The organism is Hydrogenophaga laconesensis (assembly GCF_031457235.1).
Taxonomy (GTDB): Bacteria; Pseudomonadota; Gammaproteobacteria; order Burkholderiales; family Burkholderiaceae_C; genus Hydrogenophaga; species Hydrogenophaga laconesensis.
In genome coordinates, this window is the sequence record NZ_JAVDWE010000001.1 from 676,236 (window position 1) to 732,118 (window position 55,883).

52 protein-coding genes (2 of these 52 cut by a window edge) are annotated in these 55,883 nt (G+C 68.9%); 20 read left to right on the plus strand and 32 right to left on the minus strand.

All coding sequences use genetic code 11. The features are described from left to right. The 3 genes in view from J2X09_RS03270 to J2X09_RS03280 are tightly spaced (at most 38 nt apart) and all read right to left on the minus strand, a layout consistent with a single transcriptional unit that may run on beyond the window. Window positions 1-1,141, minus strand: the 5' portion of a protein-coding gene (locus tag J2X09_RS03270; RefSeq protein WP_017404937.1) for an NAD(P)/FAD-dependent oxidoreductase. It extends 62 nt beyond the left edge of the window; the window shows 1,141 of its 1,203 coding nt (coding positions 1-1,141); it begins with the start codon at window positions 1,139-1,141; its stop codon lies beyond the left edge, outside the window. A gap of 19 nt (window positions 1,142-1,160) precedes the next feature. After that, complete coding sequence (locus J2X09_RS03275; protein ID WP_017404936.1) at window positions 1,161-1,481, minus strand: non-heme iron oxygenase ferredoxin subunit; 321 nt, start codon at window positions 1,479-1,481, stop codon at window positions 1,161-1,163. 38 nt (window positions 1,482-1,519) lie between these two features. After that, a complete protein-coding gene (locus J2X09_RS03280; RefSeq protein WP_017404935.1) occupies window positions 1,520-2,662 on the minus strand; it encodes an aromatic ring-hydroxylating oxygenase subunit alpha in 1,143 nt (380 codons plus the stop codon). A 111-nt stretch (window positions 2,663-2,773) separates the two neighbouring features. Here J2X09_RS03280 and J2X09_RS03285 point away from each other — a divergent pair, with 111 nt between their 5' ends. After that, window positions 2,774-4,075 (plus strand): citrate/2-methylcitrate synthase, encoded by a 1,302-nt coding sequence (locus tag J2X09_RS03285; protein ID WP_059400370.1) that lies wholly within the window; start codon window positions 2,774-2,776, stop codon window positions 4,073-4,075. A gap of 46 nt (window positions 4,076-4,121) precedes the next feature. On the opposite strand, the gene J2X09_RS03290 is transcribed toward J2X09_RS03285, so the two are convergent. The 3 genes from J2X09_RS03290 to J2X09_RS03300 all read right to left on the minus strand — a co-directional run bounded on the left by J2X09_RS03290 (window position 4,122) and on the right by J2X09_RS03300 (window position 5,967). Beyond that, the gene (locus J2X09_RS03290) at window positions 4,122-4,406 is read right to left on the minus strand and encodes a DUF2798 domain-containing protein (protein ID WP_017404933.1); all 285 of its coding nucleotides are present in this window, start codon (window positions 4,404-4,406) and stop codon (window positions 4,122-4,124) included. Then, on the minus strand, window positions 4,403-4,723 hold the full coding sequence (locus J2X09_RS03295; protein ID WP_103738494.1) for a hypothetical protein: 321 nt from the start codon (window positions 4,721-4,723) through the stop codon (window positions 4,403-4,405). The genes J2X09_RS03290 and J2X09_RS03295 overlap by 4 nt, the downstream gene beginning before the upstream one ends. A 353-nt stretch (window positions 4,724-5,076) precedes the next feature. After that, a complete protein-coding gene (locus J2X09_RS03300; protein ID WP_017404932.1) occupies window positions 5,077-5,967 on the minus strand; it encodes a LysR family transcriptional regulator in 891 nt (296 codons plus the stop codon). A gap of 92 nt (window positions 5,968-6,059) precedes the next feature. On the opposite strand from J2X09_RS03300, the gene J2X09_RS03305 reads away from it, so the two are divergent. From J2X09_RS03305 to fahA, 5 genes are all read left to right on the plus strand, one after another. Continuing rightward, window positions 6,060-7,676, plus strand: a complete 1,617-nt coding sequence (locus J2X09_RS03305) for an FAD-dependent oxidoreductase (protein ID WP_017404931.1) — start codon at window positions 6,060-6,062, stop codon at window positions 7,674-7,676. Window positions 7,677-7,715: 39 nt separating this feature from the next. Beyond that, complete coding sequence (locus tag J2X09_RS03310; RefSeq protein WP_017404930.1) at window positions 7,716-8,711, plus strand: Bug family tripartite tricarboxylate transporter substrate binding protein; 996 nt, start codon at window positions 7,716-7,718, stop codon at window positions 8,709-8,711. A 166-nt stretch (window positions 8,712-8,877) separates the two neighbouring features. Continuing rightward, complete coding sequence (locus J2X09_RS03315) at window positions 8,878-10,014, plus strand: porin (RefSeq protein WP_017404929.1); 1,137 nt, start codon at window positions 8,878-8,880, stop codon at window positions 10,012-10,014. A 95-nt stretch (window positions 10,015-10,109) separates the two neighbouring features. After that, entirely contained in the window at window positions 10,110-11,396 is a 1,287-nt protein-coding gene (hmgA, locus tag J2X09_RS03320; protein WP_026062256.1) for a homogentisate 1,2-dioxygenase, read from the plus strand. Then, window positions 11,393-12,715: a fumarylacetoacetase gene (gene fahA, locus J2X09_RS03325; RefSeq protein ID WP_017404927.1), complete on the plus strand. Its 1,323-nt coding sequence runs from the start codon at window positions 11,393-11,395 to the stop codon at window positions 12,713-12,715. Before hmgA ends, fahA begins: the two co-directional genes overlap by 4 nt. A gap of 55 nt (window positions 12,716-12,770) precedes the next feature. On the opposite strand, the gene J2X09_RS03330 is transcribed toward fahA, so the two are convergent. The 3 genes from J2X09_RS03330 to J2X09_RS03340 all read right to left on the minus strand — a co-directional run bounded on the left by J2X09_RS03330 (window position 12,771) and on the right by J2X09_RS03340 (window position 15,882). Continuing rightward, window positions 12,771-13,067, minus strand: a complete 297-nt coding sequence (locus tag J2X09_RS03330; protein ID WP_017404926.1) for a hypothetical protein — start codon at window positions 13,065-13,067, stop codon at window positions 12,771-12,773. Window positions 13,068-13,472: 405 nt separating this feature from the next. After that, complete coding sequence (locus J2X09_RS03335) at window positions 13,473-14,639, minus strand: ABC transporter substrate-binding protein (RefSeq protein WP_026062255.1); 1,167 nt, start codon at window positions 14,637-14,639, stop codon at window positions 13,473-13,475. Window positions 14,640-14,970: 331 nt separating this feature from the next. Further along, a complete protein-coding gene (locus J2X09_RS03340) occupies window positions 14,971-15,882 on the minus strand; it encodes a LysR substrate-binding domain-containing protein (RefSeq protein ID WP_017404924.1) in 912 nt (303 codons plus the stop codon). Window positions 15,883-16,007: 125 nt separating this feature from the next. Here J2X09_RS03340 and J2X09_RS03345 point away from each other — a divergent pair, with 125 nt between their 5' ends. From J2X09_RS03345 to J2X09_RS03385, 9 genes are all read left to right on the plus strand, one after another. Next, a complete protein-coding gene (locus J2X09_RS03345; protein WP_017404923.1) occupies window positions 16,008-16,667 on the plus strand; it encodes a substrate-binding domain-containing protein in 660 nt (219 codons plus the stop codon). 33 nt (window positions 16,668-16,700) lie between these two features. Further along, window positions 16,701-17,735 (plus strand): amidohydrolase family protein, encoded by a 1,035-nt coding sequence (locus J2X09_RS03350; RefSeq protein ID WP_059400368.1) that lies wholly within the window; start codon window positions 16,701-16,703, stop codon window positions 17,733-17,735. A 1-nt stretch (window position 17,736) separates the two neighbouring features. Further along, window positions 17,737-18,420, plus strand: coding sequence for a 4-carboxy-4-hydroxy-2-oxoadipate aldolase/oxaloacetate decarboxylase (ligK, locus tag J2X09_RS03355; protein ID WP_059400367.1), 684 nt, complete (start codon window positions 17,737-17,739; stop codon window positions 18,418-18,420). Between the two features lie 11 nt (window positions 18,421-18,431). Further along, the gene (locus J2X09_RS03360; protein WP_017407889.1) at window positions 18,432-19,364 is read left to right on the plus strand and encodes a DUF1932 domain-containing protein; all 933 of its coding nucleotides are present in this window, start codon (window positions 18,432-18,434) and stop codon (window positions 19,362-19,364) included. Beyond that, window positions 19,361-20,281, plus strand: a complete 921-nt coding sequence (locus J2X09_RS03365) for an amidohydrolase family protein (RefSeq protein WP_059400366.1) — start codon at window positions 19,361-19,363, stop codon at window positions 20,279-20,281. Before J2X09_RS03360 ends, J2X09_RS03365 begins: the two co-directional genes overlap by 4 nt. Window positions 20,282-20,293: 12 nt before the next feature. Further along, window positions 20,294-20,743, plus strand: a complete 450-nt coding sequence (gene ligA / locus J2X09_RS03370) for a protocatechuate 4,5-dioxygenase subunit alpha (protein ID WP_059400365.1) — start codon at window positions 20,294-20,296, stop codon at window positions 20,741-20,743. A gap of 1 nt (window position 20,744) precedes the next feature. Further along, window positions 20,745-21,617 (plus strand): class III extradiol dioxygenase subunit beta, encoded by an 873-nt coding sequence (locus tag J2X09_RS03375; protein WP_059400364.1) that lies wholly within the window; start codon window positions 20,745-20,747, stop codon window positions 21,615-21,617. Window positions 21,618-21,657: 40 nt separating this feature from the next. Continuing rightward, window positions 21,658-22,617, plus strand: coding sequence for a Gfo/Idh/MocA family oxidoreductase (locus tag J2X09_RS03380; RefSeq protein ID WP_059400363.1), 960 nt, complete (start codon window positions 21,658-21,660; stop codon window positions 22,615-22,617). A gap of 78 nt (window positions 22,618-22,695) precedes the next feature. Continuing rightward, window positions 22,696-23,697 (plus strand): aldo/keto reductase, encoded by a 1,002-nt coding sequence (locus J2X09_RS03385; protein WP_017404468.1) that lies wholly within the window; start codon window positions 22,696-22,698, stop codon window positions 23,695-23,697. A gap of 155 nt (window positions 23,698-23,852) precedes the next feature. Here J2X09_RS03385 and J2X09_RS03390 read toward each other — a convergent pair whose 3' ends face one another. From J2X09_RS03390 to J2X09_RS03415, 6 genes are all read right to left on the minus strand, one after another. Next, a complete protein-coding gene (locus tag J2X09_RS03390) occupies window positions 23,853-24,590 on the minus strand; it encodes a maleate cis-trans isomerase family protein (RefSeq protein WP_017404467.1) in 738 nt (245 codons plus the stop codon). A gap of 13 nt (window positions 24,591-24,603) precedes the next feature. After that, a complete protein-coding gene (locus J2X09_RS03395) occupies window positions 24,604-25,605 on the minus strand; it encodes a Bug family tripartite tricarboxylate transporter substrate binding protein (protein WP_017404466.1) in 1,002 nt (333 codons plus the stop codon). A gap of 55 nt (window positions 25,606-25,660) precedes the next feature. Then, complete coding sequence (locus J2X09_RS03400) at window positions 25,661-26,452, minus strand: amidohydrolase family protein (RefSeq protein WP_017404465.1); 792 nt, start codon at window positions 26,450-26,452, stop codon at window positions 25,661-25,663. 119 nt (window positions 26,453-26,571) lie between these two features. Continuing rightward, window positions 26,572-27,096: a cupin domain-containing protein gene (locus J2X09_RS03405; protein ID WP_017404464.1), complete on the minus strand. Its 525-nt coding sequence runs from the start codon at window positions 27,094-27,096 to the stop codon at window positions 26,572-26,574. A gap of 21 nt (window positions 27,097-27,117) precedes the next feature. After that, window positions 27,118-28,095, minus strand: coding sequence for a Bug family tripartite tricarboxylate transporter substrate binding protein (locus J2X09_RS03410; RefSeq protein WP_059400362.1), 978 nt, complete (start codon window positions 28,093-28,095; stop codon window positions 27,118-27,120). A 908-nt stretch (window positions 28,096-29,003) separates the two neighbouring features. Then, window positions 29,004-30,125 carry a porin gene (locus tag J2X09_RS03415; protein ID WP_026062147.1) on the minus strand — a complete coding sequence of 374 codons (1,122 nt, stop codon included), beginning with the start codon at window positions 30,123-30,125 and terminating at the stop codon, window positions 29,004-29,006. 926 nt (window positions 30,126-31,051) lie between these two features. On the opposite strand from J2X09_RS03415, the gene J2X09_RS03420 reads away from it, so the two are divergent. The 4 genes from J2X09_RS03420 (at window position 31,052) to J2X09_RS03435 (ending at window position 36,989) form a co-directional block, all read left to right on the plus strand. Then, window positions 31,052-32,044 carry a Bug family tripartite tricarboxylate transporter substrate binding protein gene (locus tag J2X09_RS03420; protein WP_026062146.1) on the plus strand — a complete coding sequence of 331 codons (993 nt, stop codon included), beginning with the start codon at window positions 31,052-31,054 and terminating at the stop codon, window positions 32,042-32,044. A 12-nt stretch (window positions 32,045-32,056) separates the two neighbouring features. Then, window positions 32,057-33,865, plus strand: coding sequence for a thiamine pyrophosphate-binding protein (locus J2X09_RS03425; RefSeq protein ID WP_059400360.1), 1,809 nt, complete (start codon window positions 32,057-32,059; stop codon window positions 33,863-33,865). Continuing rightward, window positions 33,862-35,364, plus strand: coding sequence for an aldehyde dehydrogenase family protein (locus J2X09_RS03430; protein ID WP_017404458.1), 1,503 nt, complete (start codon window positions 33,862-33,864; stop codon window positions 35,362-35,364). The genes J2X09_RS03425 and J2X09_RS03430 overlap by 4 nt, the downstream gene beginning before the upstream one ends. Before the next feature lie 575 nt (window positions 35,365-35,939). Further along, the gene (locus J2X09_RS03435) at window positions 35,940-36,989 is read left to right on the plus strand and encodes an alpha/beta fold hydrolase (protein WP_199227645.1); all 1,050 of its coding nucleotides are present in this window, start codon (window positions 35,940-35,942) and stop codon (window positions 36,987-36,989) included. A gap of 16 nt (window positions 36,990-37,005) precedes the next feature. Here the strand turns inward: J2X09_RS03435 and J2X09_RS03440 are convergent, their stop codons facing one another. The 12 genes from J2X09_RS03440 to J2X09_RS03495 form a co-directional block, all read right to left on the minus strand. Further along, window positions 37,006-37,161: an aminotransferase class IV gene (locus tag J2X09_RS03440; protein WP_158276426.1), complete on the minus strand. Its 156-nt coding sequence runs from the start codon at window positions 37,159-37,161 to the stop codon at window positions 37,006-37,008. Between the two features lie 171 nt (window positions 37,162-37,332). Continuing rightward, window positions 37,333-38,616 (minus strand): citrate/2-methylcitrate synthase, encoded by a 1,284-nt coding sequence (locus J2X09_RS03445; RefSeq protein WP_017404455.1) that lies wholly within the window; start codon window positions 38,614-38,616, stop codon window positions 37,333-37,335. 376 nt (window positions 38,617-38,992) lie between these two features. Then, the gene (locus tag J2X09_RS03450; RefSeq protein ID WP_204731832.1) at window positions 38,993-39,496 is read right to left on the minus strand and encodes a MarR family winged helix-turn-helix transcriptional regulator; all 504 of its coding nucleotides are present in this window, start codon (window positions 39,494-39,496) and stop codon (window positions 38,993-38,995) included. Between the two features lie 675 nt (window positions 39,497-40,171). Next, window positions 40,172-41,341, minus strand: a complete 1,170-nt coding sequence (locus J2X09_RS03455) for an alpha-hydroxy acid oxidase (protein ID WP_059400358.1) — start codon at window positions 41,339-41,341, stop codon at window positions 40,172-40,174. A gap of 9 nt (window positions 41,342-41,350) precedes the next feature. Beyond that, window positions 41,351-42,313 carry a tripartite tricarboxylate transporter substrate binding protein gene (locus tag J2X09_RS03460; RefSeq protein ID WP_017404439.1) on the minus strand — a complete coding sequence of 321 codons (963 nt, stop codon included), beginning with the start codon at window positions 42,311-42,313 and terminating at the stop codon, window positions 41,351-41,353. A 191-nt stretch (window positions 42,314-42,504) separates the two neighbouring features. Continuing rightward, a complete protein-coding gene (locus tag J2X09_RS03465) occupies window positions 42,505-43,425 on the minus strand; it encodes a LysR family transcriptional regulator (protein ID WP_017404440.1) in 921 nt (306 codons plus the stop codon). 185 nt (window positions 43,426-43,610) lie between these two features. After that, a complete protein-coding gene (locus tag J2X09_RS03470; protein ID WP_026062141.1) occupies window positions 43,611-44,789 on the minus strand; it encodes a Gfo/Idh/MocA family protein in 1,179 nt (392 codons plus the stop codon). After that, window positions 44,786-45,763: a PDR/VanB family oxidoreductase gene (locus J2X09_RS03475; RefSeq protein WP_017404442.1), complete on the minus strand. Its 978-nt coding sequence runs from the start codon at window positions 45,761-45,763 to the stop codon at window positions 44,786-44,788. The genes J2X09_RS03470 and J2X09_RS03475 overlap by 4 nt, the downstream gene beginning before the upstream one ends. A gap of 9 nt (window positions 45,764-45,772) precedes the next feature. After that, window positions 45,773-46,750 carry a Bug family tripartite tricarboxylate transporter substrate binding protein gene (locus J2X09_RS03480; protein ID WP_017404443.1) on the minus strand — a complete coding sequence of 326 codons (978 nt, stop codon included), beginning with the start codon at window positions 46,748-46,750 and terminating at the stop codon, window positions 45,773-45,775. A gap of 32 nt (window positions 46,751-46,782) precedes the next feature. Next, window positions 46,783-47,772 (minus strand): ABC transporter substrate-binding protein, encoded by a 990-nt coding sequence (locus J2X09_RS03485; protein ID WP_026062142.1) that lies wholly within the window; start codon window positions 47,770-47,772, stop codon window positions 46,783-46,785. A 4-nt stretch (window positions 47,773-47,776) separates the two neighbouring features. Continuing rightward, on the minus strand, window positions 47,777-49,096 hold the full coding sequence (locus tag J2X09_RS03490; protein WP_148748456.1) for a Rieske 2Fe-2S domain-containing protein: 1,320 nt from the start codon (window positions 49,094-49,096) through the stop codon (window positions 47,777-47,779). 44 nt (window positions 49,097-49,140) lie between these two features. Beyond that, entirely contained in the window at window positions 49,141-49,602 is a 462-nt protein-coding gene (locus J2X09_RS03495; RefSeq protein ID WP_088167133.1) for a bacteriohemerythrin, read from the minus strand. Window positions 49,603-49,964: 362 nt separating this feature from the next. On the opposite strand from J2X09_RS03495, the gene nadC reads away from it, so the two are divergent. After that, window positions 49,965-50,822, plus strand: a complete 858-nt coding sequence (nadC, locus tag J2X09_RS03500; protein ID WP_103738775.1) for a carboxylating nicotinate-nucleotide diphosphorylase — start codon at window positions 49,965-49,967, stop codon at window positions 50,820-50,822. Between the two features lie 100 nt (window positions 50,823-50,922). Here the strand turns inward: nadC and J2X09_RS03505 are convergent, their stop codons facing one another. The 5 genes from J2X09_RS03505 to J2X09_RS03525 all read right to left on the minus strand — a co-directional run. Continuing rightward, window positions 50,923-51,978, minus strand: a complete 1,056-nt coding sequence (locus tag J2X09_RS03505) for a zinc-dependent alcohol dehydrogenase family protein (RefSeq protein WP_017404448.1) — start codon at window positions 51,976-51,978, stop codon at window positions 50,923-50,925. Window positions 51,979-52,025: 47 nt separating this feature from the next. Next, window positions 52,026-53,540: an aldehyde dehydrogenase gene (locus J2X09_RS03510; protein WP_227472697.1), complete on the minus strand. Its 1,515-nt coding sequence runs from the start codon at window positions 53,538-53,540 to the stop codon at window positions 52,026-52,028. Between the two features lie 104 nt (window positions 53,541-53,644). Further along, window positions 53,645-54,829: an ABC transporter substrate-binding protein gene (locus J2X09_RS03515; protein ID WP_017404450.1), complete on the minus strand. Its 1,185-nt coding sequence runs from the start codon at window positions 54,827-54,829 to the stop codon at window positions 53,645-53,647. A 69-nt stretch (window positions 54,830-54,898) separates the two neighbouring features. Continuing rightward, on the minus strand, window positions 54,899-55,603 hold the full coding sequence (locus tag J2X09_RS03520) for an ABC transporter ATP-binding protein (RefSeq protein ID WP_017404451.1): 705 nt from the start codon (window positions 55,601-55,603) through the stop codon (window positions 54,899-54,901). Then, window positions 55,600-55,883, minus strand: partial view of an ABC transporter ATP-binding protein gene (locus J2X09_RS03525; protein ID WP_017404452.1) — the end only. It continues 475 nt past the right edge of the window; the window shows 284 of its 759 coding nt (coding positions 476-759); the start codon falls outside the window, past its right edge — the gene reads right to left on this strand; the stop codon is at window positions 55,600-55,602. The genes J2X09_RS03520 and J2X09_RS03525 overlap by 4 nt, the downstream gene beginning before the upstream one ends.

Consider the following 55,883-nt stretch of genomic DNA (forward strand, 5'->3'; position numbering starts at 1 on the left):
GCTTGAGCCAGCGCTTGGCCACCTTGATGTCGCGCGGCACGTTCACCGACAGCACGCTGCGCAGCCTGCCCTCAGAGATCTGGAACACGGAGAACGCCCCCTCCTCGGCGGAGCCGCGCAGGGTGCCCTCGAGCTCGTTCGACGGCACGCCGAGCACCTGCAGGTTCAGGTCGTACTGATCCGACCAGAACCACGGAATCTCGTCGTACGCCACCTCGCCGCCGGCAATGGCCTTGCCCACGGCGATGGCCTGATTCTGGGCATTGGCCCACGACTCGCATCGCAGACGGCCGCCCGCCCAGGTGTTCGGCTGGTTGGCCACGTCGCCCGCGGCATAGATGTCTGGGTCGGAGGTGCGGCCGGCCTGGTCCACGACGATGCCGTCCCGGACCTCGAGCCCGCAGGCCTCGGCCAGCCCGGTGTCGAGCGCAAGCCCGATCCCGACCACCACCGCGTCGAACTCCTGCGGCCCGCCAGGCAGTTCCACGGCCAGCGCGCGCTGGCGGCCCGCTTCGATCGACGCGACCGTCGTCGCCAGCCGGACGTCGACGCCTTCCCGGCGGTGCCTGTCGAGCAGGAACGCCGAGAACCGGGGCGGCAGCGACCGCGCGCACAGGCGCGGCCCCGCCTCCAGCACCATGACCTCGACCTGTTTCTTCCTCGCCGTCGCGGCGATCTCCAGCCCGATCCACCCGCCGCCCACGATCAGCAGCCGGTTGCCCGGCACCAGCTTCCTGGCGATGGCCTGGCAATCCTCGATCGTGCGCAGCGCATGGACGCCGGGCAGGTCGGCGCCGGGACACGACAGCGCCCGAGGTCGCCCTCCGGTGGCCAGCACGAGCTTGTCGTAGCGGACCGCAGAGCCATCCGCGCAGCTGACCTGGTGGCCGGTGCGATCGATGCCGACGGCCTCGACGCCGGGCCGGAAGTCCACGCGCAGCGCGTCGCACTGCTGCGGGCCGAGCAGCACCGGCGGGTGCTCTTCCGCCCCGCTGAGCACCGCCTTCGACAAGGGGGGCCGCTCGTAGGGCGCGTGCGGCTCGCGCCCCAGGAGCGTGATGCCCCCTTCATGTCCCGCTTCGCGCAGCGACCGGGCGACCCAGGCGCCGGCCTGGCCGGCTCCAATGATGACGACATCCATGGGTGCTCCCTGCCGTCGTTCAGTGCGCGGGCCGCAGGAAGATGACTCCCTGCTCGACCTTGACCGGATGGCAGCGCAGCGGATCCGTGCACGGCGCGCCCACCGCCCGGCCGCTTCGGATGTCGAAGGTGCCCTCGTGCAGGGGGCACTCGATGAGGCAGGAATCGACCACCATGCCCAGCGAAAGGTCCGCGTCGCCGTGGGTGCAGGTGCCGTCCGTGGCGAAGATCTCGCCGCCGAGGTTGTAGAGGCACACCCGCCTGCCGTCGATCTCGACCGGGTGCGTGTCGTCTTCGTCGATGTCGGCCACGTTGCCGACCCTGATCCATTCACCGTCCATGGTGTCTCCCGGATTGTTGTCTTGCCGCACCCGCTGCCCTACGCCTGCGACGTCATCACGTCGATGTAGTGGTTCTCCATGTGATACAGCGCCTCCTCGAGCGGCGACATCGGGCCGGGCTGGAAGAACTTCGACCCCGCGGTGTTCTGCATGCCCTCCACCATCACGGCGTCCTCGGCGATGATCTGGCGCACGAAACCCACGTACTTCTCCATCTCCTCGTCATAGTTCGGGATCGAGAAGGCGCCTTCAGGGAACAGCAGATAGCAGATGACCTTGGTCTCCGTGGGAGAGATGGGCCAGATGTGCCACATGCGCACGCTGTCGGCACGCATCGACAGGTTCAGGTTCGGATAGATGCCCGCCTTGCAGGCGATCCCGCTGGGCTTGTCCTGCGCCCAGGGCAGCGTCGGGAAGACCTGCTCGCCGGACTTCGAGTGCGGCCTGGCTTCGTACTGGGTGTGCCAGCCGCCGTTCTCGACCAGGTTGAAGCGGACCTGCTCGCCCTTCACGAAGCCGCCGAAGGTCCCCTTGTGGATGACGCCGACGTGGTAGATGTCGATCAGGTTCTCGACCAGGAACTTCCAGTTGCACTTGACGTCGATCTCGACCTTCTGGGCGAGCTTGCAATGGTCGGTCTGGAACCACCACAGCGGCTGCTCGAAGGGAGCGATGTAGTCGTCGAAAGACATCGGCTCGTCGCTGAAGTTCACGAAGATCCAGCCGCGCCAGACCTTGACGTGAAGCTGGCGCAGGCTGCAGTTCTTCAGCTCGACCTCCGAGGCCTTCATGCCCGGCGCGACGACGAGCTTGCCGCTCACGTCGTAGAGCCAAGCGTGGTACGGGCAGCTGAATTCCTTGGCGTTGCCGCGGCCGACGGCGATCTCCACGCCGCGGTGCAGGCACTGGTTCATGTAGGCGACGACCTGGTCGGGCGCGGGACGGGACACCACGATCGACTCCTTCATCACCTGGAAGGTGTAGTAGTCGCCGACATCGGGAATCTCCTCGACGCGTCCCACGGAGAGCCAGTACTTCATGAAGATCTGCTCCTTCTCCATGGCGTAGATCTCGGGCGAGCTGTACACCTCGCCCGGCAGGTGCCGGGCGCTGAGCAGTTTCTTGCGGGTCTCCTTGAACTTGGGGCGCAGGTCCAGGAGTTGGTGTTCGGCTACTTGCATCGTGGTCGTCCTTTCAAAAGATTCGTTGAGTAAACGTAACGAATACTAGGCAATACATTGATCTATGTATAGATCGATGTGAGAATCGATATAAATAGCCGTAGGAACCCTATGCCAGCCAAGAACAGCTCCGAGAACGCACGCCAGCGCCGCCAGATCAATGACGTCGAATACGTCGGGAGCGCGGAAGCGATGTCGATCCTCGGCGTGCGCCGCGAGACGCTGTACACCTACGTGAGCCGCGGCCTCATCAAGACCAAGCAGCGCCCGGGCGTGAAGGCCAAGCTTTACCGCAAGGCCGACGTCGAGAAGCTCAGGAGCCGGGCCGTCGCCCGCGCGGGCGGGCCGCAGGTCTCCCAGTCGCTGCGCTACGGCGAGCCGATCGCGCAGACGTGGATCAGCGAGCTCACCGCCCAGGGCCCACGCTACCGGGGGGTGCTCGCGCGCGACCTGGTGCGTGACGGACGGTCGTTCGAGTTCGCGAGCGAGCTCATCTGGACGGGGCTGCCGCGCACCCGCGATGTCCCGTGGCCGGCCCCGCAGGACACCCGGCAGCCTGAGTCGCTGGTCCGCATGGCGCTGCAATCGGCCGAGCACGTCACGCCGCTCAAGCTCCTGGCGATGCTGACGACCTCGCTGTCCGCGTTCGAGCGGGCCGAGGACGACGTGGAGGCGGCCGGTTTCGCGGCCTGCCGCCGCCTGCTGCAGTGGCTGGCGGGCACGGCTGGCGTCTTCGGCCCCGAGCCGCGCTTCTCCCCGCCCCGCGACGGCGAGTTCGTGGCGCAGTGCGTCGCCCGCGGGCTGGGCCTGGGCGATCGGCCCGATGCCGTGCGGGCCATCGACGCCGCGCTCGTGATGTCCGCCGAACACGAGCTGTCGGCACCGACCTTCGCGGCGCGGATCTGCGCCTCGACGGGCGCGGACCTGCACGCCTGCGTCGCCACGGCGATGCTGACCCAGTCCGGGCCGATGCAGGTCGGGGGCGCCGTGGAGGTCGAGGCGCTCATCGACGCCCTGCCCTGCGGCCTGGCGCCCGAAGACGCCCTGCCGCTGGCGGCGGCCTCGGGTTTCAAGGGCAATGAGCTGCCGTGCTTCGGCCATCCCCTCTACGATGGGGAGGACCCGCGCTCGGCCGTGCTGCTCGAGCTCGTAGACGACCTCAGCGCGCACGGACCGGATCTGCCGAAGGTGCAGGCGCTGGTGACCGGCGCGCGGCAGGCGGGACAGCACCCGAACGTCTTCGCCGCCCTCGTGATCCTGTGCAAGGCGATGGGTCTGCCCAATGGCAGCGGCGCGATGCTGCATACCCTGGCGCGCACCAGCGGGTGGATCGCCCACGCGATGGAGCAGCGCCTGACGGGCGCCATGCTGCGGCCGCGCGCGAAGTACATGGGCCAGCACCTTCCGCGGTAAGGCAGCCCTCGGCCGCGGCGGGCGTGGGCGAGGAGGTTCCCTCCGGTCAGTCCCGCATCACGAGCGCTGCGGTGGCCCTGCGCACCAGAGGCAGCGCGAAGAGCAGCGTCGGGAAGGCGATGATCCATGACAGTGCCCACGCGCTGAGCCAGATGTAGAGAAAGCCGGGCGCCAGGCCGATGCTGCGCAGGGTCGACACGGCCGACACCACGAAGGTCATCAGGATCGAGAGCAGCAGCGGCATCACCAGCGTCGCGTAGGCGGCTGGCAGCTTGGCGAAGCCGAACACCGTGCGGGCCTGCGCCGCCGAAGGAGGACACTCGTTTTTCATGGGTAGGCCCGTGGTGTGTGGCCTGCACTGCCCTCGGGACTGCGGATGGCGCAGTCCGGACTGCCGTAGCGCCGGACGTTCCAGCACACGGCCATGGAACGCCCGCCCGTCATCCTGGCGTGGTTGCGGCGCAGCGGCGAAGCGCCGCATGCCGCGCGCCGGTCGCGGCTGCCGATGGCGGAGGTGTCCGCGCGGGAGGGAAGCCGCCGCGCGCTCAGGAAATGCACCGCTCCTGCTGCTTGCCGGTCCTGCGCGAAGGACTTGTCTGTACTGCGCCGCATCTGACCCTGGGCATCGGGTTGGTCCTTCGTCTGCATGGATCCTCCTTCATCGGGTTGTTTCGTTGCGCTGCCCAGCAATGGCAGCGCTATTGTTAGTTGCCAAACCAAAGTTACCCGGCGAGGGTGGAGGTGTCAACACGCAAAGCGAGCTGTCGCGGAGGCCGAAGAAAGAATACGCGGGTCCTCTGATGAAGGTCAAAGCGCGGTGCCGGAGGGACGCCTGCCCAGCGATCGCGGTTCGCGATGGGTGGGCATCCGCAATACGACGGCTCGCCGTCGAGCCAGCCTCAAGCCACGGGGAGAGCCCCGGTTCGCCGCCGGCATCGTTCGAGCGGGGTCGGCCGCATCCGGGCACTGGCTCCGCCGCACCCGAAGCCTGCCCGTCGGGCCTAGTCGAACGCGAGCTTGGCGAGCGTGCCACGCAGCCATTGGTTGGCCGGATCCTTGTGCGCCCTCCGGTGCCAGAACTGGCGCACGTCCGCCGCGGGAATGCTCAGCGGCACCGGCAGGATCTGCACGCCACGGGCGTTACGCGCCGCGTTGCGGGGCACGGTGACGACCAGGTTGGAGCGCTCGACGACATCCGCCGCGACGTGGTAGTGGGTCACGCGCAGGATGACGTCGCGCTTGGCGCGCATCTTCGAGAGCGCGCGCTCCACCAGGTCGTCCGCATTGCCCGTGGCCACGGCGACGTGCTGGGCCGTCAGGAACGCCTGCAGCGGGAAGCCGGGGCCGATGAACGGATGCCGCTTGCGCGCCAGGCAGCAGTAGGGATCGCCGAACAGGCGCTGCTGGTAGAAGCCCGACTTCAGAAAGGCGAGGTTGCCGATCGCGAGATCCGCCTCGCCGCTCTGCAGCAGTTGCTGGTACTGGTCGTTGGGCCGCCGCAGCGCCTCGATGCGCACGTGCGGCGCCTCCCGCAGCACCGCCGAGATCAGCCGCGGCAGAACGATGCCCTCCCCCGCGTCGGACAGGAGGATCTTGAACGTGCGCTCCGACGCCTTCGGCTCGAAGCCGTTCGGTCTTTCCAACGACTGCTGAAGGATCGCCAACGCCTGGCGGACCGGGCCGATGAGTTCGTCGGCCAGGGCCGTCGGCTCCATCCCGCCGGTGGTCCGCACGAACAGCGCATCGGAGCAGGCCTTGCGCAGCCGCAGCAGCGCGTTGCTCATTGCGGGCTGCGACAGGCCCGCGACGCTCGCCGCCCGCGACACATTGCGCTCGGCATAGATGGCGTCGAAGACCCGCAGCAGGTTCAGGTCGAACGTTTTGATATTCATATCCTGAATTCTATTTCTCTCCAATATCGATTAGACAATGATGAGCGTGCCGGTGATCATTTCCCCAACCAAACGAGAAAGGATGAGACCCCATGGGGACAGAGATCAAGACGCCCGTGCTGATCGTGGGCGGAGGGCCCATCGGCCTGTCGATGGCCATCGAGCTGGGATGGAGGGGGATCGAGTCGATCCTCGTGGATGAGGGCGACGGCACGATCGAGCACCCGCGCACCGGCCTGATCGCGGTGCGCACGATGGAGCTGTTCCGACGCTGGGGGCTGGCGCAGCGCGTGCGCGACTGCGGATTCCCGGACGACTACGACCTCTCGATGGTCTTCTGCACGTCGCTCAACGGGCTGCTGCTCGATCGGGAGAGCTACCCGAGCATGCGCGACGCGCCCACGCCGCCCGAGACGCCCGAGAAGAAGCAGCGCTGCCCGCAGCTGTGGCTGCAGCCCATCCTGACCGACGCCGCCCGCGCCGAACCCAGGGCCAGGCTGCTGTTCAAGCACCGCTTCGTCTCGCTTCAGCAGGACGGCGAGGGCGTCACGGCGACCGTCACCGACCTGAACACGGGCGAGCCTGTCACCATCCGCGCGGACTACCTGCTCGGCTGCGATGGCGCTACCAGCCAGGTCCGCGAGCAGGTCGGCATCAGGATGGAGGGCCGGCTGCTCAGCTACTCGGTGAACGTCCTGATCCACGCGCCGGGACTGGTGCACGAGCACAAGATGGGGCCGGCCGAGCGCTACCTCTTCGTCGGCCCGGAGGGAACGTGGGGCAATCTGACCGTCGTCGACGGGAACGAGATCTGGCGCCTGACGGTGCTCGGATCGGAAGAGAAGATGGACCTCGCGAACTTCGACCCCGCCGCCTGGGTCCGGCGCGCGCTCGGTCGCGACGACGTGGAGTTCGTGGTCGATTCGGCCATCCCCTGGCGGCGCAGCGAGATGCTCGCCGATCGCTACTTCGAGGGCCGCGTCGCGCTCGTGGGCGATTCCGCCCACACCATGTCTCCGACCGGTGGCATGGGCATGAACACCGGGGCGCAGGAGGTGCTGGACATCGGCTGGAAGCTCGAGGGCCTCCTCAACGGCTGGGGCGGCCCGGCCCTGCTGCGCAGCTACGAGACCGAGCGCCGGCCCGTCGCGCAGCGCAACATCGGCTTCTCCACGCAGAACTTCAGGGCCTGGCAGGACACGCCCAGCCCGGCGGCGGTGTGCGACCTGAGCGCCGAAGGCGAGCAGGTGCGCCGGGACCTCGGCCGGCGCCTGCGCGAGTCGACGCGCGTGGAGTGGGAGTCGCTGGGCCTGCAGATCGGCCACCGCTACGAGGGCTCGCCGATCTGCGTTTCCGACGGCACGCCCCCGACCCCGGACGAGTACTCGACGTACATCCCCACGACGCGGCCCGGCGCGCGCGCGCCCCACGTCTGGCTCAGCGACGGCCGCTCGACGCTCGACCTGTTCGGCCGCACCTTCGTGCTCCTGTGCTTCGACGGCGGCCTGCGGGGCGAGGCGGACACGCTCGCGCAGGCCTTTGCCGCCAGGGGAGTTCCGTTCCGCCTCGAATCCATCGAGCAGGCCGACGTGGCGAGAGCCTACGAACGCCCGCTGGTCCTGGTGCGTCCCGACGGGCATGTCGCATGGCGCGGCTCGCACGTGGAGCACGCCGGCCAGGTGGTCGACACGGTCCGCGGCGCCGCTTAGCCGCAAGCCCCTTCCACGAAACAAAAAGGAGACAACCCCATGAAGACTGAACTGCCCGGCCGCGCGATCAAGGCGATGGCCGCCGCCCTTCTCGGCTCGTGCATCGCACTGTGCGCACATGCCAACGGCTATCCCAGCAGGCCGGTCACGCTGGTCGTGCCCTTCACGCCCGGCGGCAGCAACGACGCCCTGGCGCGCACGGTGGGCCAGAAGCTCGGCGAGTACTGGAAGCAGCCCGTCATCGTCGACAACCGCCCGGGCGCGGGCGGCAACGTTGGCACCAAGCAGGCGGCCAAGGCGGCTCCCGACGGCCACACCCTGCTCGTCGTGGCCAACAATTTCGTCACCAACCCCTTCCTCTATCCGGACGGCCGCGCGGGCTACGATCCCGTGAAGGAATTCGTTCCCGTCACGCAGCTGGGCCGCGTGCCCTTCGTCCTGGTCGTCCACCCCGGCCTCGCCGCCAAGTCGACCCAGGAGCTGATCGCCCTGGCCAAGGCCCAGCCCGGCAAGCTGTCCTATGGGTCCGCCGGCGTCGGCACGCCGCACCACCTGACCGGAGAGCTCTTCAAGAGCCTGGCCGGCATCGACATGGTGCACGTGCCCTACCGCGGCGCGCAGCCCGTGGTCACGGACCTGATCGGCGGACAGATCCAGGTGCTCTTCGGCGTCGCGAACTCGGTGCTCCCGCACATCAAGACCGGCGCCCTGCGCCCGCTCGCGGTGGCCGGCGAGCAGCCCCTGCCCTACCTGCCAAACGTCCCGACCGTCGCCAGCGCGGGCGGCCCCTTCAAGGCCTTCCGCAGCGAGGTCTGGATCGGCCTGGTCGCGCCGGCGGGCACGCCGCCCGACGTGGTGGCCAAGATCGAGGAGGCGGCGGGCCGGGCACTGCGGGATCCGGCGGTCAAGGCGGCGCTGGAAGCCCAGGGCCTGGAGCCCGCCCCATCGACGCCGGCCGCGCTCCAGGCACTCATGCAGGAAGACATGGCGCGCTGGTCCAAGGTCATCAAGGACACCGGCGCACGCGCCGAGTGAGGCGCAGCGGCGAGGCCGGCGGCTGATCGCCGCCGCCGGCGCCGCCGCGCCGCCCTCTAACACCCGATTGCAGCTGGCTGACGGCGCGGAGCACCCGCCCGCCGGGCAGCGCATCGCCCGCAGCGTGGCCCGTCAGGCCCCATCCCATCACAACGAGGAGACAACCATGAAGCATTCCCTTTCCGCGGCGGCCGCAGGCCTGCTCGCGCTCGGGCTCGCACCCGCGCATGCGCAAGGAGGCGCGCCGGCGTCCGGCGTCACGATCTACGGCGTGGCCGACGCCGGGGTCGAATGGTCTAACAACGGCGCCGGCTCGTCCCGCCGGCTGGTGTCGGGCGGCGCGCTGGGCAGCCGGCTCGGCTTCCGCGGCGTCGAGGACCTCGGCGGCGGCCTGTCCGCGGTTTTTCGCCTGGAGCAAGGCATCAATCTGGACGATGGCACCCTGGGCCAGGGCGGCCGCGCATTCGGCCGGGAAGCCTCCGTCGGCCTGGCAAGCACCGCCTGGGGCACCGTGACGGCCGGGCGCCTGCCGACGCCCTACTACGTGGCCCAGTCCGGCGTCGACGCCTTCTCGTGGATGGGCAGCGGCGGGCATCTGGCCATCACGCGCAGCACCGACGCGACCCGCCAGCTGCTGCCCCTGGCCGTCAGCGCCCGCTTCGACAACGCGGTGGGCTACGTGACGCCCAGGCTGGGACCGCTGACGTTTCGCGCCATGGCCGCGGCCGGGGAGAATCAGCCCACCATTGGACGCGCCTACAGCGCCTCGGCGACCTACCGCAACGGTCCGGTCGACGCGGTGCTGGCCTGGGCACGACAGCAGGGCGCGGACAACGCGAACGGCCGGATCGACGCCGTCGTCGCCGGGGGCAGCTACGACTTCGGCGCCGCCAAGATCTTCGCGGGCTACACCGCGGAAAAGAACAGCTGCGGCACCTGCACCGGCGCGCTCGCCCGCGCCCAGGGCGTCACGGGCGCCGCGGCCAGCGAGTTCCGCCTGATCAACCTCGGGGCCCGCGTGCCCTTCGGTGCCTTCACCGCCATCGTGCAGGCCGTGCGGATTTCCGACCGCTCGGCCTACGCGGCGGCCACCGGCCAACGGGACGCCACATGGCTGGCCATCGGCGGCGAATACACGCTCTCCAAGCGCACGATGGCCTATGCCTCGCTGGGCGCGGTCGGCAACCAGAACGGCTCGCGCTACGCGCTGGGTTCCGGATCGGCCCAGCAGCCCGCAGGGCTCGGGGGAGCGGGCGACCACCGTTCCACCACGCTCACACTGGGCATGCGCCACGCGTTCTGAACAGACACGGCAGACGCCCAGGTCGTGCGCTCAGGCGCCTGCGTGGCGCAGGAGCGCCGCCGCATGTTGAATCAAACCAAGGACAGGCCATCGCCATGACTGAACCACAACCCGCCTACCAGACCGGCATGTGCAACGAGTTCGCCACCGAAGCCCTCCCCGGGGCGCTCCCCCATGGGCGCAACTCCCCGCAGCGCGCGCCGTACGGCCTGTACGCCGAGCAGCTCTCCGGCACGGCGTTCACCGCGCCGCGCCACGCCAACCGCCGCGCCTGGCTCTACCGCATCCGGCCTTCGACGCTGCACCATCCTTTCGCCCTCGTGGATGCGGGACGGTGGACGAGCCGGGCCGGCGACGGCCCCGTGACGCCCAACCAGCTGCGCTGGGACCCGCTTCCTATGCCCGAGCGGCCGACGGACTTCATCGAGGGCATGACGACGATGGCGTGCAACGCGTCCTGCGCGGTCCACCTCTATGCCGCCAACCGGTCGATGGAGACGCGGTTCCTGTACGACGCCGACGCGGAGCTGCTCCTCGTGCCCCAGGCTGGTCGCCTCGAGCTGGCAACGGAAATGGGCCGTCTGCAGCTCGAGCCCCAGGAGATCGCCGTGATCCCCCGGGGCGTGCGCTTCCAGGTGCGGCTGCTGGACGCCCAGGCGCGGGGCTACGTGTGCGAGAACTTCGGCGCCGCCCTCAAGCTGCCGGACCTCGGTGTCATCGGCTCCAACGGGCTGGCGAATCCCCGGGACTTCTGCACGCCGGTCGCGGCCTACGAAGACCGCGAAGGCGACTTCGAGCTGGTCGCGCGCTTCCAGGGAAACCTGTGGAGCGCGCGCATCGGCCACAGCCCGCTCGACGTGGTCGCCTGGCATGGCAACCACGCGCCCTACAAGTACGACCTGCGGCGGTTCAACACCATCGGCTCGATCAGCTACGACCATCCCGATCCGTCCATCTTCCTGGTGCTGCAGTCCGTCAGCGACACCCCGGGCGTCGACACCATCGACTTCGTGGTGTTCCCGCCGCGCATCCTCGTGGCCCAGAACACGTTCCGGCCGCCCTGGTACCACCGTAACGTCGCGAGCGAGTTCATGGGGCTGATCCACGGGGCCTACGACGCCAAGGCCGAGGGCTTCGTGCCCGGCGGCGCGTCCCTGCACAACTGCATGAGCGCGCACGGACCGGATGCCGACACCTTCGCCAAGGCCAGTGCCGCTGACACCTCCCGGCCGGACTACCTCACCGAGACGATGGCCTTCATGTTCGAGTCGTGCGACGTCTTCAGGCCGACGACGTTCGCCCTGGAGACCGCCCAGCTGCAGGAGGACTATTTCCGCTGCTGGCAGAACCTCGGGAAGCACTTCGATCCGGCGCGGCCATGACGCGGGTGAACGAAACCCACGCGCCGGACCTGCGCAGCTGGGTCGGGTCCGCGAACGAGGACACGACGGATTTCCCGATCCAGAATTTGCCCTTCGGCGTCTTCCGCCGGCGCGGCTCCTCCGGGCCGTTTGGGGGCGGCGTGGCCATCGGGGACCAGATCCTCGACCTGGCCGCCGCGGCCGCCAGCGGCGCACTCGCCGGCGATGCGCGGGATGCCGCGGTGGCCGCCTCGCGCAAGCGCCTCAACGACTTCATGGCCATGGGGCCCGCCGCGTGGTCGGCGCTGCGCCTGGCGCTCTCGCGCGCGCTGCGCACGGGAGCCACGGAGCGCGGCAGGTTGGAGGGATGCCTTCTTGCCCAGCGCTCGGCCGAATACGCCCTGCCCGCGGCCATCGGCGACTACACCGACTTCTACATCGGCATCCACCATGCCACCGCCGTCGGCCGGTTGTTCCGGCCGGACGCACCGCTGCTTCCGAACTACAAATGGGTTCCCATCGGGTACCACGGCCGCAGTTCCTCCGTGGTCGTCAGCGGCGAACCGATCTACCGCCCGCTCGGCCAGAGCAGGGCCGAGGCCGGCGACCCGGAATTCGGTCCGAGCAGGCGCCTGGACTACGAACTGGAGCTCGGTTTCCTGGTGGGCCCGGGCAACCGGCGCGGCGAGCCCATTGCCATCGGCAGCGCCGAGAGCCACCTGTTCGGGGTCGCGCTGTTCAACGATTGGTCGGCGCGCGACATCCAGCCCTGGGAGTACCAGCCGCTGGGGCCCTTCCTGTCCAAGAACTTCGGCAGCACGCTCGCCCCGTGGGTCGTGACATTTGAGGCGCTGGCGCCGTTCCGGGCCGCTTGTCCGCGTGCGCCCGGCGACCCCGAGCCATTGCCCTATCTGAATTCCGAACGGAACCGGGCCAGCGGCTCGGTCGATGTGCAGCTCGAGGTGCTGCTCCAGACCGAGGCGATGGCCCGGTCGGGCCTGCTGCCAGCGCGCCTGTCGCGCTCGAGCTTCGTGGAGGCCGCCTACTGGACCCCCGCCCAGCTCGTGGCCCACCACACGGTCGGCGGCTGCAACCTCGCGCCTGGCGACCTGCTCGGATCGGGCACGCTGTCCGGGCCACATCCAGAACAGGCCGGCTCGCTCCTCGAGCGGACTGCCGGTGGACGGCAGGCCATCGCCCTGCCCTCGGGCGAGCACAGAACCTTCCTGGAGGACGGCGACACCGTCATCCTGCGCGCCTGGTGCGAACGCAGCGGAGCGCGACGCATCGGCTTCGGCGCATGCGCCAGCACCATCCACGCGCCGAAGCGCGCACCCTAGCCTCGCCGCGCGCTGCCCTGCACTGCCAAGCTGGCACCCGGGCGCGTCCTGCAATTCAGCGGCGAGGCAGGTTGGGACACTCGCTGACCGGCGTCGTGTGCCCGGCCGCCAGGCGCTGCGCGCATGCCGGCGCGTGGTCGCAGAACGTGCACCGGACTTCCGCCGCCCGGGTCGCCGGCAGGTCGTCCTGGGTCCTTGCCGCCTGCACCTGACGCCGGGCGGTGAACTTCCGCAGTTCCAGCGCGCCGGGATGCCGGAGCCTCCACCACTCGGGTTGCAGGTTCAGCCACAGCAGCGTGGCCGCACCGCCAAGAAGCGTCAAAATCACGAGAATCCCCAGAAGCTTGTCCATGATCGTTCCTTTCTGCCATCGTCGGCGGATGCAGGCTGGGCGGCCCTGCAGGTTCTGCCGTCTCCGCAGGCGCAGGCGATTTTTTGTTAGTCGCCTAACTATTAATCTAGGCCTGCCGCGGCCGGCCGTCAACCGCCGCGGGCGGCGTCCTGGACGAATGTTGATCTCGCGCAAACCCGGACGCACCCGCGCCGCCCTCCGACGCGGGGGATCCGCGGGTACGGCCGGAAGCGATCCACCGCTGCGGCCCTCCTCTCCCGCCGGCGGATGTCGTGCGCCGCAGACCCATCCGCGCCCCGAGGCACATGCAGGTACGGCCGGGGCACATGGCCGGTCGCTCCACGCGCGGCGGCGCGGCCGCCAATGCGCAGCGGCGCTGGGATCCGAGCCGTCCCGGCCGCGTACTCAGCGCAGCATGCGTCCGTTGTGCGTCATCACCAGGATGTCGGCCACGTCGATGCCGCTGGCGATCTTTCCCTCGGTCGGCGCGGAGAAGGAGACGCCGCCGAGGGACACCCCCTGCATCGCGCGCAGGGTGGCCTGGAGCGCGGGGCGCGTCAGCCCGGGTGCGCGCCGCAGGCCTTCCAGCAGCACCTGCGCGTTGATGTAGCCTTCGAACGAACTGAGGGACAGCCGGTCGTAGTTCCGGGCCTTCATCGCTGCCTGGTATTCGCGCGCCAGGGGAAGCAGCGTCGCATAGGGGTTCGGCACGACGCTGGAGAAGGCCGTGCCAACCGCATCGGCGCCCACTTGCTCCCACACCGAGCGCTCATCGACCGTGGAAAGGCAGACCATCTGCGCCCACAGTTTCGTCGCCACCTTGGCGCGGATGGCGGCGATCCCGGTCGCGGTCACGCCACCGACCACTACTACGTCGGCGCCGCTGCGCTCGATGCTCCGCGCCTGCTCGGTGTAGTCGGTGGCGTCCCGCGCATAGGGCACGGCGGCGACGAGCGGCAGTCCCTGCGCCTTCAGCACCGACTCGAACTGCGCGCGGAACGCCGTGCCCGAGTTGTCGGTCGCGTGCAGCACGGCGAAGCGGCTCCGGCCAATGGTGGGAAACAACGCGGCGATCGCGCGGGTCTCCGCGTCGAACGTCGCTCGCACATGGGTGACGATCTCGGTCCCCGGGCGGCGGAATGCATCGTTTCCGTGCAGCACGCCGACGATCGGCACGCCCGCGCGGGTCGCCGCCGGAATGGCGGCGCCGATGATCGGGCCGCCGAACAAAGAGGTCACCGCGACGACGGATTCCCTTGCCGCCAGCGACCCGATGGCCTCGACGGTCTTCTCGGCCTGGTACCCGTTGTCGATGGCCAGGAGCTTGACGGGCTGCCCCCGGATCCCTCCAGCGCGGTTCGCCTGTTCGAGCGCTCCGTCCACGCCCTGCCTGATCATCTCGGCCTGGCGCGCCTGTCCTCCCTGCAAAGGAAGCAGCATCGCGATCTGGATCTCGCGCGCCGCCGCCCGCGCTCGGAACGGCAATCCGACGGCCGCCGCTGCGAGCACCCCTCCGATGCACGAAAAGGTGCGGCGCCGCGCTCGGTCGGTACCCGTAGGTTCAGTGTTCATTGTCTGCCTCTCTCCATCATTGGTGCGCGCGATCGGTGCCGCAGCCCCACGCCGGCCGGTCGCGCTGACTTTTTGCGAGGCGACTCTAAACACTTTGTCGCGCGCTTGATAGATTGAGTCTCAGTCAATGTGAGTCCGCCGCGCGGGTGCGACTTCCGCACGGACAGAGGCCTGCATCGCCGGGCGGGGTACTGCCCGCATGCGTCCTGCATCTCGCCGAGGGCGGCTGCGCCGCACCGGGCCATATGCGCCGAAAGGCCGTGGCCTGCAAGGCTGTCACCACGGACGGCCCGGCGGGCATCGGACACGCCGAGCCGGGCCGACCGGGCCTTCACGCCGGCCGGAGGACTTCGGAGACCGTCAGCCGCACCAGGTCCAGCGTGGTCTTCTGGACCTGCGTGGCGGGGCGTTGCAGGCTGGTCGCCAGGGACAGCGCTATGCGCAGCGGCGGCGCACCGATGACCTGGGCGCTGTAGGCAGAAGGAACAGGCGAATTGAGCAGCGCGTTGCGCGGCAGCACCGCGTACCCGGCCCCGTCGGCCACCATGTCCAGGATGGCGGCGACCCCGTCGATCTCCAGCGCGATCTCGGGCCGGCAGCCGATGAGCGCCATCTCGGCTTCCACGTGCATGCGGATCGCGTTGGGGCGCGAGGGAATGACCAGCGGCAGCCGCGCGAGCTCGGCGAGCGCGATGGGGCCGGGCGGCGGGTCCTCGGCCAGCCCGCGCGGGCGGGCGCGCACGAGCAGCAGATCCTCGTCCATGAGGTGCGACACATCCACATCGCGCACCGGCTGGCCGTTGTAGAGCACGACGATGTCCAGGCGACCGCTGACCAGTCCTCTCAGGAGTTCGCTCGAAAGCCCTTCGCTGATCGAGAGCCGAGCCTCCGGCAATTCCTTGCGGAAGGCGCGCATGAGCGGCACCGCCATCGCGCGCGCCACGCTGCTGGGCAGCCCGATGGCGACGGCGCCCGAGACGCCGCCGCGCAGGCGCTCCATGTCCTCCCGCGCCCGGGCCATCTGGTGCAGGATGCCCCGCCCATGGTCGACCAGCAACCGGCCCGCCTCCGTGGGCGTGACGCCGCGGCCATTGCGCACCAGCAGGTTCTGGCGCAGCTCCACCTCCAGCAGGCGCACCTGCCGGCTCAGGGCCGACTGGGCCATGCCGAGGGCCGCCGCGGCATGGGTGAAGCTGCCCATTTCGGCGACCCGCACAAAGTACTCGAGCTGCTTCAGATCCATCGACAAATGAGATATCTGGTAGACCAATCCGCCACTTCTTGTATAGCTGGAATTGCAGCAGAATACCCCAAAATACTTAGCCACCAAACAATCCTATGAATGCTCCGCTTCGTGGAATCTCCTCCATGGCCACCCGCCAGGTGTTGGCCGAGCTGCTGGCCGCCTACGAGCAGCAGACCGGCCAGCGCGCAGCCATCGAGGCCGTGGGCGGCGTGGACGCGGCCAAGCGGGTGCAGGCCGGCGAGGCTTTCGACGTGGTGGTGCTTGCCTCTGACGCCATCGACAAGCTCATCGCGGCCGGCGCCGTCGTGGCCGGCAGCAGGACCGACTGGGTGCGCTCCGGCGTGGCCGTGGCGGTGCGCGCGGGCGCGCCGCTGCCCGACATCGGCTCGGAAGACGCAGTGCGCAGTGCCGTGCTGGCCGCGCGCAGCATCAGCTATTCCACCGGCCCGAGCGGCGTGGCGCTGGCGAAACTGTTCGAGCGCTGGGGCATTGCCGACCAGGTGGCCGGCCGCATGGTGCAGGCCCCGCCCGGCGTGCCCGTGGGCTCCCTGGTGGCACGTGGCGATGTGGAGCTCGGCTTCCAGCAACTGAGCGAGCTGCTGCACGTGGAGGGCATCACCATCGTGGGCCCGCTGCCGCCTGCGATCCAGATCACCACCATTTTTTCATCGGGCGTCGCTGCCTCCAGCCAGCAGCCCGAGGCCGCCAAGGCGCTGCTCGACTTCTTCGCATCGCCAGCGGCGGCCGAAGCCAAGCAACGCCAGGGCATGGACCCTGCCTGAACCCGAACACCAAGATCCAAGGAGCACAACGCAATGAGCCTCATCATCGACTGCCATGGCCACTACACCACGGCACCCAAGGCGCTGGAGAACTGGCGCAACCAGCAGATCGCCGGCATCAAGGACCCGGCCGCCATGCCCAAGGTCGCCGATTTGCAGATCAGCGACGACGAGCTGCGCGAGTCCATCGAGACCAACCAGCTGCGCCTGATGAAGGAGCGCGGCAGCGACATCACGCTGTTCTCGCCGCGCGCCAGTTTCATGGCCCACCACATCGGCGACTTCAATGTCTCCAGCACCTGGGCGGCCATCTGCAACGAGCTGTGCCACCGCGTCTCCACCCTGTTCCCCGACAACTTCGTGCCCGTGGCCATGCTGCCGCAAAGCCCCGGGGTGGACCCCGCGACCTGCATCCCCGAGCTGGAGAAGTGCGTCAAGGAATACGGCGCGGTGGGCATCAACCTCAACCCCGACCCCTCGGGCGGCCACTGGACCAGCCCGCCGCTGACCGACCGCCACTGGTACCCCATCTACGAGAAGATGGTGGAGTACGACCTGCCCGCCATGATCCACGTGAGCACCAGCTGCAACGCGTGCTTCCACACCACGGGCGCGCACTACCTGAACGCCGACACCACGGCCTTCATGCAGTGCATCCAGGGCGACCTGTTCAAGGACTTCCCCACGCTCAAGTTCCTGATCCCGCACGGCGGCGGTGCCGTGCCCTACCACTGGGGCCGTTTCCGCGGCCTGGCGCAGGAGATGAAGAAGCCCCTGCTCGAAGACCACCTGCTGAACAACATCTTCTTCGACACCTGCGTGTACCACCAGCCGGGCATCGACCTGCTGAACACCGTGATCCCGGTGAAGAACGTGCTGTTCGCCTCCGAAATGATCGGCGCGGTGCGCGGCATCGACCCCACCACCGGCCACTACTACGACGACACCAAGCGCTACATCGAAGCGTCGAAGATCCTGAGCGGCGACGACAAGCACCAGATCTACGAAGGCAATGTGCGCCGCGTGTTCTCCCGACTCGATTCACGACTGAAGGCAAAGGGGCTCTGACATGTACGAATTAGGCGTTGTCTACCGCAACATCACCCGCGCCGATCGCGCAGCCGCTGACGGCCTGGCTGCCCTCGGCTCGGCTACCGTGCACGAGGCCATGGGCCGCGTGGGCCTGCTCAAGCCCTACATGCGCCCCATCTACGGCGGCCAGCAGGTCAGCGGCACAGCCGTCACCGTGCTGCTGCAGCCCGGCGACAACTGGATGATGCACGTGGCGGCCGAGCAGATCCAGCCCGGCGACGTGGTGGTGGCGGCCGTCACCTCCGAATGCACCGATGGCTATTTCGGCGACCTGCTGGCCACCTCGTTCCAGGCGCGCGGTGCGCGGGCGCTCATCATCGACGCCGGCGTGCGCGACGTGAAGACCCTGCAGGAGATGAATTTCCCCGTGTGGAGCCGCGCCATTTCCAGCAAGGGCACGATCAAGGCCACGCTGGGCTCGGTCAACATCCCGGTGGTGTGCGCCGGCATGTGGGTCACGCCGGGCGACGTGATCGTGGCCGACGACGATGGCGTGGTCTGCGTGCCCGCCGCGCGCGCCGCCGAGACGCTCGAGGCCGCGCGCAAGCGCGAGAGCTTCGAGGGCGAGAAACGCGCCAAGCTCGCCTCGGGCGTGCTCGGCCTGGATATGTACAACATGCGCCCCGGGCTCGAAAAGGCCGGGCTGCGCTACATCGACTGAGGACCTACGCCATGCCCATCCCCGCATCGGCGCAGGACTGGCACATCGGCCTCGTCGGCTACGGCGAGGTCGGCCGCATTCTCTGCGAGGACCTGCGCGCCCAGGGGCTGCGCGTCTCGGCCTACGACCGCAAGCTCGGCGGTGCGCTACAACGGCCCTTGTTGGAGCACGCGCGGGCCCATGGCGTCGAGTTGCTCGACAGCCACGCCCGGCTCGCGGCCACTGCCGACTTCGTGATCAGCGCCGTCACCGCCAGCCAGACGCTGGACGTGGCCCGGGCGTGCGCTCCGCAGGTGCGCAAGGAAGCCTTCTATCTGGACTTCAACTCGGCCTCCCCGGGTGCCAAGCAGGCGGCCGGCGCGCTGATTGATGCGGCCGGTGCCCGGTACGTCGAAGGCGCGGTGATGACCAGCATTCCACCTTACCGCATCAAGGTCCCGCTGCTGCTGGGCGGCGCCTCGGCCAGGGCGCTGGCCGAGGCCATCGCGCCGCTGGGCTTCGTCGCCAAGGTCGTCAGCGACCGGCTGGGCGTGGCCTCGGCCACCAAGATGTGCCGCAGCGTGATGGTCAAGGGCCTGGAGGCGATGGTGATCGAGAGCTTCACGGCCGCGCGGCACTACGGCGTGGAGGACGCGGTCATCGCCTCGCTCCAGGAGACCTTTCCCGGCATCGACTGGGAGAAGCAGGGCGCCTATTTCTTCCAGCGCGTGATCGAGCATGGCCGCCGCCGCAGCGAGGAGATGCACGAGTCCGCGAACACGGTGCGCGAAGCGGGCATGCCCGCCTTCTCCGCGCAGGGCACAGCCGAGCGCCAGGCCTGGATGGCGGACCGCGCGGACGCCGGGTCGTTCGGCGAACGCGGCGCTCCGGGATTCGCGCGCGCCGCCGACTGGCGCGCCGAGGCCGACCGCCTGTTGCAATCTCTCAAGGAACCCACCGCATGAGCACTTTCACGAAAACCCCAGGCTGGCTCGACTGGTACGCCGGACCCAGCAAGCCCCGCTTCCAGGTGCCGCCCGGCAGCGTGGACGCGCACTGCCACGTGTTCGGCCCGGGCGCGGAGTTCCCCTACGCGCCCGAGCGCAAGTACACGCCCTGCGATGCCTCGAAGCACGAGCTGTACGCGCTGCGCGACCACCTGGGCTTTGCCCGCAACGTGGTGGTGCAGGCCACCTGCCACGGCGCCGACAACCGCGCCATGGTCGATGCCTGCCTGTCCAGCGGTGGCAAGGCGCGCGGCGTGGCCACGGTCAAGCGCTCGGTGACCGATGAAGAATTGCAGGCCCTGCACGCCGCCGGTGTGCGCGGCGTGCGCTTCAACTTCGTCAAGCGCCTGGTGGACTTCACGCCCAAGGACGAGCTGCTGGAGATCGCCGGCCGCATCGCCAAGCTCGGCTGGCATGTGGTGATCTACTTCGAGGCGGTGGACCTGCCCGAGCTGTGGGATTTCTTCACGGCCTTGCCTACCACCGTGGTGGTGGACCACATGGGCCGGCCCGACGTGACCAAGCCCATCGATGGGCCCGAGTTCGAGCTGTTCCTGAAGTTCATGCGCCAGCACCCCAACGTGTGGAGCAAGGTCAGTTGCCCCGAGCGCCTGTCGGTCACCGGGCCGAAGGCGCTCAACGGCGAGCAGGCGGCCTACCAGGACGTGGTGCCGTTCGCGCGAAAGGTGGTGGAGGAGTTCCCCGACCGCGTGCTCTGGGGCACCGACTGGCCGCACCCCAACCTCAAGGACCACATGCCCGACGACGGCCTGCTGGTGGACTTCATCCCCCACATCGCGCCCACGGCCGAGCTGCAAAAGAAGCTGCTCGTGGACAACCCCATGCGCCTGTATTGGCCCGAAGAGGCGAAGTAAGGAGAGCGCGCCATGTCCCTCGACAAACCCTACCTCGACGTGCCCGGCACCATCATCTTCGATGCCGAGCAGTCCCGCAAAGGCTACTGGCTCAACCAGTTCTGCATGTCGCTGATGAAGGCAGAGAACCGCGAGCGCTTCAAGGCCGACGAGCGCGCCTACCTCGACGAATGGGCCATGACCGAGGAACAGAAGCAGGCCGTGCTGGCCCGCGACCTCAACTGGTGCATGCGCACGGGCGGCAACATCTACTTCCTGGCCAAGATCGGCGCCACCGACGGCAAGAGCTTCCAGCAGATGGCCGGCAGCATGACCGGCATGACCGAGGAGGAATACCGCAACATGATGGTCGGTGGCGGCCGCTCCCCGGAGGGCAACCGTTTTCTCGGCGAGGACGGCGACGCCCAGCCGCAACACCAACCCCAAGGCAAGGCCGGCCATAAAACCACGGGCAGCAACTGACATGGCCAAGATCACCGCATCCGTCTACACCTCCCACGTGCCCGCCATCGGCGCCGCCATCGATCTGGGCAAGACCCAGGAACCGTACTGGCAGCCGCTGTTCGCGGGCTACGACTTCTCCAAGGAATGGGAAAAGGCCCAGAAGCCCGACGTGGTGTTCCTGGTCTTCAACGACCACGCCACCGCGTTCAGCCTGGACATGATCCCGACCTTCGCCATCGGTACGGCCGCCGAGTACCAGCCCGCCGACGAAGGCTGGGGCCCGCGCCCTGTGCCCGCCGTCCACGGCCATCCGGCGCTGGCGGCGCACATCGCGCAGTCCGTCATCCAGGACGACTTCGACCTCACCATCGTCAACAAGATGGACGTGGACCACGGCCTCACCGTGCCGCTGTCGCTGATGTTCGGTCAGCCCCCCCAGTCCGACTATCGCTGGCCCTGCAAGGTCATCCCGTTCGCCGTCAACGTGGTGCAGTACCCCGTGCCCTCGGGCAACCGCTGCTTCCAGCTGGGCAAGGCGATCCGCAAGGCCATCGAGTCGTTCGACGAAGACCTCAACGTGCAGATCTGGGGCACGGGCGGCATGAGCCACCAGCTGCAGGGCCCGCGCGCCGGCCTCATCAACAAGGACTGGGACAACCGGTTCCTGGACCGCCTCATCGCCGAGCCCGCCGAGCTGGCCAAGGTGCCGCACATCGAATACGTGCGCGAGGCCGGCAGCGAAGGCATCGAGCTGGTGATGTGGCTCATCGCCCGCGGCGCCATGGCCGACGTCGCTGGCGGACCTGCGCCCAAGGTGGTGTACCGCTTCTTCCATGTGCCCGCCAGCAACACCGCGGTGGGCCACCTGATCCTGGAGAATCAGCCCGCCTGAGGCTGGCTGATTTCGAATCAACCCGTAAAGGACCCCCACCATGACCATCAAAGTAGCCCTGGCCGGCGCCGGCGCCTTCGGCATCAAGCACCTGGACGGCATCAAGAACATCGACGGTGTCGAAGTCGTCTCCCTCGTCAGCCGCGACCTGGCCAAGACCCGGGAAGTGGCCGACAAGTATGGCATCCAGCACGTGACCACCAAGCTCGAAGACAGCCTGGCCATCAAGGAAGTGGACGCGGTGATCCTCTGCACCCCCACGCAGATGCATGCCAGCCAGTCCATCGCCTGCCTGGAAGCCGGCAAGCACGTGCAGGTCGAGATCCCGCTGTGCGACGTGCTGGCCGACGGCGAGAAGGTCGCCGCCCTGCAGAAGCAGACCGGCCTCGTCGCCATGTGCGGCCACACCCGCCGCTTCAACCCCAGCCACCAGTACGTGCACAAGAAGATCAAGGCGGGCGAGTTCAATATCCAGCAGATGGATGTGCAGACGTTCTTCTTCCGCCGCACCAACATGAACGCGCTGGGCCAGCCGCGCAGCTGGACCGACCACCTGCTGTGGCACCACGCCGCCCACACCGTGGACCTGTTCGCCTACCAGGCCGGCAGCCCGATCGTGAAGGCCAACGCGATCCAGGGCCCGATTCACAAGGAGCTGGGCATCGCGATGGACATGAGCATCCAGCTGCAGGCAGCCAACGGCGCCATCTGCACGCTCAGCCTCTCGTTCAACAACGACGGCCCGCTGGGCACCTTCTTCCGCTACATCGGCGACACCGCCACCTACATCGCGCGCTACGACGACCTGGTGCAGTCGCACAGCAAGGGCCCCGAGACGCCGGTGGACGTGAGCCAGGTCGACGTGAGCATGAACGGCATCGAGCTGCAGGACCGCGAGTTCTTCGCCGCGATCAAGGAAGGCCGGGAGCCCAATGCCAGCGTGGCACAGGTCCTGCCGTGCTACCAGGTGCTGAACGGCCTGGAACGGCAACTCAACTGAGTCCGCGCCATTTGGCACTGTATCGTTTCCACTGCCTGCACGGCAAGCGCCGCGGGCGTTCTTCCTGGGAGAAGCGCAATGCAGACACGCACCCTCGGCCCATTCGAAGTCAGCGCCATCGGTCTGGGCTGCATGAACCTCTCGCACGCCTACGGCGCGCCCGTCTCCGCCGACACGGGTGAGCGCGTGCTGCTGGCGGCGCTGGATGCCGGCGTGACGCTGTTCGACACGGCGGCGCTGTACGGCTTCGGTGCCAACGAGGAGTTGGTGGGCCGCGTCCTCCGGCCCCATCGCCAGCGCATCACCCTGTGCAGCAAGGGCGGCATGGCCGGCGTGAAGGGCGAGGACGGCGTGACGCGCCGCGTGATCGACGGCCGCCCCGCCACGCTGCGCAGCAACTGCGAGGACAGCCTGCGCCGCCTGGGCACCGACGTGATCGACCTGTACTACCTGCACCGCTGGGACAAGCAGGTGCCCATCGAGGACTCGGTGGGCGAGCTGTCGCGGCTGGTCGCGGCAGGCAAGGTGCGGGCCATCGGCCTGTCGGAGGTCTCCGCCGCCACATTGCACCGCGCGCACGCCGTGCACCCCGTCGCCGCCGTGCAGACCGAGTACTCGCTGTGGACGCGCAACCCGGAGATCGCGGTGCTCGACGCGTGCCGCGAGCTGGGCGCGGCCTTCGTTGCCTTCAGTCCCCTGGCGCGCGGCTTCCTCTGCGGCGAACTCGTGGACGTGGGTGCGCTCCACGAGAAGGACATCCGCCGCGCCATGCCGCGCTTCGCGCCCGAGGCCTACGCGGCCAACCTGAAGCTGCTGGACGGCTACCGCAGGATCGCGCGGGACGCGGGCTGCACCCCGGCACAGCTGGCCCTGGCCTGGCTGCTGCACCAGGGCGGCCACATCGTCCCCATTCCCGGCACCACGAGCGTGGAACACCTGCTGGACGACCTGGGCGCCGCCAACATGCGGCTGCACGCCGCGGTGATCGAGCGGCTGAACGTTCTGATCAACGAACTTACCGTGGTCGGCCAGCGCTACAGCGCGCAGAGCGCGAACGAGGTCGACACCGAAGCCTTCTGAACCGCGAAGGCCCCTGGCGTCCGCGAGCCCGCCTTCGCGGTGTTGCGGGCGCCCTGCTGCCGGTTCCACACGGTGCGAGGGCAGGAATGCCCAGGCGCGAGGTTGTGAGGTTCACCCCGCCCTCCTCCGGCGGTCGGGCCGCGCCCCGGACCGCGTCAGGGTGCTCCGGCGCGGGCCAGCAGGCGGCCGTAGCCTGGAACCCCCGGCAGCGCGCCAAGCTTGCGCATGCAGTACCAGGCCACCGCCGTGTTGCTCGTGACGACGGGCCGTCCCAGGGAACGCTCCAGGGCCTCGATGGTCTCGGCCGTCCGCACGGTGGTGCAACTGAGGACGTATGCGTCCGCCCGCGCATGGGCATGGCGCGTGGCGAACGCATGCCACGCCTGCGGCGCGATGGCCATCATCTCGCGGCCGGTGCGGCAATCCAGGCCGGCGTTGCCGAGGATCTCGAATCCATGCTCGGCGAAGTAAGCCGCCTCCCGGTCATTGACGGCCGCCGTGTACGGGGAGAGCAGCACCACGCGCCGCGCGGGCAGGGCCTGCAGCGCCGCCACCAGGGCCTGCGACGTGGCCACGCAGGGCAGCCCAGTCGCGGACTGGATGCGCGCGAGAATCGACGCCTCCAGCTCGGTGCTGTAGGTCGACACGGCGGTGCAATGGAACACCACGATGTCGACGCCCGCGTCCGCGAGCAGCTCGGCCGCCGGCTCGACATCCCGGGCCATGCCCAGCAGGCTCGCCTCCGAACTGTCCACGAGCTTCAGCCGCGTGACCGCGATGGCGATGTCGGCGGGAAGCATCGCGCGCAGTTGCGGCTCGGCGGCCTGGTTCACGGAGGGCAGCAGCACGCCGATGCGCCCGCCCGATCCGTAGTCGAGTGCTGGGGCGGTCATGCCGATGCGCCCTTCAGTTCAGCTTGAGCCCGAGCTCCTTGATCAGGGGCGCGTACTTGGCGGTCTCCCGCCGGATGGTCTCGTCCATCTCCTCGGGCGTGGTGCCCGCCGTCTCCAGACCGAACACCATGAGCTGGTCCCTGACTTCCTTGCGCTGCACGACCTCCACAACGTCCTTGTGGATCTTGTCGATGATCGCCCGCGGCGTGCCGGCGGGCGCGGACAGTGCATTCCACATCAACAGTTCGTAGCCCTTGAGCCCGGCCTCCGCCAGCGTCGGCACGTCGGGCAAGGCCGCGGAGCGGACCGGACCCGTCGTGGCCAGTGCACGGATCTTCCCGGACTGGATGTGCGGGACATTGGCGGCGATGCCGTCGAAGCTGACCTCGACGTCCCCCGAGAGCATTCCTTTGACGACCTCCGAGGCGCCGCGGTACGGCACCTGGACCAGCTTGATCCCGCTCTGCCGCGTGAACATCTCGCCTGCGAGCTGTGTGGACGTGGTGCTGGAGCCGTAGTTGATGCTGCCGGGCTGGGCCCGGGCGGCAGCCACCAGGTCGGCCACCGCCCTGAAGGGTGTCCGGTCGGTTGCGGTGAGCACCAGGGACTGGCGGGCGACGATCGAGATGGACGCGAAGTCCTTGATCGGATCGTAGGGCAGCCGCGAATACAGCGCCGGGTTCAGCGTGTAGGTCGAATCCAGGGGCATGAACAAGGTGTAGCCGTCGGGCGCGGCCCGGGCGGCCTCCTGCGCCGCGATCAGCGTGTTGGCCCCGCCCTTGTTGTCGACGACGACGGGCTGGCGCCACTTTTCGGACAGGCGTTGCGCGATCGCTCGGCCCAGCACGTCGGCGGGCCCACCGGCCGGGAAGGGCACGATCAGACGCACCGGCCTGGCGGGGAAGCTGGCCGCGGCCTGCGCCTGCGCAGCGGCGGGGAGGACCGGTAGCAGCAGCATCGGGACGAGCAGCGTGGCGCGCTGCGCCGCGCGGCGCAGCAGATGGAACATGGGCATGGGTGTCTCCTCTTTCTTTTGATCGCAGGGGGTCGGCGGCGCCGGGGCGGGCCGCTCAGAACCCGTACAACTGCTCGGGGTTGCGCACCAGGATCTGGTGGCGCTGTGCTCCGTCGGGCACCCAGGTCAGCATCTGGTCCAGCAGGTCCGTGGTGTTGGGCATCTCGCCCTTGAACGAGACGTGCGGCCAGTCGCTGGCCCATACCAGGCGGTCCGGCCGGGCGGCCAGCAGCGCCTGGACGTAGGGCACCATGTCCTCGTAGGGCGGAGGCAGCGCCGACATCCGGTAGCCGCAGGACAGCTTGACCCAGCACCGCCCCGTGTTCACCAGCCTCAGCAGCGCCTGGAAGCCAGGCTGCCCCACGCCGTCTCCCGGCCTGAGCGAGCCCATGTGGTCGATCACGACGTCGGTGGGCAGTTCGCGCAGGGTGGGCTCCATCTCGGCCAGCGGAGCTCGGCCCTGGTCATCCATGACGTGGAGCTGCACATGCCAACCCAGGCGGGCGATGCGCGCCGCCAGCGCGGGCATCTCGGCCAGCGGGACGGCACCTGCATGGCCGATGTTGTAGCGCACTCCCCGCACGCCGGCTTCGTGCAGGCGGTCCAGTTCGGCATCCTGCACCTCGGCCCGCAGCGCGACGATGACGCGCGCCGGCCGGCCCAGCTCGGCCACCGCCTCCAGGTGCCGCCGGTTGTCGGTGCCATAGCCGCTGGGCTGCACGAGCACCAGGCGCTCGACGCCCAGGGTGTCGTGCAGCGCGCGCAGCCGCGCCGGCAAGGCGTCGGGCACATCGAAGGCGCGCGTCGCGGCCACGGGATAGCGGTCGGCGGGGCCATAGACATGCACATGGCAATCCGCGGTCCCCGGCGGGCAGATCAGCCTGGGCTTGCGGGGAGCGGGATCGGGAGGCTGGCACAGCGGAATCTCCGCGGAAGCTCGCGCGCTCGTTGCAGGCGACGGGCCGCTCATTCGAAGATCCGATCCTCGTGCAGCACCACGGGCACTTCCTTGTTCTTCTCGGAATAGCCATCGAAGGGCTTGCCCTCCAGGTCGATGCGCGCGAGCACGTCGCTGTCGGGGTCGATGTGCGCGCCGATGCGCAGCATGACGAGTTCCTCGCGGTCTTCCTTGGCGTGGAACCAGTAGAAGGTGCCGGCCGGCAGCAGCACGCAATCGTTCCTGCCTGCCTCGCGCGTCTCGCCATTCGGCCCGTGGAACACCGCGCCGCCCTGCAGGATGACGAACACGTGGTCCTCGTTGGAATGCGCGTGGATCTCGTTCTCGCCACCGCTCGCGTAGGTCTTGAGCACCACGTTCATGTAGCGCGACGCGCCGAGGACCTGGTTGGTGCGGCCCTGCTTCGGCAACTGGGTCCGGATGTGGAAGAAGCTGGGCTGGCCCGGCTTGTTCAGGCGCGCCATCTCCGCGCGCCACTCCGCGGCGCTGTTGACGATCGGGGCGAAGCTGTGGCTGGGGCTGTTCGTGGTCATGGTGAATCTCCTTCGTGAATGTCAATCGATCCTGATGCCGGCTTCCGCGATGACGGGACGCCACCTCGCGGCCTCCGAGGCGATGAAGCTGCGCAGCGCCTGCGGCGAGCTGGCGTCGGCCAGCAGCCCGGCGCCCAGGAGCTTCTCCTGCACGTCCTTGGACGCGAGGGCTTGCGTCAGCGCGCGGTTGAGCTCGTCCACCACCGCAGCGGGCGTGCCCTTGGGCGCCAGCAACGCCATCCACACGTCGATGTCGGGCAGCTTGATCCCCACATCGGCCATCGATGGCACGTTGGGCAGCGTGGGGATGGGCTTGGCGCTCAGGCGCGCGAGCGGCCGCAGCGTGCCCTTCTCGAAATGGGGCATGGCGGTCGTGATGCCGTCGATGGTGAACGTGACGTCCTTGGTCAGCAGGCTCTGGGTCGTGCCCGCGCTGCCCTTGTAGGGCACCGAGACCACCTCCTTGCCCAGCGTGCGCTTGAGCAGCTCGCCGGAGAGCTGGGACGTGAAGGTGCCGAAGCCATAGCTCATTGCGGCGGCGCCGGCCTTGGACTGCGCGAGCAGCGCCTGCATGGACTGGGGTCCGGCCTGGTGGGTCATGACCACCAGGGGCGTGGTGGCCACCTTGCCGATCGGCTCGAAATCCTGGACGGGATCGTAGGGCAGCTTGGCGTAGAGGTACTGGTTCATCACCAGCGTGTTGTCGATGGCCATCAGCAGCGTGTAGCCGTCCGGCGCCGCCTTCGCGACGGCATCGGCGCCAATGATGGTGTTGGCGCCCGGCTTGTTGTCCACCACGATCGGCTGGCGCATCAACTCGCCCATACGCTGCCCGACGACGCGGGCCAGCAGGTCGGTGGGACCGCCGGCGGGGAACGGTACGATCATCCGGATCGGCCGGCTGGGATAGTCACGGGAAGCTGGTGCTTGTGCGTGCACCGGAATGGCGGCGCAAATGAGCGACACGGCGAGGGCCGCGGCGACCTGGAAGGTTTTCATGGGGTGTCTCCTGGGCGGTTGTCGATATCCGCGATTCGTTGTCGCGGACGATTTGTTGACCGCTGTCAATTCTGGGGGGCCGGTGCGTGCCCGGCAACGCAGGCTGGCCTATTCGCTGTATCGAAGAAATGAATTCGCCATGCTCCGCGCCTTTCGGAGGTCTCCGCCGTCGTCGGCGGTGGCCGGCCACAAAGGGACGCGTCGCCCTCCAGGGGCATGGGCCAGGCGTTCACGCCACGCGGCGCGCGGGCGACGACCGCCAGCATGGTCACCGCTGGGTGCAGGCACGGTTGCACGAAGCGCAGTTCGTGCTCGACATCAACGCGGACCGGTTCGGCGCTCCGGAGATCCTGGTCCTGCCCTTGCCCGCCGCGCTTGCCTGGCAGCGGGCGAGCGCATCCGCATCGCTGAGCACTAGGCCGAAGCGCAACGTGCAGTCCTGCGCGAGAAGGCGCCCGCCGTCGCTCAAAGCCCGGGCGGCGCGGCCGAACGGCACGCGCCAGCGCATCCGACGGTCCCGGGGATCGGCGGTCCGGGAGAGTCCATGTTCAGTGACTGCACGGACGACGCGACGGGCCCTCGGCCGCGGCGCGCGCTCACCAGGCCACCGCGCGAGCCGATCAAGGCGGCGCCGCCGCTCCGGGGCGCAGCTCCAAGCAGGCTCCTTGTGCCGCCCCCAATGCGCGCCACCTTGGCCACCGCCTCGGGCGCGGGACGGTCGGCCCGACCTCGCGCGGGAGACGATGCCCTTGCCCACCTTCTCGGCGCTTTCCCCGGGCAGGCGCCCGTGCACAAAAAAAGGCGCCGGGTTGCCCCGGCACCAAACCTTGGAGATAACAATGCGGGGATCCCGGCGCCCAGCCACCGCGGCCCATCGCGGGGCCGCAGCGGCGTGCCGCCGGTCGCCATCAAAAGTTGTGACGGACCCCCATGTAGATGTTGCGGGAGCTGCCGCTGGACGAGCCGACCAGCATGGCCGGGGCCTGGGCAGTGCCGGTGCCCAGCACGTACTGCGACCCGTTCTTGTTGCTGATCTGTCCCACGCCGAAGTACAGGCGCGTCCTCTTGGACAGGTCGTAGTCGCCGCCAAGCGAGATCCAGTTCGCGTCCCGGTTGCCCGTCAACGCCGTGTAGTCGGACCGGTCGTTGACGCGGGTGAACTGGGCAACGGCCGTGAACTGTCCGAACGGCACGCGCACGCCGAGGTTGGTCAGCCGGAATTCGCTCGTCGAAGCACCGGGCATGCGGGCGATTGCCCCGGTGCAGGTCGCGCAGGAGTTCTTCTCCACCGTCATGCCCAGGAAGAACTTGGCGAAGCGGGCGTCGTAGGAGCCGCCAACCACCATCGCCGAGACCTTGCCCGCAGCATCGTCCGGCCCCTCCTGCCGCTGGAAGCCCGCATTGAGGTCGAAGCCCCCGGCCTGGTAGCGCGCGGATGCGCCGTACCCGCGTCCGATCGTCGTCGAGTTCTCGCCGAAGGAGTACTGGCCGCGGAACTCGATGCCGCCCCAGCGCGGGGACACGTAGTTGACCGCGTTGTCCTGCCGCGCCGACACCCCCATCGGCAGCACCTGGCGCTGCGTGGTGGGGCTGACGTTTCTGGTGAGCGCGAGCAGCCCGCCGGCGCCTTCCCAGACGAAGGCGTCCACACTGCTCTGGACCATGTAGTACGGAGTGGGAATACGGCCCATCTGCAGCGTGCCGAACCGCGCATCGCTCAGGCCGACCGACGCCTCGCGCCCGAACGCGCGACCGCCTTGGCCGAGCGTGCCGTCGTCGAGGTTGATGCCCATCTCGAGGCGGAAGACGGCGGCAAGCCCTCCTCCCAAGTCCTCCACGCCGCGAAAACCCAGGTTGCTCCCCGCACTTCCGCCCGATACCAGCCGATTGACACTCGAGCCCCCCGATCTCGGCGAGTCCATCCCGGCATCCACCCGCCCATACATGGTCACGCTGCTCTGGGCATTGGCTGCGCCGCAAACGCACAGCAGCGCGGCGCATGCAACCGCATGCTTGGCCATTCCGTTCATAGTTGTCTCCTTCGTTGAACTTGGGGCTTGGCCCCGATTCCTCTTCTTCACATTGCGCCTGGCGTCTCATGGGAAAGCTCCACGCGCAGCCCGCCAAAGACCACATCGTTCGATGACTCGCGGGTTCATCGTGGTTCCTCCGGCTCGTTCAGTATAGATAGACGCCTAATCTTTTTGATAGTCGCCTAATCAAATTTTCCGGATTCAGAACGCCCGGCTGTGGCGGGCGTGCGACGCTTTCACGCCTGACCCGTTGGTGGCCGCGAAACACTGGCAGAGACCATCCCGCACGGCATCGGAACCAACCCGGATTGATTGGATGATCAATGCCTCGCGCCGGACTCCGCAGCATCCCGTCGGGTTCGAATCCCGTTGTCGCCGCAAGGAGCAATGGACGAACGAAGACGGTGCAACGTCGATTCACAACCGATGGGGTGCCTGGCCAGCGAGCCAGTCGCGCGCCGGCCTCTGCCCGCCGTTCACGGGCACGCGGGCACGTCCGCCAGCGGCGTTCTTCCAAGTTCCACGCGCTGCTTATCGGGCCATCGCCGGCCCGCTGCACCGGTGCGCGAGACCGTGGTCACCGTGCAGCGGCACACGGACATGCGGACCGGTTGTCAGGACAGTGCGGCGTCTTCACCAATGCCCGCGAGGCACGATGGAAGCCGAGCGCATTGGCCATGCGGGCGCACAGCGCACCTCCGGGCGCGAGAGCCCTGCGCACCCTGGAGGACAGGATGGCCACCGGGCGGCGCCGGTTGAACCATCGATCAACCTCGGGATGAACCCTAGCTCGCCACGCGGGCTGCCACGCCGCGTTGCTTCTTCATAGGTTGACCGCGCATTCAAGCTTGATGCACATCAACCTTGTTCCTAGGATCGGGATCTTCTTAGGGCACGTGTAGTTGCCTGCAACCGGAGACACCATGAAGAATCCATCAAGCCCCACTCGGCGCTCGCTGCTCGCGGCCGCCGCCATGATCGCCGCAGGCTTCGGCCACTCGGCCATCGCACAAGAGAACTATCCCACCAAGCCGGTCACCCTCATCGTGCCCTTCACTCCCGGCGGGAGCAACGACGTCATCGCCCGCGTGATCGGCCAGCGGCTCAGCCAGATCTGGAACCAGCCGGTCATCGTGGACAACAAGGCAGGCGCGGCCGGAAGCATCGGGACCGACCACGTGGCCAAGGCCCCTGCGGACGGCTACAAGCTGCTGATCACCAACAACAACACCATGTCCATCAATCCGGTGCTGTTGCCGAAGACGCCGTACGCCGTCGCGCGCGATTTCGCCCAGGTCACGCAACTCGGCGCGGTGCCGGTCGTGCTGGTAGCGAACTCGAACGTGAAGGCCACGACCGTGAAGGAACTCGTGGCGCTCGCGAAGGCCACTCCGGGCAAGCTCACTTATGCCTCGTCGGGCTCCGGCAGCCCGCAGCATCTGTCCGCGGAGCTCTTCAAGGCGATGACGGGCACCGACATCACCCACGTCCCCTACAAGGGCGCGGCGCCGGCCATCACCGACATGCTGGCCGGGCAGGTCGATCTGCAGTTCGGTGCCATCAACTCGCTGCTGCCGCACATCCGCACCGGGAAGCTGCGCGCGCTCGCCGTGGGTGGCACCCGGCGCGCCAGCCTGCTGGCCGATGTCCCGACCATGGCCGAGGCCGGCCTGCCCCAGTACGACAGCGAGATCTGGCTCGGCCTGGCGGCCCCCGCGGGGACCCCTGCGGCGGTCATCAAGCGGATCAACGCCGATGTCACCAAGATCCTGAACGAGCCCGAGGTGAAGGAGAAGCTCGCCGAGCAGGGTATCGAGACGCGGCCGAGCACGCCGCAGGAGATGACCAAGCTCGTCGAGAAGGACACCGCGCGGTGGGCGAGCGTCATCAAGAGCGCGGGCATCAAGGCCGATTGAGCGGAGCACCCATTGAATTCGAAGCAAGCCATTCCTTTGCGCCGCGACATTCCCGCAGCGGGCGCCGGCGCCGGCAGCCTGTGGGCCAGCGACGCCATCGCGGAGATGATCCGCGCGCTCGACATCCCCTATGTCCTCCTGAACCCCGGGTCGAGCTTCCGCGGTCTGCACGACAGCCTGGTGAACCACCTCGGCAACATCGACCCGCAGATGCTGGTCGTGCTCCATGAGGAGCATGCCGTCGCGATCGCCCATGGCTACGCGAAGGTCGCCGGAAAGCCGCTGGCGGCGATCGTTCACAGCAACGTGGGCCTGATGCACGCGTCCATGGCGATCTTCAACGCCTGGGTGGACCGCGTGCCCGTGTTGGTCCTGGGCGCGACGGGCCCGGTCGATGCGGCCAAGCGGCGCCCCTGGATCGACTGGATGCACACCGCGCAGGACCAGGGCGCGCTGGTGCGCGACTTCAGCAAGTGGGACGCGCAGCCGGCTTCCGTCGCCGCGTCGTACGAGGCGCTGCTGCGGGCCAAGCAGATCGCGCTGACCGCACCCGCCGGCCCCACCTACGTGTGCTTCGATGTCTCGCTGCAGGAGACGCGCATCGATGCGATCCCGGCGCTGCCGGACGTCAGCCGCTACCAGGTTCCCTCCCCCGCCGTGCCGGGCAGCGATGAGCTGGCCAGAGCCGCAGCGCTGCTGTCCTCCGCGGCCCGCCCGGTCATTCTGATGGGGCGGGTCTCCAGGTCTAGCGAGGGCTGGCGCCAGCGCATCGAGCTGGCCGAGAAGCTGAATGCGCAGGTCCTTACGGACCTGCGCGCCGGCGCATCGTTCCCCACCGACCATCCGCTGCACGCGGCCGTGCCGGGCGTCTTCCTGACCCCGGACGCGGCCGCCACGCTGCGCGCCGCCGACGTCGTGCTGAGCCTGGACTGGTACGACCTGAACGGCACGCTGCAGCAGGCGTGGCGCAACGAGAGCGTCGGCGCCAAGGTGATCCAGGTCTCGCTCGACCACTACAGCCACCGGGGCTGGAGCATGGACCACCAGGGCCTGCCGCCGGTGGACGTGTTCATGCCGGTGGAGCCGGACGTCGCCGTGCCCCTTCTCTGCGCTGCCTGCACCGAGCGCCCTTCGGCCCTCCAGGCCCCGAAGAGCCCGATGGCCATGCCCCCGGTTCCGCAAGACGGGACGATCAGCATCGCGATGGTCGCCGACGCCCTGCGCCGGGCCGCGGGCACGCAGCCCATCACCCTGATCCGTGTGCCACTGGGCTGGAGCGGCGAGATGGGCCACTTCCGCGATCCGCTGGACTACCTGGGCATGGACGGCGGCGCCGGCATCGGCTCCGGGCCGGGCATGGCCGTCGGCGCCGCGCTGGCGCTGCGTGGAACCGACCGACTGCCCGTGCTGATGACCGGCGACGGCGACTACCTGATGGGCATGACAGCACTGTGGACCGCCGCCAATGCTGGCGTTCCCCTGCTTACCATCGTCTGCAACAACCGGTCGTTCTTCAACGACGAGCTGCACCAGGAGCGGGTGGCCCGCGATCGCGACCGCCCGGTGCAGAACCGGTGGATCGGGCAGCGCATCGGAGATCCGGACCCCGATCTGGCCGCGCTCGCGCGCGGGCTCGGGCTGCAGGGCCTCGGACCGACGGACAGCCCGTCGGAGCTCGACGAGGTCCTGGCCCGCGCCGTCGCTGCGGTGCGCGATGGAGCGACCGTCGTCGTCGACGTGCACGTCACGCCGGGCTACAGCGCCGCGATGGCCTCCGGCATGACCCGCTCCCATGAGGACCAGGAAGGAGGCCAGCCATGACAGCGGCCCCCATCGTCCTGCCGGACAGCGGCGACCTGAGCCCCTACGTCCAGCGAGTCCTGCCCCGGTCGAGCGGGCTGTTCTGGGACGGCCGCTGGCATGAAGGAGCGGACCAGGCGATCGCGACCTTCAACCCGTCCACGGGCGAGCGTCTGGCCGACGTGACCTCGGCGGGTTCGGCGGAGGTCGACGCCGCGGTCGCCTCGGCGAAGGCCGCCTTCCCGGCCTGGGCCGAGACCCCGCCCCTGCAGCGCGCGGCGCTGCTGCGGGAGGCCGCGCGCCGCGTGCGGCTGCATTCGCGGGAACTGGCGCTGCTGGACGCCGCCAACTGCGGCAATCCCGTGCGCGCCATGCAGATGGACGCGGAGATCGCGGCCACCCAGCTGGACTATTTCGCGGGGCTGGTGCTCGAGATCAAGGGCGAGACCATCCCGACCGCGAACGGCGCGCTGAACTACACGCTCAGGGAGCCGCTCGGCCCCGTCGCACGGATCTTCCCGTTCAACCACCCGTTCATGTTCGCGGCAGGCAAGATCGCCGCGCCGCTCGCGGCGGGCAACACGGTCATCCTCAAGCCGCCGGAACAGGCGCCGCTGTCGACCATCCGGCTGATGGAGATCCTGGACGGCCTGTTCCCCCCGGGGGTGCTGAACTGCATCGCTGGCGGACGCGAGACGGGTGCCGCGCTGTCCGCGCACCCGGATGTGGCCGCCGTCGCGCTTATCGGAAGCGTCGGCGCCGGCAAGGCCGTGCTGCGGTCCGCCGCGGACACGATGAAGCGCACCTTGCTGGAGCTGGGCGGCAAGAACGCGATGGTCATCTATCCCGACGCGGACCTGCGCAGCGCGGTGGAGGGGGCCGTGCGCGGCATGAACTTCACGTGGTGCGGGCAGTCGTGCGGCTCCACGAGCCGCCTGTACGTGCACCGCTCCCTGCACGATGAATTCATGCAGCGCATGGCCGAGGAACTGGCGCGCAAACACCGGCCCGGCATCGCGACCCACCTGGACACGACGATGGGCGCACTGGCGAGCCGCGCCCAGTACGACCGCGCGCTGCACTACATCCAGGCCGGCATCGACGAGGGCGCCGTGCTCCTGACCGGCGGCCACGCGGCGCGCGATGCGCAGCTGAAGGACGGCCTGTTCATCGAGCCGACCATCTTCACGGGCGTGCGGCCCGACATGCGGATCGCGCGCGAGGAGATCTTCGGCCCCGTGCTCTCGGTGTTTTCCTGGGACGACGAGGACCGGATGCTGGTCGAGGTCAATGGCACGGAGCTCGGACTGACGGCCTCGGTGTGGACCACGAGCCTGAACACCGGCCTGCGCGCCGCCAAGCGGATCCAGTCGGGCTACGTGTGGGTCAACGAGTGTTCGGTGCACATCCCTGGCGCGCCGTTCGGCGGCTACAAGCAGTCCGGCGTCGGCAGGGAGGAGTCCAAGGAGGAACTGCTGGAGTTCACGCAGCTCAAGAACGTCAACGTGAAGCTCGGCTAGAGACCATGGTTGCTCGATAGGTTGCCAAGAGGCTCGTCGTCGGCATCGTGGATTGCGCGCTTTCGTGTACCGGGCAAGATGCGACGCGCTCTCCAGCCACGATCCGTATGAACACAGGTCTTCCTTCGCCTGTCGAGCGACCACCCTGTCCAGCGCCCGGCCCGCCGGAATGCTAAAGGGGCCCGCGCCATGCGGAACGCTGGTTCCGCCGCGCCCATCCACCGTACGGCCTGCCCCCAAGCGCAACTCGCATATCGCCTCGGGAAATCTCTCCTGCGAGTAGCCGGCCAGGTCGCTCCTCGAGCCCATCGACATCTGCGGCATGACGACGCAACACAGCTCCTCGAGGTCTGGGGCCAGGGCGTCGCTCCGCCCACGTTCAGTGAGGAGGTGCAGGTGCTGTCGCGGCGGCTGGACAGCGCACAACAGGGTTCGCCCCAGCTTTCATATTGTTAGTCGATTAACAATAATGGTCGGCATGGCCTGGCCGCGCTGGGCCGTCCTCGCCAGACGCTCCGGCGACCGTCCTGCACTGCCAGAGTCGATGCCAATGCCACAGAGAACCAGGAGACAAGATGCACAACACGCCCCCCGCCTCCCGCCGGAGGTTCTTCCGCACCAGTGCTGGCATGGGTGCCGTCCTAGCCGCGGCCACCAGCACCGGCGCCTCCGGCGCCAGCACGCCCCCCCACGCCGCCGTGCGGGTGCGCAGCGGCTTTGTGGCCGGTCCTTCGACCTACTACGAGGTTCTGGAGCCGGTCGCGAAGACCCGCAAGCCGCCCATGGTGCTGATCCACGGCGGGGCGCACACCGGCTCCTGCTACATGGCGACCGCCGATGGCCGCCCGGGCTGGGCGCCCTTCTTCGCAGCCCAGGGCTACCAGGTGGTGGTCCCTGACTGGGCAGGCACCGGTCGCAGCGGCTACATCCCCTACGACGACCTGTCGGGCGAGACGGTCGTGAAGGGCCTTGGCAAGGTGCTGGCCACGCTGGACCGCCCGGCGATCGTCATGACGCATTCGATGTCGGGCCCCTTCGGCTGGAAGCTGCTCGAACTCTTCGGCGACCGCATCGTCTCCCTGGTGGCAATCGCACCTGGCGGGCCGGCCAACGTCAGCGCGCCGACCGAGTTCCTGTCCAGCACGTCGGACGACGTGGAAGTCCGCTTGGCACCCGGCGCTCCGGTGCTCAAGCTCAGCCGCAAGCTGCCCTTCGTTGCCGAACCGGGCTGGGCCACGAAGAAGCTGGTCGGCAGCAGCACGCGCTTCCCGCGCGAGCACCTGGACAGCTACCTGGCCAGCCTGACCGTCATTCCGCCCCGCCTGCTGCTAGAGCGGGTGAACTATGAGAACAGCGCGCCCCGTGTGACCGACCCCTCGGGCTACAAGGGCAAGCGCGTGGCCCTGATCATGGGCACCAACGACGCGGACCACACGGCCGCCATCGACAAGCCCATCGTCGACTGGCTGAACGACATCGGGGCGCGCGCGGAATTCATTCCGCTGGGCGACCGGGGCATCCAGGGCAACGGCCACATGATGATGATGGAGAGCAACAGCGACCAGTTGGCAGCCGGTATTGCCGCCTGGCTGCAGACCGGCAAATTCAGCGCCTCGGCGTCCTAGTACCTCCGGGCAGTGCTCAGGCCAACTCCGCCGTGATCCAGCGGCGCAGGCTGTTGGAGTAGGCCAGGTCGGTGACGCGCGGCAGGTCTTCCACCCGCACCATGCCCTCTTCCAACCACCACCGCGCGGACGCACCGCTTAGCAGGCGGCAGCGCAAATGCGGAGTGGCCATCGCCGTCATCGGGGCTGCCCCTCGCAAAGAGGGAGACGCACGAGTTCGCAGCGGCAGGCCGGTTGCCGCGGGCCCGCAATGCCCGGCGTCCAGTCCGCTCCTCCAGAGGATCGCCTCTCGGCTCCGAGCGACACAGGGCGGCGCTAGCGACGCGCACGGGCCCTGCCACGCTCATGGGCGGGGGACGTAACGGGCGCGCGGCCGCCAGAGGCCGGTCACGCCGCGCTGCTCCTGCACATGCGCAGCCCAGCCGGCCATGCGCGCCACCAGGAAGAAGACCGCTGCCGACCAGACGGGAAGCCGGAGCGCCCGCACCAGGCAGACGACGGCGAACTCATGCCTTGGATGGTCCGCGAGATTCTCCTTCGCCCAACCGACGAAGTCGGCGACCTGTCGCATGTTGAAGGAGTCGTCAGCCAGTTCGGTGGCGATGGCGAGCAGGTGCTTCGCGCGCGGGTCGCCGCCCAGGTAGAGCGGATGCGTGAAGCCGGGGATCCGCTGCGCCCGCTGGTGCAGGCGCAGGGCCTTGTCGCGCAGCGCCGTCGCGGACGGCCTTGCGGTGAGGAACCGGTCCACGACCGCATAGTGCCCGGCGATCTCGGTCCCGGCGCTTGCGCAGATGCCCACGGCAATGCAGTCGAAAAGGTTCGCGCCTCCCGAGGCAGCCGCCCGGACGGCCAGGGTGCCCGGCGGCAGTTCGTGGTCCGCGAGGAGCACGAGCAGCGCGTTCACCGCGCGGATCCGCGCTGGCGTGGTTTCGCATCCGAAGGACCGGATCAGCGTCGAAGCGATCGATTCGGAGCGCTCCGGCAGCGTCAGCGCGCGGGCCGGGCCGACGCATCCCAGCGCTTGCGCCACGGCACAGATCAGCAAGCGCGCCTCTTGCACGACGCCCGCGTCCAGACCCCCACCGCCCGACATCCTGCGGCTGCGCTCCAACTGGAGAGCCAGCATCGCGAGCGATCCGTACACGCGGTGAGGATCGGTACCGTGCAGTATCCGCAAACCGGCCTCGCGGGCCAGTGCCTGGTCGCGCGGAGGGATTCTCCAGGCGCCGGCCCTCGCGACATCGAGAGGAGCGCCCCAGAGCAATTCGCAGACCCGCTCGAACGGAACGCCTTGCCGCGCGAGGTCGCAGGCCAAGTAGCCCCGGTAGGCTGGACCCGCCTCGGTGATTTCCGTGATACCGCTGCTGACGATGGGCGGCCCATGGTCCATCGCACCGGCTGCCGCCGCGGCATGGCCTGCACGGGCGGCCGCGCGCGCCATGACCCGTTCGATGTCCGAGCGGCTGTACAGGTGCGCCTTCGTTCCGGGCTGGGGCACGCTGCGGATGGCCCCCCTGCTCACATAGGCGTAGAGCGTCTGCGGGCGGACGCCCAGAAGGGCAAGACTGGCTTTCGCATCCAGGAAATCCGGCTGCCGGCACGACGTGGGATCGGGGCATGTGCTCATGTGGGCTCCGCGCGATTCCAGCGTTCGACGGCACGTAAATCCCGAAACCGCGCTATGTCTCCGTAGGTCTAATCATTAGGTCTCTAATTATCTCACAGGCTGCCAGGCAGAAGACGGCGGCACTGGCCCGGCGGGTTCCGGCGTGCGTTCCATGGGGCATCCATGCCACTCGCCTGTGGCGCGCGGGGTCCACTGGGTGGCATCGTCGACTCGTCGACCCACATCGAGACCGATGCGGCGCGGCTGGCCGCTCGGGCGCACTGCGCCGCGGCGGGACCGATGCATTTGAGGGATTGGGGAGAGCGTGGCACTGCCGCGAGGCGCGGTGCGCTTCCATGGCGCGCCGCACCCAGGGCGCGGCCATCGGCAGCGCGGGCTACGGTCTTGCGGATGACTGAGCGGCGCCTGTCCGCTTCGGATCATCCTGAATGCACTCGTCGCTCGCCAGGTTGTCGATGATCTTCAGCAGCGAGCGCCGCACGATGCTGATGTGGGCATCCGTCAGGGATCTGATGGCGAGCGCGTTGACCTCCTCGGCCAAGGGCACGAGCTTCGCCTTGAGGCGCTTGCCCGCCGGCGTCAGGAAAACGTAGATGCTCTTGCGGTTGTCGGGACGCTGCTTTCGCAGGACGTACCCGAGCTCCTCCATGGCCTTCAGGGCGATCGCCGTGGTGGGCGCCATCACACCGGCCTCCGCGCTCAGTTCTGCCTGGGTGAGCCCATCCTTCTCCCAGAGAATCCGCAGGAAGGTCCAATGGCCGAGTTGGACGTCGTGGCGCGCAAGACGGGTCTGCAGCGATCGAAGAAAGGAGCGCGTCGCGTCCTTCACCAGATGCGCTAAACGGTCGTCGGGAACGTCCTCATGCCAGTGCTGCAGCATACGGCTCGCTACCTCCGCCGACTCTTTCCCTGCCTTTTTTGCCAATTTTCATTCCTCAATGCATCCCAACGGACGCTCTGCCCGGCCGACCCCCTGCAAGACAGCGGCGATCGGCGTACATGAACGAGCCGACGGACACGAAGAAGCGGGAGGAGGTTGAAAAGGTGCTGCCCAGGCCAAGCGGACCGCACAAATATAGCACCGTACATTCTGCTGTTCTCAGTAGGCGGCATGCTGATCCAGATCACAAAACCATGCGGTTGCACGGGCAATGCCGGGACGATGCCCAACGCCTTCGTTCTGGCAGGCCATAGACTTTTCGCCCCGCGTCGCACGCTTGGCACCAGGCTACGCGCGCACTTCGGCGCGTCAACCTTCAGCGAGCGGCTTCCCGTCCGCTCGAGACAGCGGCGGCCGATTGGCTTCAGCGCCCCGCTCCGCGGCTGCGCCGCCCGGGATGCGCGTGCGGGAGTTGCGCACCTCTTGACCAGACCACGGTGCCTGCGACACGCGGCCCGCAGCTTGCGCCTGCGGGTATCGCGAACTGCCGGTCCCGGCGGCATCACCGCCCCCGCCGAGGAGGTCTATGCCGCCCCTGCCAAGGGGCCTGTGCCGCCGATGCTGCTTCGGTCCTTCTCCGGCGCCGGCCGGGAAACTGCAGTTTTTCCCGCCGCGTCATGCCGGCTGCAGGCCAACGTGCTGGTGCCCCAGCGCGTCCACCGAGTCCACCCCCAACAAGCCCATGACGCGGTCCGTCTCCTGCAGGAGGATCTCGAGCGCGCGACTTGCGCCGGCCTCCCCCGCCGCAGCCACGCCGTACAGGGGCGCCCGGCCCAGCAGCACGCCGCGCGCGCCAAGGGCGAGGGCCTTGACGATGTCGGAGCCCCGCCGAAAGCCGCTGTCGACCAGGACGGGCATGCCCCCGGCAGCGGCGGCGACCGAGGGCAGCATGTCCAGCGTGGCGGGCAAGCCGTCAAGGCTGCGCCCGCCATGGTTGGACACCACGACGGCGTCCGCCCCATGGGAGGCGGCCAGGCGCGTGTCGTCCGCGGTGAGGATGCCCTTGACCACCAAGGGGCCCGCCCACTGCGAGCGAAGCCAGGCGACATCCTCCCAGCTGTAGAACGGATTGCGCTGCGCGCGGGTATAGGCGGCCAGCGCGTACGCGTCGGAGCCCGGTGGCAGGAACTCAGCCAGGTTCTCGAAGCGCGGCATGCCGCGGGCGAACCATGTGGAAACGACCCATCGCGGATGGGTCGCCGCGTCCCAGACGATGCGCGGAGAGAAATGCAGTGCATGGGCGAATCGGTTCCGCACATCCCGCTCACGGTTGCCCGGGATCAGCGAATCGACCGTGACCATGAGCGCGCAGTAGCCGGCCGTGTGTGCGCGCGCCAGCAGCCTGGTCGCGACCTCGCGTCCGCCCCACGGATAGAGCTGGAAGAACTTGGGTCCAGCCGATGCCCTGGCCACGGCCTCGATGTCGTTGTTCGAGCCGGCGGACAGCGAGAACGCCACGCCCGCCGCTGCGGCCGCGCGCGCCAGCATGAGGTCCGCGTCCGGCACGTAGATGCCGTTGAGGCCCGTCGGCCCGATCATGAAGGGCGCCGCGAGCCGCTGCCCGAACAGCGTGATGGACAGGTCGCGCGAGCCCTTGCCCGTGACCATCCGCGGCAGGAGGTGATAGCGGTCGAAGGCGGCGCGGTTGCGCCGCAGCGTCACTTCGTCCTCCGCGCCGCCTTCCAGGTAGTCCCAGATCACCTGCGGCAGCCGCCTCTTGGCCAGCCGGCGGAGATCCTCGATGTTGACGACCGACGGAGGCTGCAGTTTGCGGTGTGAATGCATGCGCCTCGCCTACTCCGCGCGGATTCCCGCCGCCTGGATGATCGGCCGCCAGCGCGCGATCTCGCTGGTGATCAGGTCCATGAACATCTGCGGCGGCCCGGGCGTGACGTCGACGCCCTGCGATTGCAGGCTCGCGCGCGTGGAAGGGTCGGCCAGGGCCTTGTTCAGCGCCGCGGTCAGCTTGGCGACGACCGTGTCGGGCGTGCCCGCCGGCGCCATGATCCCGTACCAGGCGCTGGCTTCCACGCCGGGCAGCCCGGCCTCGCCGGGGGTCGGCACGTCCGGCAGGGCCGGGGAGCGCTTCTCGCCCATGACGGCCAGCGCCTTCACGCGGCCGGCCTGGATCTGCGGCAACGCCGACACGAGCGGCTCGAAGATCACCTGGATCTGGCCGGCGATGAGGTCCGTGATGGATCCCGCGCTGCCCTTGTAGGGCACATGCGTCATCTGGATGCCCGTGCGCAGCTTGAATAGCTCGCCCGCCAGGTGATGGGCGGAACCCGTGCCGCTCGAGCCGTAGTTCACGGCGGTGGGCTGGGCCTTGGCGCGCTCGACCAGGTCGCGCAGCGACCCCGCCGGGAAGGCCTTGTTCGCAATCGCCACGAGGGGCATCATGCCGATCTGCCCCACCGGCCGGAAATCCTTCACGGGATCAAACGGGAGCTTGTCGTACATGCTCGCCGCATAGGCGTGCGCCGAGGGCGTCACGATCAGCGTGTAGCCGTCGGCCGGAGACTTCGCGACGATGCCGGCCGCGAGCGTGCCGGCGGCCCCGCCCCGGTTCTCGACGATTACGGGCTGCCCCAGCGAATCCCCCATCTGCTGGATGAGCGACCTGGCGATCACGTCCGTGGGGCCGCCGGCCGGCGCGCCCACGAACAGGCGGATCGGCTTCGTGGGGTAGGCGGCGCTCTGCGCCTGGGCGCTCGGCTGCAGCTGCAAGGCCAGGCTCGCGACGACGAGCGACAGCATGCGAAATCTCATGAGGTATCTCCTGAATGGTTCTTGGAAGCGGAAAGGATCCCGGCGCTTGCGCCCGGCCGGGTGCCTCCGGGGCGATCCCGGATGCTCGGTCCAGCGGACTGGCCCGCCGACCTGGGAACAAGCGAAGCGCCGCCCGCGGCACGCGTGGGGAAGGTGGCCGGCTGCATGACGGCACGCTCCTAGTCAAGCACCCGCCTCTGCAGCGTGTCCCGCACCAGTGTCCGCAGCCAGCGGTGCGCCGGATCCTCGTGCTGGCGCCTGTGCCATATCTGGATCACCTCCACGCTGGGCGATGCGAACGGCAGCGGCAGGGCCGCGATGCCTTCCTTGCCCTCGAACGCGCCGGCGAGGTCCATGGGAATGATGGCCGTCAGGCCGGTCTGCGGGATGATGGTCAGCAGGCCGAGGTAGTGGGGAATCGTGGCCACCACGTTGCGGTGGATACCCATCGCGGCCATGGCCTTCTCGATGACCTCCTGGCTGCGGCCTTCCGTTCGCACTGCGATGTGGAGCGCCGACTGGAAGGAAGCGAGGTCCAGCTCGCCGCGCGCGGCGAATTCCTTGTTGCCCGTGATGCACATGAACCCGCTGTTGCGCAGGAGCCGCTGCTGGAAGACGCCGCCGTTCTTAATGTCGGGGAAGTACCCGATCGCGAGATCGACGCCCCCCGATTCCAGCCCCTCCTCCAGCTTCTCCACGATCGGCGAGACCGTCCGCAGCCGCACGCACGGCGCCTGCTTGCGCACGGCATTGATCACCATCGGCAGATAGCAGGTCTCGCCGACATCCGTCATGCAGATCGTGAACAGGCGCGACGAGGTGCGCAGGTCCAGCGCCACCTTGGAGAAGATCTGGCGGCGTGCCAGCTCGAGGGCCTGGCGGATGGGCTCCGCGACTTCCAGCGCCTTTGCCGTCGGCTGCATCTCGTTCTTGACGCGCACGAACATGGGGTCGTCGAACGCCTTGCGCATCTTCGACAGCGCGTGGCTCATCGAGGGCTGGCTCAGCTGCAGCCGCTCGCCGGCCTTGGAGACGCTGCGGGTCTCCATGAGCGCCTCGAAGACGACGAGCAAATTGAGGTCCTCGTGGGACGGTTGCATCTTGGCCTACCCTTTGGCTGGATCGATGGGAATCTCCCCGGTCTGGCGCGGCGCGCCATGAAACCCGGGCCGCCGCGAGGTGCGGGCCGTGGCGCCTGGACCGCCCCCGGCGGCCCGCACGCGCCGGTGCCTTCTCCGGCCACGGCCTGCACGCGGAGCGCCACGGCGCACGCAAGGGCGCCGCCTCAGCGCAGCAGCTCCACGTCCTTGCCCGAGCCCGCCGACTCGAGCAGCGCCAGGCACACCTCCAGCGTGGAGCGCGCCCATTCGCCGTCATGCAGCGGCGCGGTCCCGTTCACCACGGCCTCGTACAGTTCGTCGATGACCTCGAAGCGGGGCACCGCGGGCCGGCCCAGCGGCCGCCGCTCCTTCGTGAGGTCCCCGTACACGCAGACGCTGTCGGGCAACGGACGGATATCGCCGCGCTCGCAGGACACCACGACCGGCCCGAAATGCTGGTGCCACGCCGGCGGCGCGCCCGCGGACGCGGGCACGTAGCCGGGCCCGCCATAGGTGCCGGCCGCCTTCAGGCGCGCCTCCTCCTCCGGCGAACCCACGGTCGCCAGCTTGCGGCGCGCGGCGCCGTACGCCTCGGGCGACTTCTCGGCGCCCATCTCGCCGATCCAGCCGCACCATTCGTCCGAGTCGAAGTGCCCGTAGCCGTTGTAGCTGACGCTGGCGAACGCCCCGCCCTCGAACCACAGCAGGGCCGAATAGGCGCCCTGGGTCGGGCGCCTGGGGTCCCAGTCGCCTGTGATCGCGCGCACCCGGCTGACCCGCGTGCCGGCCAGCAGGCGCACGATGTCGACCTGGTGGGCGGCCTGGCTGAACACCACGCCGCCGCCCTCCTCCGTGCGCAGCTCCTCGGGACGCCGCGGCCGGTAGAGGAAGTCGGTGTAGTTGAGCGCGTGGATCATGCGCACCCGCCCGAACTCACCGCCCAGGGCGATCTCGCGCGCGCGCAGGTACGGCGTGTCGAAGCTGTGGCAGTGGCCGACGATGAGGTGCACGCCGGCGTCCCGGCAGTCCCGGATCATCGCGTTGCAGTCGCCGAGGGACAGCGCCATGGGCTTTTCCACGAGCACGTGCTTGCCGTGCCGGGCGGCGATGCGCGCCTGCTCCGCGTGGAACTGGTGCGGGCTGGCGATGTAGATCGCCTCGACGTCCGGGTTGGACGCCAGGCCCTCGATGTCCGGGTACACCGGCGCATCGAAGTCGCTCGCGAAGCGCTCGCGCGCCGGCTCGCGCGGGTCGCAGGCCGCCACCAGCCGCACGCGCGCGTCGCGCTGGAGCGTGGGCAGCATGAGCGTGAAGGCGCGGCCGAGTCCGGCGACGCCGAGTCGAAGTGGGCGGCCGGCGTTCACAGGTCGATCACCAGTTCGTCGGACTTGGCCCGGGAGACGCAGATCATGATCTGGCTGTCCATCTCCTCGGGCAGCAGCACCATGTCTCGGTGGTCGGCCTCGCCGCTCAGCAGCTTCGTGCGGCAGGTGCCGCAGGTGCCGCTCTCGCACGAGGACGCCGCGTTGCAGCCGTGCTCGTGGAGGACCGACAGGATGGACTTGCCGACGGGCACCTCGAACGCCGCGCCTGAGCTGGCCAGCTTCACCAAGAAGGGCTTGTCGTCGGGCCGCACGCCCCCGCCCTCGTTGAAGCTCTCGAAGTGCACGTTGGCCGGCGACCAGTGGCCCGTCATGTCGCGCACCGCCTCCATCAGCGCGCGCGGGCCGCAGCAGTACACGTGGGCCGTGTTGGGCTTCTCCAGCACCGGCCAGAGGTCGAAGGCGCGCGCGGGGTCCCCGTGGCTGTGGTGGATCCGCACGCGGCTCTTGAGCTCGGGGGCGCCGAGCTCCTCGCGGAAGGCCGCAGTCTCGGGAAAGCGCGTCAGGTAGATGAGCTTCCACGGTGCCGGCGGCAGTTCGCCGAACGAGCGGATCATGGACAGGATCGGGGTGATGCCGATGCCGCCCGCGACGAAGAGGTAGCCCTTGGCGTTCTCGACCAGCGGGAAGGCATTCGAAGGCAGCGACGTGGGCAGCGTATCGCCCTCATGCAGTTCCTCGTGCATGGAGAGCGAGCCGCCCTGCCCCTCCGGATCGCGCTTGACGGCGATGACGTAGCGGTGGCGCTCCGCGGGATCGTTGCACAGCGAATACTTGCGCAGCATGCCATTGGGGGCCTGGACCTTGACGTGCGATCCCGGCGTGAACGGCGGCAGCTCGCTGCCATCGGGCTGTACCAGCTCGAAGCTGCGGATGTCGCGCGCCACGTCGAGGATCCGCGCCACGCGCAACGGCATCTGCGTGTCGGAATGGGTTTGGGGTGTGGTGAGCGTCATGACGCGCGACTACTCGGCCTTCAGCTGCGCCCGCGCGGCGGCGTCGGTCACCTGGGCCTTCTCTGCACGCAGCGCCCGCGCGAGCTGTTCGGGCGTTCCGCCCGCCGGGTCGACGCCCGCAGTGCGCAGCTGCTCGATGACCTCGGGGACCTTCACGATCCTGTTGATCTCGGCATTGACCTTGGAGATGACCTCGCTCGGCGTACCGGTCTTCGCCAACACCGCGACCGTGAATGCGAAATCGAAGCCGGGGATCTTTTCCGCCAGGGTAGGCATCTGCGGTGCCAGCGGGGAACGCGTCGTCGAATTGGTGGCCAGAAGGCGCGCCTGGCCCGACTTGACGAAGCCCATGAGCGACGGCGGCGAAGCGAACACCATGTCCACCTGTCCGCCGATCATCGCGGGGACCGAGACGGCGCTGCCCCTGAACGGAATGTGCGTCATCGAGATGCCCAGGCTTGCATTCATCGCCTCCATCGTCAGGTGGTGGATGCTGCCGTTGCCGGCGGAGCCGTAGTTGAGGCCCCCTGGCTTCGCCTTGGCCAGCGCGACGAGTTCGTCCAGCGTGTTCGCCTTGACGTTCGCGTTGACGGCGAGGAACAGCGGGGCCTTGCCGACGAGGGCGATCGGCACGAAGTCGTTGGCCGCGTCGTAGGTGATCTTCTTGTTGATCAACGGCGTGATCGACAGCATCGGCCCATCGGTCACCAGCAGCGTGTAGCCGTCAGCCGGGGACTGCAGGATCGCGGAGGCGGCGACCGAGCCACCCGCACCGGGCCGGTTGTCGACGTAGACCGCCTGCCCCAGCGTATCGCCCAGCGACTTGGCGATGATGCGCGCCACCGTGTCGGGAAGGCCGCCGGCGGCATAGGGAACGACGAGCTTGATGGCGCGGCTCGGATAGGCCTGGGCATGGGCCAGGGAGCCGAATGCGAGTTGGGCGATGCAGGCCAGGCCAACCAGCCAGGCGGGGATCTTGTGCTTCATGGTGGGTGTCTCCAGTTGTGGGTGGTGCGGGATCAGATGCTGTAGGTCTCGTAGGTCGCGGGGTGGAAGAGCTCGCTGACCGGCACGTGGCGCGATGACAGGCCCTGCTCGTAGTGGGCCCGCACGAAGGTCTCCAGCGTCCTGGCCGAGGCCGCCACGCCGTACGACCAGAAGTCGTCCCCCATCGCCTCGCGGGCAGCCTGCAGCTGCTCCTCGACGAAGGGCAGCGTGACCTTGGTGGCCGAGGTGTCCGACAGCAGCTCCAGCGCGGCGGCCTTGGACTGGGTGAAGGCCTTGACGAGCGCGGCGGGAAGCCAGGGGTGCTTGGCGGCGAGTTCCTTCCTGACGGCCGCCACGTGCATGATCGGGAACACGCCCGTGCGCCGGTAGTAGTCCTTGGCCACCGCGGTCGGGTCGTCGAACAGCCAGCCGATGTTCGGGTTGGCGAGCGCCGACCGGCTCGGCGGGCGCGGCGCCATGAAGCCATCGATCTCCCCGCGGTCGAGCATCTGCGAGATCGTCGCCCCCTCGGGCGCCTGCTCGATCCGGACGTCGTCCGGCAGCTGCAGCTTGACCTTCTCGGGCCGCCCCGGCGTCTCGATGCCCCCGCGCACCCAGGTCACGTCGGAGGGGCGCACGCCGAAGTCGTCCTGCAGGATCGCGCGCGCCCACACGTTGGCGGTGAGCTGGTATTCGGGCAAGCCGATGCGCTTGCCCTTCAGGTCGGCCGGCTCGCGGATGCGGTCCTTGCGCACGTAGATCGACGTGTGCCGGAACGCCCGCGAGAGAAACACCGGTAGCGCGATGTAAGGGCACTCGCCCCGCGAGTGCTTCACCAGGTAGCTGGAGAACGAGAGCTCGGTGATGTCGAAATCGACGCTACGCATCGCCCGGAAGAACATCTCCTCGGGATTGAGGAGCATGTACACGGGATCGACGCCGTCGATCTGAACGCGGCCGTCGAACAGCGCGCGGGTGCGGTCGTAGTCGCCCATGGCGACGGAGAGTTGGAGTTTGCTCACGGGATCAGGACTTCACGGAATAGGAGGGTTCGAACTCGGGACGGTTTTCGCCGTCCAGCCAGACATAGCGGGTCTCGTAGGTGCGCCAGTCGGTCGTCTTGGGGACGATGGCCTGGAAGGAGCAGACGGCCGGCGTGGCCGCCTCGGCGCCGGTGCCGATGGCAGGCGCCCCCTGGTCGAAGGCTTGCACGGCCTCGAGCATCTGCTTGCGGAATTCCACGATCGCCAAGTCGCTGGCGCCCAGACGGTCATGCGTGCGGTCGGCGATGGCGCCCATGGTCAGCCACATCGCCACGTCCTGGTTCGGGAAGCCGGTGATGCCCGTGAAGTTGCCGGCCTTCATGGCGTTGCGGTCCTGCCAGAACTTGTTCGCCTCGTTGCGCAGGGGGCGGTAGTTCTGGTCCAGGTCGACACCCACCGTCTGGCGCAGGAACTTGCGCCAGGTGTCGGTCTCCGGCGTCTGCGACGGGTGGCCCCAGGCGATGAAATAGAACGCCGTGCTCGTGTCGTCCATCGGCACGTTGATGTTGGCCACGTTGTAGAGGTTGTTGGGCGGGATCAGGGCCGTGGCCGGTGCCACGAACACCGTCGAGCGCACGTAGTCGTTCTCCGCGGCGTTCGTGATCGGGCGGCGCAGCGCGGCATAGCGGAAGCCGAAGCCGGTGCGCTGCACCTGCATGCGCGGCGCCTTGTCGGTGGACGGGCGCAGCCAGGTCTTGTCCGTGGCCTTCGCGCCGTCCACGCGCGCAGGAACCATGTCGGAGGAGTGAAGGCTGGAGCTGTGCGCGGAGTCGATGGCACCCTCGAGGATCTGCGCCCAGTTGCACGGCAGCAGCACTTTCGCGATGCTCACCCGCGTGTCCGCCGTCGGCGCCCACGGCGGCGGCTGGAATTCGGGCATGGTCTCCTTGGGCCCCATGTAGGCCCACACCATGCCAGCCCATTCCTTGGTGGGGTACGCGGTGTGCTTGACCTTGTCGACCATGCCGCTCGAAGCCGGCTCGGAAGCCATCTCCAGCACGTTCCCGTCGACGTCCATCTTCCAGCCGTGGTAGAGGCAGCGAAGCCCTCCCTCCTCGTTGCGGCCGTAGACCAGCGACGCGCGACGGTGGGGACAGTACTCATCCATGACGCCGACCCGGCCGTCGCTGTCGCGGAAGACCACAAGGTCCTCGCCGAACGCCCGCGCCTTCACCGGCGTGCCGTCGGGTTCGCTCACCTCTTCCACGAGGCAGATGGGCATCCAGTGGCGGCGCATCAGGCGTCCCATCGGGGCGTCGCCTTCGACGCGGCAAAGCAGTTCGTTCTCTTCGTGAGTCATCATGATGTCATCTCATCTCTAGTGGTGGTTGCTTCAGGGGGGTTGAACTAGCAGGCCAGGGCGGCCTCGGGCTTTCGGCCCACGCGCAGCACCACGGGCTTGGCGCCGTGCTGCAGCTTGCAGAGCCAATGGGTGAGTGCCGAGTCGAGGTGCTGGACGTGGGGCGGAAACCAGGCCGCCAGCTCGTCCGCCACGCGGCGGGCCACCTCGACCTCCCCGCGCGCCAGGCGGGCACGCACGCCGCGCAGCGTGGACAGCACCGCTTCGTGCTCGCTGATGTGGCAGTCGCGCGGCGGAAACGCCGTCGTGCGCATCAACTCGTTCTCGGCCGCGAAGTGCGAGGCCGCATGCTGGAGCACCGCGTCCAGCGCCTGCGCCATCTCGGGCGCGGCGGCGCACCGCATGCGCTCGATCAGCTCGGCCAGTTGCTCGTGCTCGCCATCGATCGCCGCATGCCCGAGCAGTAGCGAGTCTGACCAGATCGGCGCCGAGGTTTCAGTGGGGTTCATGGCGGGGAATGCGGGCACCGTCTGGCGGTGCCCCGTTTTGTTAGTCGCCTAATGATTTTAGGGGCACACGTTGATCCGGGCAACGGTTTTCCCTACGGGGTTTCCCTAGAATCATTTGGTCTCTAATAATTTTGTAAACTCGGACTCGATGTGTACGCATGGCGGTGCGTGTGCGTGCGTGCGCACCGGTTCGGCCGACGGGCAAACGTCTCCTCCAGTCGCGCGCATGAGCGAGGTGAGGCCGCAAGCCATGCTCCGGCGCCGGTGGCCCCGGTGGCTGGCGCTCCGCCGGCCCACGCAAGCACAGGCGGCACGGCCGCGCCGGGACGCGGCCTCCCCAGGATGAACAAAAAGGATTGAACGTGAGTGAGAGAGAGTTTCTGAAGCAGGTGCACCAGGACGTCGAGCGTGCCTTGGACGAGGATGTCGGCCCGGGAGACCTGACCGCGGAACTGGTCCCGGCGACCGCCCGCGCCACGGCCACCATCACGTGCCGCCAGGCGGCGGTCGTCTGCGGCCGGCCCTGGGTCGAGGAGATACTGCACCGCCTGGCGCCGACGGCGCGGGCCGACTGGCGCGTACCCGATGGCGGCACCTGCGTGCCCGGGCAGGCCGTCGTGGTGATCGAAGGCGTGGCGCGCGAGCTCCTCACCGCGGAGCGCACCTGCCTGAATTTCCTGCAGACGCTCAGCGGCGTGGCGACCAAGACCGCCCGCTATGTCAAGGTGGTCGAAGGCACGCGCGCGGCCGTCCTAGATACGCGCAAGACCATCCCCGGCCTGCGCGCCGCGCAAAAGTACGCCGTGCGCTGCGGCGGCGGCCAGAACCACCGGATGGGCCTGTACGACGCCGTCCTGATCAAGGAGAACCACATCGCGGCAGCGGGCGGCCTGACGGCCGCGTTCCGCGCGGCGCAGGCGCTCAAGGGCCGCGTGGCCTTCATCCAGGTGGAGGTCGAGACGCTGCGGCAGTTGCAGGAAGCGCTCGACGCGGGCGTGGACATGGTGCTGCTGGACAACATGCCCCTGGAGACCGTCCGTGAAGCGGTGCGGCTGGCCCAGGGCCGCTGCAGCCTGGAGGTCTCCGGCGGCGTCACCTTCGAGACGCTGCGGGCCTACGCGGAGACCGGCGTCGACCGCATCTCCGTGGGCGCGCTGATCAAGGACGTGACGGCCGTCGACTTCTCGATGCGCTTCAGCGAGCGGCCGCTGGAGGCCTGAGCCGGGACCGCGTCGCGTCGGCGCGCATGCCGGCGACCGGACGGGCCCGTGCGCCGGGCCGTGGCCCGCATACGCCCCCGGTACCGGCGCCCCGCCGCCATCAGAGCAGGAACACGCCCTTGCCGCCCACGCCCTGGTCGAACAGCCGGTAGGCCTCCTCGGCCCGGTCCAGCGTCCAGCGGTGGGTGTACAGCTGGCCGACGTCGAGCCCCTTGGCGGCGACGAAGGCGGCGCACTCGGCCTGGCCGGTCGTCGAGAACGTCCACGACCCCATGACCGTCATCTGGCGGCGCAGCAGCTCCGGACTGACGTTGATGCGCACCTCGCCGCCCTCGCCGACGAAGCAGCAGGTCCCCCAGGTCTTGGCCGCACGGATGGCCGCGCTGCGCGCGGATGCCGCCCCCGAGGTCTCCAGCGACTTGTCGACGCCCTGCCCGCCGGTCAGCTCCAGGATGGCTTCTGCGACATCGCCGTCGCCCGACGGGGCGAAGGCCACGTCGGCGCCCAGTCGGCGTGCGTGCTCGAGCCGCTGCTCGTTCGTGTCGATGGCGATGACGCGCGCATTCATGGCCCGCGCGAACTGCGTGGCCGACAGGCCGACGGGCCCCTGCCCGAAGATGGCGATGGTGTCTGCCGCGGACAGGTGCATGCGCCGCAGCGCCTGGTAGGCGGTGCCGGTTCCGCAGGCGATCGCCGCGCCGGCCTCGAAGCTCAGCGAATCCGGCAGCGTGACCACGGTGTTCGCCGGCACCTTCAGGTAGGGCGCGTGGCCGCCGTCGTCGTTGTTGCCGTACACGCGCACCATCGGCTGGACGTTGCGGCACAGCTGCTGCCAGCCGGTGCGGCAGTGCGCGCAGGCGTTGCAGCCCTGGTAGTGGTGCACCATGACCCGCTGCCCGACCCGCGCGAGCTGCGCCGGCACGGCCGAACCGACCGCGCAGACGATGCCCGCGGGCTCGTGGCCGGCGATGGGCGGGCGGCCGATCAGCGATGGCATGTAGGCAGGCTGGTCCAGCGGCCTGCGGTAGTTCTGCAGGTCGGTGCCGCACATGCCGGACGCCTTCATCTCGATGACGACGTCCAGCGGCCCGGGCGTCGGGTCCGGCACCTCGAGGTACTCGATCTTGCGGTTCCCGGGAAATACGACACCTCTCATCGTGGCTCCTATGCGATGGATCTGTGGCTGTGCGGCCGGGAGGGTGCCTAGGCCTTGAAGGCGAACGGGTCGCGCACCTCGTCGCCGAGCTCGCACCAGACGCTCTTGGTCTGCAGGTAGTGGTTCACGGCCTCGGTGCCGTTGACGCGCCCGATTCCGCTGGACTTGTAGCCGCCGAAGGGCGAATTGAAGGCCAGCGTGCGGTAGGTGTTGAGCCAGACCGTTCCCGCCTCGAGCCGCCGCGCCATCAGGTGCGCGCGCCGGAAGTCCTTGGTCCACACCCCCGCGGCCAGCCCGAACTCCGAATCGTTGGCCAGGGCGAGGACCTCGTCGTCGTCTTCGAAGGGCATGACCGCGAGGACCGGCCCGAAGACCTCCTTGCAGATCACCGGATTGGCCGCATCCGCCCCGCCCAGGATCGTGGGCGCGAAGAAGTAGCCGCCGTCGAAGCCTGGCACCGCCAGGCGTTCGCCCCCGCAGAGCACGCTGGCCCCTGCGGCCACGGCCTCGCGCACGATGGCCTGGTCCTTGTCCAGCTGGGCCTTGCTCGCGACGGGCCCCATCTGGGTGGCCTGCGCCAGCGGGTCGCCGACCGCGATCCGGCCCGCCCGCCGCACCAGGCGGGAGACCAGTTCGTCGTAGATGCGGCGGTGGATGTAGGCGCGCGAGCCCGCCACGCAGGTCTGGCCCGCCGCCGCGAAGATCCCGGCCAGCACCCCGATTTCCGCGCGGTCGATGTCGGCGTCCTCGAAGACGATGTTCGGGCTCTTGCCGCCCAGCTCGAGCGTGCACGGGACGAGCTTCCTGCCCGCCTCGGCGGCGATGGCCCGTCCCACGTCCGTGCTGCCGATGAAGGAGATCTTGCGGACCTGCGGGTGTCCGACGAGCGCCTCCCCGGTTTCCCTCAGCCCCGTCACGACGTTGAGGACGCCGGGGGGGATGCCGACGCTTTCCGCCAGCCGGGCGATCTCGATCGCCGAGGCCGACGTCACCTCGCTGGGCTTGACGACGATGGTGTTGCCCGCGGCGAGCGCGGGCGCGGCCGACTCGATCATCAGCAGCGTCGGAGAGTTCCAGGGCACGATGACGGCCACCACGCCCAGGGGCTCCTTGAGCGTGTAGTTGAGCACCGACGTCTGCGCGACCGGAATGACCGCGCCCTCGATCTTGTCGGCCATGCCGCCGAAGTAGCAGAGCCAGTCGCGCACGATGCGCGCCTGGGTCTGCATCTCCGAGGCCAGCTTGCCGTTCTGCGTCGCCTCGAGCGCGCCGATGTGCATCGCGTTCTCCGCGATCGCGTCGCCCCAGCGCATCAGCAGCCGGCCGCGCTCGGTCGCGGACATGCGGGACCAGGGGCCGCGGAATGCCTTGGCGGCCGCCGTCACCGCCCGGTCCACCTGGTCGGCGCCGGCGATGGCGAAGTCGCCCCAGCGCCGCCCGGTCGTGGGGTTGAAGGACTCGAAGGTACGTCCCGGCTCGGCCGCGACGGCCTCGCCGGCAATGTGCAGGCCGTAGCTGCGGGCGCCCATCTCGTGATTCGGCAGCGAAGTTGACTGCGACATGGTGGCTCGGATCCTCTTTCTGAACAAACGGGGTGGACACGGGCGGCCCTTGCGGGGGCGCGCCGCGCGGCGGCGCCACCCGACCGGGCACGGCCGCCTCTCGCCTACAGCGGACAAGCCGCCAGGTGCGGATCGGCCGTGCCCTCGAGCACGACCTCCTTGGACTTGAGGCTCCAGACGGGTCCGCTTCCATCGACTTCGACCGCGACGAACCGGTCGACCGGGAAGCCGTTCTTTCCGATCCGGTACTGGACCCCGCGAACGGACCGGTAGGCCGCCTTGCGCAGCGCCGCGCTCAGCTTCGCGGCTTCCTTGGTGTTGCCGCCCAGTTCGTCCACGGCGGCCTTCAGCTGCGTGACCATGTCGTAGGACGTCGCGGCGTAGTTCGACGGCAGGCGGCCGTACTTGGCATTGAATTCCTTGACGAAGCGCTTGTTCTCGGCGTTGTCCAGGTCCGCCGCCCAGAAGTCGGCTGTTTCCGAGCCAAGCACGCCCTTCACGCCCGCGGCCTGCAGGCTCGGCAGGTTGAGCTGGTCCAGCGTGAAGGCCGTGAAGAGCTTGGTCTTGCCGGCCAGGCCCGACTGGTCGAACTGCCGCGCGAAGGCAGCGCCCGCGGCACCCGGGTAGAAGGCGAACAAAGCATCGGCGCCGGACGCCCTCACCTTGCTCAGCTCCGCGGAAAAGTCGAGCTGCGGATCGTCGCCCCACCGGGTCATGTCCGCACCGACCACCTCGCCCGTGTACACGCGCCGCACGGCCTGGAGGAAGTCCTTGCCCGCGGTGTAGTTCGGGGCCATGAAGTACAGCTTCTTGGCGCCGCGCAGGTTCATGAGCTTGCCCACCGCCATCGGCAGCACGTCGTTCTGCGCGTGCATCGCGATGAAGTTCTCGTAGCACAGCTTGCCCGCGATGTCCGACGGGCCGGCATTGACGCTGACCACGACCTTGCCGGCATCGACGATCGGCTTGCGCGAGGCCAGCAGCACGTTGCTCCAGATGTAACCGCCCAGCACGTCGACGCCGTCCTGCTGGATCAGCTTCTGCGTCTTCTGGCGCCCCAGCTCGGGCTTGAGCCCGTCGTCCTCGTAGACGATCTCGACCTTGCGCCCACCCATGCTGCCGCCGATGTGCTCGACCCCCAGGTTGACCGCATCGACCACGTCCCGGCCGATGACCGCGCCGCCGCCGGTCAGCGTCGTCACGACCCCGATCTTGATCGGCGGCGTCTGCGCGCCGGCCGGAGCGGCCATGGCGGCAGCCAGCGCCAGAAAAATGCCCAGTATCTTCATTTCATCGTCTCCTTTGATGGAACAAGCAAAGCGGATGGGGATGGGGATGGGCCGGCGCCACGGCGCGGGTCACACGGCCATGAGCCCCGAGATCCTTTCCAGGTCGGACTCGACGTCCTTGGCGGTCCCCGTCCATTTGATGCGGCCGCGCTCCATGACGTAGAAGCGGTCCGCCAGATGCACGAGCTTCTTGAGGTGCTTGTCGACGATGAGGATCGCCAGGCCCGTGCGGCGCAGATCGGCCAGGCACCGCCAGATCTGCTCCCGGATCAAGGGCGCCAGCCCTTCGGTGGCTTCGTCCAGGATGAGCAGGCGGGGATTCGTCATCAGCGCGCGTCCGATGGCCAGCATCTGCTGCTCACCGCCCGACAGCAAGTTTCCGGCGGCAAGGCGGCGCTCGTGCAGCTTCGGGAAGATCTCGTAGACGCGATCCACAGTCCATGGCGCGGCCCCCGCGGTCCGGCTGGCCGCCGTCGCCATGAGGTTCTCGTGCAGGGACAGGTTGGGAAAGATGTGCCGTCCCTCGGGCACGAGGCCCACGCCCAGCCGCGCGATCTGGTCGGCCGCCAGGCCGGTGATGTCGACGCCCTGGAACGTGACGTTCCCGCCCTTCTTCGGAAGCAGCCCCAGGATGCTGTGCACCGTGGTCGTCTTTCCCATGCCGTTGCGGCCCATGAGGCACACCACCTCGCCCTCTCCGATGGACAGGTCCACGTCGAAGAGCACGCGGTTGGCGCCGTAGCCGCCCGAGAGACGTTGAACGCTGAGCGTCATAGATCATCCCCCAGGTAGGCGTTGCGAACATCCGGGTTGGCGCGGATCTCCGCGGGCGTGCCGGTGGCCAGCACCGTGCCGCCCACCAGGACCGTGACCCGGTCAGCCAGCCCGAAGACCGCATCCATGTCGTGCTCCACCAGGATGATGGTGGTCTTGCCTTTCAGGCGGGCCAAGTGCTGGGTCATCTCCAGTCCTTCCTCGTGCCCCAGCCCGGCCATGGGCTCGTCGAGCAGCACGATCGCGGGGTCGCCGGCCATGGCCAGCGCGAACTCGAGCA

Bases quoted from the DNA above. Each gene is read 5' to 3' on its own strand.
- J2X09_RS03460 (WP_017404439.1), bottom strand. From the start codon at position 42,313: ATGCTGTCGCTCGTCGTCGCGAGCCTGGCCTTGCAGCTGCAGCCGAGC.
- J2X09_RS03295 (WP_103738494.1), bottom strand. From the start codon at position 4,723: ATGCAGACGAAGGACCAACCCGATGCCCAGGGTCAGATGCGGCGCAGT.
- J2X09_RS03385 (WP_017404468.1), top strand. From the start codon at position 22,696: ATGCAGACACGCACCCTCGGCCCATTCGAAGTCAGCGCCATCGGTCTG.
- J2X09_RS03345 (WP_017404923.1), top strand. From the start codon at position 16,008: ATGGCCACCCGCCAGGTGTTGGCCGAGCTGCTGGCCGCCTACGAGCAG.
- J2X09_RS03300 (WP_017404932.1), bottom strand. From the start codon at position 5,967: ATGAATATCAAAACGTTCGACCTGAACCTGCTGCGGGTCTTCGACGCC.
- J2X09_RS03390 (WP_017404467.1), bottom strand. From the start codon at position 24,590: ATGACCGCCCCAGCACTCGACTACGGATCGGGCGGGCGCATCGGCGTG.
- J2X09_RS03445 (WP_017404455.1), bottom strand. From the start codon at position 38,616: ATGAGCACATGCCCCGATCCCACGTCGTGCCGGCAGCCGGATTTCCTG.
- J2X09_RS03290 (WP_017404933.1), bottom strand. From the start codon at position 4,406: ATGAAAAACGAGTGTCCTCCTTCGGCGGCGCAGGCCCGCACGGTGTTC.
- J2X09_RS03335 (WP_026062255.1), bottom strand. From the start codon at position 14,639: ATGAACACTGAACCTACGGGTACCGACCGAGCGCGGCGCCGCACCTTT.
- J2X09_RS03465 (WP_017404440.1), bottom strand. From the start codon at position 43,425: ATGCAACCGTCCCACGAGGACCTCAATTTGCTCGTCGTCTTCGAGGCG.
- J2X09_RS03405 (WP_017404464.1), bottom strand. From the start codon at position 27,096: ATGACCACGAACAGCCCCAGCCACAGCTTCGCCCCGATCGTCAACAGC.
- J2X09_RS03455 (WP_059400358.1), bottom strand. From the start codon at position 41,341: ATGCATTCACACCGCAAACTGCAGCCTCCGTCGGTCGTCAACATCGAG.
- J2X09_RS03305 (WP_017404931.1), top strand. From the start codon at position 6,060: ATGGGGACAGAGATCAAGACGCCCGTGCTGATCGTGGGCGGAGGGCCC.
- J2X09_RS03515 (WP_017404450.1), bottom strand. From the start codon at position 54,829: ATGAAGATACTGGGCATTTTTCTGGCGCTGGCTGCCGCCATGGCCGCT.
- J2X09_RS03475 (WP_017404442.1), bottom strand. From the start codon at position 45,763: ATGACGCTCACCACACCCCAAACCCATTCCGACACGCAGATGCCGTTG.
- J2X09_RS03365 (WP_059400366.1), top strand. From the start codon at position 19,361: ATGAGCACTTTCACGAAAACCCCAGGCTGGCTCGACTGGTACGCCGGA.
- J2X09_RS03410 (WP_059400362.1), bottom strand. From the start codon at position 28,095: ATGAAAACCTTCCAGGTCGCCGCGGCCCTCGCCGTGTCGCTCATTTGC.
- J2X09_RS03415 (WP_026062147.1), bottom strand. From the start codon at position 30,125: ATGAACGGAATGGCCAAGCATGCGGTTGCATGCGCCGCGCTGCTGTGC.
- J2X09_RS03330 (WP_017404926.1), bottom strand. From the start codon at position 13,067: ATGGACAAGCTTCTGGGGATTCTCGTGATTTTGACGCTTCTTGGCGGT.
- J2X09_RS03430 (WP_017404458.1), top strand. From the start codon at position 33,862: ATGACAGCGGCCCCCATCGTCCTGCCGGACAGCGGCGACCTGAGCCCC.
- J2X09_RS03310 (WP_017404930.1), top strand. From the start codon at position 7,716: ATGAAGACTGAACTGCCCGGCCGCGCGATCAAGGCGATGGCCGCCGCC.
- ligA (WP_059400365.1), top strand. From the start codon at position 20,294: ATGTCCCTCGACAAACCCTACCTCGACGTGCCCGGCACCATCATCTTC.
- J2X09_RS03360 (WP_017407889.1), top strand. From the start codon at position 18,432: ATGCCCATCCCCGCATCGGCGCAGGACTGGCACATCGGCCTCGTCGGC.
- J2X09_RS03395 (WP_017404466.1), bottom strand. From the start codon at position 25,605: ATGCCCATGTTCCATCTGCTGCGCCGCGCGGCGCAGCGCGCCACGCTG.
- J2X09_RS03480 (WP_017404443.1), bottom strand. From the start codon at position 46,750: ATGAAGCACAAGATCCCCGCCTGGCTGGTTGGCCTGGCCTGCATCGCC.
- J2X09_RS03380 (WP_059400363.1), top strand. From the start codon at position 21,658: ATGACCATCAAAGTAGCCCTGGCCGGCGCCGGCGCCTTCGGCATCAAG.
- J2X09_RS03505 (WP_017404448.1), bottom strand. From the start codon at position 51,978: ATGAGAGGTGTCGTATTTCCCGGGAACCGCAAGATCGAGTACCTCGAG.
- J2X09_RS03285 (WP_059400370.1), top strand. From the start codon at position 2,774: ATGCCAGCCAAGAACAGCTCCGAGAACGCACGCCAGCGCCGCCAGATC.
- J2X09_RS03350 (WP_059400368.1), top strand. From the start codon at position 16,701: ATGAGCCTCATCATCGACTGCCATGGCCACTACACCACGGCACCCAAG.
- J2X09_RS03375 (WP_059400364.1), top strand. From the start codon at position 20,745: ATGGCCAAGATCACCGCATCCGTCTACACCTCCCACGTGCCCGCCATC.
- J2X09_RS03495 (WP_088167133.1), bottom strand. From the start codon at position 49,602: ATGAACCCCACTGAAACCTCGGCGCCGATCTGGTCAGACTCGCTACTG.
- J2X09_RS03450 (WP_204731832.1), bottom strand. From the start codon at position 39,496: ATGCTGCAGCACTGGCATGAGGACGTTCCCGACGACCGTTTAGCGCAT.
- J2X09_RS03275 (WP_017404936.1), bottom strand. From the start codon at position 1,481: ATGGACGGTGAATGGATCAGGGTCGGCAACGTGGCCGACATCGACGAA.
- ligK (WP_059400367.1), top strand. From the start codon at position 17,737: ATGTACGAATTAGGCGTTGTCTACCGCAACATCACCCGCGCCGATCGC.
- hmgA (WP_026062256.1), top strand. From the start codon at position 10,110: ATGACTGAACCACAACCCGCCTACCAGACCGGCATGTGCAACGAGTTC.
- fahA (WP_017404927.1), top strand. From the start codon at position 11,393: ATGACGCGGGTGAACGAAACCCACGCGCCGGACCTGCGCAGCTGGGTC.
- J2X09_RS03490 (WP_148748456.1), bottom strand. From the start codon at position 49,096: ATGATGACTCACGAAGAGAACGAACTGCTTTGCCGCGTCGAAGGCGAC.
- J2X09_RS03315 (WP_017404929.1), top strand. From the start codon at position 8,878: ATGAAGCATTCCCTTTCCGCGGCGGCCGCAGGCCTGCTCGCGCTCGGG.
- J2X09_RS03280 (WP_017404935.1), bottom strand. From the start codon at position 2,662: ATGCAAGTAGCCGAACACCAACTCCTGGACCTGCGCCCCAAGTTCAAG.
- J2X09_RS03520 (WP_017404451.1), bottom strand. From the start codon at position 55,603: ATGACGCTCAGCGTTCAACGTCTCTCGGGCGGCTACGGCGCCAACCGC.
- J2X09_RS03340 (WP_017404924.1), bottom strand. From the start codon at position 15,882: ATGGATCTGAAGCAGCTCGAGTACTTTGTGCGGGTCGCCGAAATGGGC.
- J2X09_RS03435 (WP_199227645.1), top strand. From the start codon at position 35,940: ATGCACAACACGCCCCCCGCCTCCCGCCGGAGGTTCTTCCGCACCAGT.
- J2X09_RS03440 (WP_158276426.1), bottom strand. From the start codon at position 37,161: ATGGCCACTCCGCATTTGCGCTGCCGCCTGCTAAGCGGTGCGTCCGCG.
- J2X09_RS03510 (WP_227472697.1), bottom strand. From the start codon at position 53,540: ATGTCGCAGTCAACTTCGCTGCCGAATCACGAGATGGGCGCCCGCAGC.
- J2X09_RS03420 (WP_026062146.1), top strand. From the start codon at position 31,052: ATGAAGAATCCATCAAGCCCCACTCGGCGCTCGCTGCTCGCGGCCGCC.